The following is a 57,542-nucleotide window of genomic DNA, read 5'->3' on the forward strand; positions in this document are numbered from 1 at the left end:
CGGTGCTGACGATCACGTCACCCGCGCTGGCCTGGGAGTGTCACTACCGGCAACGACAACTACTTACCGTCACCACCGAATGTGAGGCAGAGCCGTTAAATTGACACACCCACCGCTGACTGGGGTGATGTGAGCTTCGGTGCGGGTCTGCTGCGTAGGTTTTCGTTGCTCTGACACAGGAGTACAACGGCAACGTCACCAAGTCGACGGCACCCAATGGTGCCGTCTCCGCCGCGGTGTACGACGACGCGGATCAGACGCCGGCTGAACCAGCGGCCGGGATGCACTTCCGGGTGGGGCTGAGCTGACAGAGCGTCACTGTCCAGATTTATGCCGGGATGCCCGAGTGGGTGGGTGAAAGTGGGTGTTCGGGGTGGGATGCTGCAGGCAGAACCCCGGCCCGATTCCAGCGGGCCGGGGTCTTCATGCTGTGCCGGGGTGGCGGTCGGGTCAGCGTCCGCCGTGTTTGCCGAAGTGGTGAATGACGCGGAAGCTGCCCACCACTCCGTGCTTGACGAAGACGCTTCCCCTGACCTGGCGGGGGTGCACGCCGTCGCTGGAGCTGTGCGGTCCGACGGTGGCGATGGGGGCGCCGTTGTCGCAGGTGGCTCCGCGGAAGACCTCGACGGTCCGCTTGCTGTCGTTGCGGATGTTCAGGCTGCGGGAGCCCAGGCCGCTCACGATGGTGACACAGTCGCCCGGGTGGGCCGAGTAGGAACGCTCGTTGATGTGGATCCGGCCTTCGAAGCCCTTTCCTTCGTGGTCCTTGCCCTCGTAGTCCTTGTCCTCGTAGTCCTTGTCCTCGTAGTCCTGGCCGGATTCGCCGCCCAGGGGGGCCGAGGCGGGGGCGGCCGCCTGCTGGACCGCGGGGGCGGCCTGGGCCGGCTCGTAGGCGGACGCCGAGGCGTAGGTGATACCGGTGGCGGCCAGGGCCGCGGCGGCCGCGACGGCCGCGGTGACGACGTTGGGACGGGTCTTCATCACGTGCTTCTCCTGCCTTGAGGGATCGGCTGGCTAACCGACTCGTGATGAACGTACTGACCACTTCCCACATCTGTCATATCGAGAGATAAGGGGAAGTCAGCAGATTGACTCCAATCGGGTTATAGGAGGATGCCTGTGTGCCGTGTCATGGCGTACTGACAGACAGCCAGATGATTTTTCCTGTAGTGGACTTGATGCCCCGGTACGCTGTCCGGGGGACTTTCCCGGTGCCTGCTCACCCGCAGCCGCGGCGTGTCGTTCGTTGACACATCAGGTGAAACCGTTCTTCCCGTGGTGCTGCCGGGCGGCGGGCGGGGTGCCCGAGCGCGCGGGCAGGCCCATGGCGCGGTGCCGTCTGCAGGGTGACGTTCCCGCAGAACGTCCCGGTGGAGGCGAAAACCTGAGCCCGGCTCCAGGTCCTCGTCACCGGGCACCCGCGGCCGGCCGGCGGGCCCACGCGAGTGCCCCGAAGGCGTGCTCGCCACCCGCAACGGGCTGTGCCCACGGTGACGGGGGCGGCTCGCCCGGCGAACCGGAACCCGGCTCACCGGGTCCCCGCGCGCCACCGCGCGAACAGGCCAGGGACATGATGCCCTCCGCCGCGAACCGAACGCGGACACCCGGGGCCGGCGTGTCCGATGCCCGGCCCCTTCGCGCTCTCCCGCTCACCCGTCCGCCCCCTTCGCCGGCCGGTGCAGAGGCCGTCGAAGGGGGCGATGAGGCAGGCCGGCTGCTGCCTGGTGTGCTGGAGTTCCTCGGGCGGTTGGCCGGTGCTGTGGGGTCGGCAGCCGCGGTGAAGGCCGGCAAGTGCAGCATCATCCGCGGGTGGGGCAAGGCGGAGCGCCGGCGGTGGGGAACGGGCCCGTCGAGGCGCAAAGGCCCAGGCCGGTGGTGGCGACGTCGTTGGGGATGTGCTGCGTGGTGTCGTGGATCGCCATGCCCGCGGTGACCAGTCGTGCGTTTTGCGGCCCCCGCCCCGGACGGCCCGGCGGGAACGTTCCGGGACGAGAACAGGGGAGCTGCCCTGGTAGCCACCTGACGACGGCCCGGGGCCCGCACCCGGCGGTGTGGGCCCCGTCCGGTGCCGGCCCGGCCGTAAGGACCTGTCTCATCGTGACCGCCGGCGTCTTCGGTCACGGTCGGGCTCCATTGTGTTCCCGTGCGGTGCCGAAGCCGCGGTTCCGTGGTGCAGTCGAGTCATGGTCCCGCCGCCCGCGCATGATCAAGTTTTTCCGGCACCTGCCCGGACCCGCGATCGCCCCTCCCGCCTGGCCGACATCGCGCTCGCCCTGCTGCTTGTGGCCGCGGACGCGATCATCGTCGTCACCGGCACGGTCCTGCTCCTGGTGGTGGGCCTGGGCACCGCGCAGGCGCCGCACTCCTCCCCCACCGCACACTCCCGGGACGTCCCCTTCCTGGTGTGGCTCGTCGTCTGGGGCGTTCCGGCCGTGGCGGCGGTCGAGTCCGTCGTGCACGCCCGGCTCAGGATGCCGGTCACCGCCGTCGTGCAGGGCCTGTTCACGCTCGCCTGCACCTTCCTGGCCGTGGTGTGGACCCGCATGCTGCTGTCCTGACGCCCCCGCTCCACTCCCTCGGCATGACGGGCCCTACGGGCTCGTGCACGGTAAGCGGTGAGACGTCGAGTCCGGTTGGCTGATCATGGCCGGGTGGTGGGAACCCGACACGTGCGGTGATCATCAGCAATCAGCGGGGCACGGGTCTGGCTGTCGGAGTACTTGCTGAACTCGTCGAGGAGGTCGGCTCGTTGCGGCAGGAGTGCCACCAGGCGAGGCTTGCCGCTCGCCCGCGCAACCGTGCCGTGGGCACCGGAGTGGCGCCGGCCGGGGCTGTCCTGTCCCTGCCCGATCCCGCCGACACCCGACGCTGCTCCTCCTGTTCCACACCCCAAGCACAGCAACAACCCACCGGCCAGTGGATCGGAACTCACGAAGCTTAGAGGTCTCGCGGATAGGCGCGGTTGGGAACACCGGCAACAGAACGGGCACAGGCCCCGGTGATCATGGAGTTGCGACGCTCGGTGATCACTGGGGAGACCTGTGCCCGCGCTTCCAACATGGCTGACCGAACCGCTCTGGGACCAATTCGCGGTCCTGCTGCCCGAGCGGCCGGAATACCACCCGGACCATCCGCTCGGCTGCCACCGCCGGCGCATCAGCGACCGGATCACCTTCGACAAACTGCTGCGCTTCGGCTGTCCTTACGAGGCGATCGCCGACACGACCTGCCCGGCCACCACGATCCGCAGCCGCCGCGACGAGTGGATACGACAGGGCGTCTTCGCCCGGCTCAACCAGATCGCGCTGGAGTCCTACGACCGGATCGTCGGCCTCGTCCTCGACCGGATCGCCGTAGACGGCTCCATCACCAAGGCGCCCGGAGGCGGCGAGGTGGCCGGGCGTTCCCCGGTCGACCGCGGCAAGCAGGGCCTGAAACGCTCGGGCATGACCGACGGATACGGCATTCCACTGGGCCGCGTCCTGGCCGGCGCCAACCGCCACGACTCCCCGCTGCCCGCCCCGACCCTGGACCGCCTGGATGACCTGGGCCCGCTGCCCGACGACGTCAGCGTGCACCTGGACGCCGGCTACAACTCGGACACCACCCGCACCCTGCTCACCGAACGCGGTCTGCGCGGCCGCATCGCGCACAAGGGCGAGAAGGCGCCCATCCAGGCCAGTCAGCGCTGGCACGTGGAGCGCACCCACGCCTGGCAGAACCCCTTCCACCGGCTCGTCCGCTGCTACGAGCGGCGTGCCACCGTAGTCGACGCCTTCTTCGACCTCGCCGACACGATCATCGCCGTGCGCAGCCTGATCCGGCGGGCATGGACAACCCACCGCTGGGACGAACGCCCGAACCGCCGGCCATGACCTCACCATCATCCGCGCCACACCTAAACGTCGCGCACCGCGAGCAGTTCGACCGCTGCCCCAGACGAATCCAGCAGTGGTGCAGCGGCAGAACGCCGGGGATCCGCCCGGTAGGCAGCGAGATCCTCGCTGGTGGGAAAGGTTATGAGGTGGGCCTCGACCTGATCGTCCAGAGTGCGCAGTCGGCGCTCAAGCCGCCCTCCATACTCGGCAAGGAGGGGCAGGACAGCGCCTTCATAAGCGTCGAAGGCGCCCAAGCCCCCTTCCGGTAGCCGCGCGAGCATCAAGTAGGTGACGGCCATGGCCCCCCTCATAGCGGTCCGTAACCGGCGCTCTTCTGAGCCTGGCTGGAGTACACGCCCTCAACGCCGCCTATCTGCGCGACCTCTTACATGGAGCGGCTTCGTGTCGCACACTGAGCGCTTCAGTCGGCGGGCTTCGCCAACTGAAGCGCCCAGCGCGGAGCGTGTCCGTTACCGTCTCGGTCCTGCTGCGGCGTACAGCACGGTGCCGGTCGCCAGCAGGGCCCACGCGGTCGCGGCGGAGGCCGTCGTAGCGGGGAAAATGATCATCCAGTTGCTCACCTCTCCCGCGACGCCGGGCGGAGCCGGGACGAGGAGGGTGAACGCGAGCCAGCCGATCGGCAGGGTCCATGCGAACTGGGCCCCGCAGAGCACCGCCCCGAGCGCGGCCAGGCCGACCAAGCCCGCGCTGTCGCGGACGACGAGCGCGGCCGGGGCGAGCTTGGCTCCCGCCGCCTGGACCGCCAGCAGCGCCGCCCCGGCGACCGCGCCGGCCAGCAGCACGTGCGCCGCCCGCCGGGGCATCCACCGGATCGCGGCCGTACGATCCAGCGCGGCGTCCTGCCCACCGAGCCCGACGGAAGCGGCCGCCACGTTCGCGGTCAGGATCAGGACCGCGGTCCCCAGGCTCATCGGGCCCGCGCCGTCATGGTTGAAGGTCCACGCCGCCAGCGCGACGAGCGCGACCGCTGCGGCCGAGGTGGGCACCTGTCGTGAACGGGCGTACAGGATCAGCCACCTCATGGCGACGCCTTCCCCGCCAACACCGAAAGCCCGTCGTGGACCGTGCAGGAGAGGGCGGCGGCGTGCACCTCGGCGATCCGCGAGCGTTGCTCGGCCGGTGACAACGCCATCAGCCGTTGCCAGGCGACGTCGGCGTCCGCCCATTCACGCTGCGAGTACGCGTAGGGGTCCGGCGTCTGCAGCGGTTTGAACTGGTGATCGCCCAGGGCCCAGCTCGCGGCGATGCTCTGTACGGGAATGTCGACCTGCCCCCCGCCCCCCCAAGGGGTGCGCGGTGCGCAGTTCGGTACCAGGCCCTGGGCGACCAGGAGACGGGTCAGTTCCGCCCCCGTCGCATGGGCGATCAGCGGGTCGTCGAAGTCGACCAGCACCGCGTCACCGGAGAGTTGGCGTTCGTCGCCGAGCGCGCGCAGCTGGGTGTCCTCCCGCACCGAGTTCGGTGCCTTGTTGCCCAGGGCGTCGTGCAGCACGCGCAGCGCGTCCTTGCCGCGCGGCGCGAGTTCGGGCAGGTGTGAGCGGTTCGCCTGCGTCACGCATACCGGTCCGTCGCAGACCAGGGTGGCGGCGGCCTTGTCGATGACGTAGGTGCCGCGCGGAGTGGCCGGGAGGATCAGCAGGGCCAGGGCCGCGCCGGCCAGGACGGGGGCCACCGCGAGCAGTCGGGCCCGGAGGGTCGCGGCCGACAGCAGTGCGAAACCGGTGGCGAGCAGGCCGAGCAGCCAGAGCGTCTGGCCGAGGTGGACGGAGCCGGACAGGGTCAGCAGCATCTCCCGCGGCTCCGCAGTCGCCGGGAACAGCAGGGCGAGCCGGTTCGGCGCGATGCTCGACGGCAGTGCCTCGTCATTGTTCGGCCGCAGGGAGAGGGCCGTCAGCAAGAGGAACACCGTCAGGGCCGGCGGGGTGAGTGCAGAGGGCACGGCCCGCGCGAGGCCCATGCCGAACACGGCCCCCGCGACGAGGGACAGCCCCGCCACCAGCGAGATCGGCAGCCAGCCGAGACTCGTGTAGGCGGTGGTGCCGAGAGCCACCCGGACTCCGCCCACGAGGACCAGGAGGCCGAAGCCGGACGCCAGCACGAGTGCCGTTGCGCCGGCCGGCAGCGCCGTACGGCGCCAGGCCGGCAGCGGCGTGGTCGTCAGCAGTTCGGCCATCCGCGAGCGGGAGTCGCGCAGCCCGTACACCGCCCCCAGGCCCACCACGAGCGGCCACCAGAAGCTCAGCAGGTACCGGGTCCACAGGGCCATGGAGGTCCACTGGGCCGTCCATCCCGCGTCACCCTGCCACCAGATCCCGTCGATCAGCAGGAGGACCGCCAGGCTGCCCGCCAGGACGACGATGCCGGGCCACGGGGCGATGGAGCGCTTCAGCTCGATGCGCAGGACACGTGCGTTCACCAGGTGCCTCCCAGCTGCTCGGAGTCCTGGAGCAGCGCCGAGTAGCCGCGCTCCAGGGGGCTGCCGCCCGGGTATTCGGGGCCGCCCGCCGCAGCCAGGTCGTCCGGCGTGCCCTGGAAGACGAGGCGGCCGTCGGCGAAGAGCACCACGTCGGAGCAGGCGGCCGCGACGTCCTCGACCAGATGGGTGGAGACGAGCACACACGTGTCGCGGCCCAGTTCCTGCAACAGCTCGCGGAAGCGCAACCGCTGCGCCGGGTCCAGGCCGACTGTCGGCTCGTCCAGCAGCAGCACCGCGGGATCGTTGACGATGGCCTGAGCGATGCCGGCCCGCCGCACCATGCCGCCGGACAGGGTCTTCATCCGCTGGTCGGCGCGGTCCGCCAGGCCCACCCGTTCCACGGCCCGCTGGACGGCTGCGGGGACGGCCGCCTTCGGAACCTCCTTCAACCAGGCCATGTACTCGACGAACTCACGCACCGTGAAGCGCTTGTAGTAGCCGAACTCCTGCGGCAGGTAGCCGATCCTGCGGCGCAGGGCCCGGTGGTCAGCCATCGGGCCCACGCAGGTGCCGAGCATCTCCAGTTCGCCCTCGGTGGGGCGCAGCACGGTGGCCAGCGTCCGGATCAGGGTGGTCTTTCCTGCTCCGTTGGGTCCCAGGAGGCCGTGGGTGCCGATGCCCAGGCAGAGGTCGAGTCCGTCAACGGCCATCTTCTTGCGTCCGACGCATACCCTCAGGCCGTTGGCCCGGATCTCCCAGGCATAGGTTTTCGGCGCGGTGTCGGCCGCGTTTGTGGTGGGCATCGTGCGGGGGTCCCTTTCGAAGGTCGACGATGGTTTCACAGCGTTGAGTACGCGTTTCTGCGGGTGATCACGGCGCCAATGCCGAGCGCGAGGAGCAACCCCCACACGGGCAGTTGGTCGGGCTGGAAAACAACTCGCAGGGCATGGGGGACGTGGCCGGTGATCCACGTGGGCGCCACAACGACGCCCCACGCGACCGCCAGCCCGGTGGCGGCGCGAGTCACGCCGACCACGCTGCCCAGCGCCAGGGCGGTGGAGGCGAAGGCCAGGGAGGGCAGCAGCCACTGCGCGGCCGTCATGGTTCCGGTCAGCCAGCCCCCCACCAGGAGCCCGGGCAGGACCACCACGAGAACCGCCGTGGTGCGCCTGAGGAGCAGGGGCAGGCCGGCTCGGGCGGTCGAGGCCGTCATTTCGTGCGCCGGGTCCAGGCCGCGCGACCACGATGCGGCGACACCACACAGCGGCAGCACGGGTGCGATCACCGACACGGGAGAGATGTCGCCGAAGAACGCAGGCGGGGCGAGCGAGTCCAGCAGCAGCGCCATCAGGGCAACGACGCCGGTCATGGCCAGCCACGGGGCCATGACCGGCGTCAGCCAGGCCGACAGCCACCTCGGGCGGCGTCGCCGCGAGGGTGCCCTGACGGCCGCGTCCAGCTGCGGTTCCAGACCGGCCCGGACGGTGTCGAGGAGCGTGGCGATGCCGGGCACCTCGGTGGCCACGGAGGCCGCCAGACGGCTCCGGCACATCGCGCACGTCTCCAGATGGGCCTCCAACGCCCACACCGCGTCCACGGCCATCTCCGTATCACCACGTGCGTAGTCGTCGAGCAGCCGCATCGACACGTGTTCTCCGCTCATGCCAGCGCCTCCCGCATCGCGATCCGGGCCCGGCGGGCGCGGGTCTTGACCGTGCCTTCGGGCAGTCTGAGCAGGACGGCGGTCTCCCGGACGGACAGCCCGTCGAGCACCATGGCCTGCAGGACCTCTCGAAGTTCCGGCGCCAGTCGCCGAAGAGCGTCACCGACGTCCCCGTCGACGGTCCCGGCCAGTGCCTCCTCCTCCGCCGCGGGCACCACCGCCCGCTCGGCGGCGGCGACCGGCGGCTCGGCATGGTGGGCACGGCGCCGGAACGCGTCGACGAGGCGGCGCGCCGCGATCGTCCACAGCCAGCCGACGGCCGTCCCGCCGACCGCGCTCCCGGCGAACGCGCCGGCCGCGCGCCACACCGCCAGATAGGTCTCCTGCATGACCTCGGCGACGATCTGCTCGTCCGCGCAGCGGCGGCGCAACCGCACAGCCAGCCACGGCGACGTGCGCCGGTACAACTCGTCGAACGCCCCGCGGTCACCTCTGGCCACCAGCCGGACGAGGCGCTCCTCGTCCAGCTCGTCCAGTGCTCTCACACGTGATCTCACACCAGCCAGACGCCCGATGATGCGCACAGGTTCTACGCCTTGCGTGATCCGCATCACAGTGTCACGCGTGGAGGATTCCGATCCCCGTGAACCCCGGTCGCCGGTTGCGATCCGGCTCGTGGCGAACCCTGGCGCCTCGTGGTGCTGCACCCTTCTCGGTGCAGCCCTGACCAAGTACGCCGACTGACTCGCAGTCGCAATCGATGCCGAAGGTCCAGCCCGCCAGCTGAAGTACTCACTCGCCAACCGAAGGGCTCAGTCACACCTGAGCTGACGAAGCCACTGCAACGGGACCGCCTACAGATCGAATTCCAGGTGCACGACGTCGGTGAACCCCACCTCCAGGCCGGTGGCGCGGCGGCCGCCGTCGCGGAAGTAGACCTCGCCCAGGGCCTCTGCGGCGAGGTCGAGTAGCTGCTGTTCGCCGGCGCCGGCGTCCTGGGCGTCGAAGAGGCGGGCCGCGCGCTGCGGGGGCAGGGCCAGGGTGAGGTGACGGATGCGGGCGTCGTCGGTGGTGCCGGGCGCGGCGGTGAAGCCGAACCGGGCCCGGGTATCGACGAGCAGACCCGTACTGGTGGCGGCCTGGCGGCGGGCGCGCTCGCGGACGCGGGGCTGCCACCGGGTCCGTACCGCGTCCTCCAGGCGTCGGGCGAGGTCGGCGCGGGGCCGGCGGATCTGGTCCTTGACGTAGCGCTCCACGGTGCGCTGGGAGACGCCGAGCAGGTCGGCCACCGCGCGGGTGGGCGCTGTCACGTTGTTGAGTGTGTGAGTGCCTGACGGTGTGTCGGGTGTGGTGGGGCCGGGGTCCGGCTCCGGACTCAGGCCGCGGCCGGCTGGCCGGCGACGCCGGTGACCTGGTCCCAGACGGCGAAGCGGATGGTCATCTCGGCTCGGCATTCGGAGGCGGTCATCAGGTGGCGGCGGGGCCGGAAGTGGGGTGAGATGCCGCTGAACGCGGACAGGAACCGCTGGGCTGCGCCGACGCTGCGGAAGCCCTTCATCACGCGTTCACGCTGCCGGGTGGGCTGGTGGCTGTAGGAGAGGTAGACGCTGTATCGGTGGGGCGTCCAGTCCCATTCGGCCCAGACCCAGGCCGCCACCGTGCCGTCGGGATCCAGACCGCTCTCGCGGCCGACGGCGGCCGCTAGCGGGCGCAGGCGCAGGGAGAGCACCCGGTCGAGGATGAGCGGCTGCGGGCCCGGCGCGGTCGGCAGCGCCTGGCCGGCGAAGTACAGGAACTTGGTGAAGAAGGACGGGCCGAATTGGGGAACCGCCTTGTGGAGCACCGTGTAGGCGTCCACCGCGCCCTGCTCGCACAGGGCCGTGACCGAGGCGGCGAGGACCGCATCCAGAAGGGTCCCGGCCGCCGGAATCTTCTGCAAGGTCCAGGGCCCGCTGCCGCCGGGTGTGCCGCTCTTGCCCTTGCCCCCTGCGTAGGTGGCGACCAGGGCCTCCTTGAACGCCTCACGCCGCAGCGCGTCGGTGACCATTGCGACCACCTCCGCCCGGCTGACTTGGGCATCACCGGCCTGGGTTGTGGGCGCAAGGCCTGCGGGCCACAGGGTGATCGACGCCCACCGCGCCGGGGCGTATGCGACCGCGTGGGCTCTGGGCGTCCCGTCTGGGTAGGTCTGCTTGTTCTTCGCCCACCAGTGGCCCAGTGCCGTCAGCGCCTCCTCGGGCGGCAGCCGCACCGCCATTTCCTGGTCCACCGCATCCGCCCGGCCCTGTCTGTTCATACCACCCCTCCACCTGGATACCCGCCCATCTCACCAGTTCCGAGGCGACGCAGATGAACAGCGGCAAGGTGCTCGGTGGCGGGGCGCCTCTGCGTGGGGCGGTCAGTCGACCGCGCGCAGTACCAGCCGTACAACACTCATGATTCCTCGCCCGACCCACCCAAGCAGTCCTGTCTCCACGGCCAGCTCGGCAGCGTCCGCGGCCGTATCCCCCCGGTCCGACTGGGAAGGGCACCGGGAACAGGAACGAGGCCAACGGCGCTTTTGCGCACCGCACTTCCTACACATCACCATGGCCTCATTCTCTCCCTGTCCCCGGACCGCCCGTACACGCCAAGCCCTGCCCGCCCGTCCGCCTTCTGCGGTCCGGGTTTAGAAGTCATCTCATTTGGCGAGTCTGCGGTAGCAGATGAGGGTGCAGGCGATGCTCGTGAAGGCCAGGAAGTGTTCGGCCTTGCGCTCGTAGCGACGGTGAAGGCGGCGGCAGCCGGCGAGCCAGGCCATCGTGCGTTCGATGGTCCAGCGGTGACGCCCCAGCCGCTGCGAGGTCTCGATGCCCTTGCGGGCGATGCGGTGCTGGATGCCCCGCTTGGACAGCCATCGCCGCAGGTGGCGGTAGTCGTAGCCCTTGTCGGCGTGCAGCTTTCCCGGCTTGCGCCGACGGGGTCCCCGCCGGGAGCGGATCGGCGGTATGCCCTGCACCAGCGGGATCAGGGCCTGGCTGTCGTGGACATTGGCCCCCGAGATCCCCACGGACAGGGGCAGACCGGTCCGCTCGGTGATCAGATGGATCTTCGACCCGTACGTGCCCCGATCGACAGGATTCGGACCTGTCAGCTCCCCCTTTTCAGGGCCCGCGTGTTCACCGAGTCGATCGCGCACCGCGACCAGTCCAGCTCGCCGCGGGCTCCGAGTTCGTCCAGGACCAGGCGGTGCAGCCTGGCCCACACCCGGGCCTTGGTCCACTCGGCAAACCGGCGGTGCGCCGTGGCCCCGGACGGCCCGAACGACGCGGCGGGCAGCTGCTGCCACGTGCAGCCCGACGTCGCGACGAACACGATCGCGGCCGGCACCTCGCGGTCGCCGTGCCGGCGCCGGCCGCCGCCCTGGGGCCGCGTCGGTGCCTCCGGCACCACGCGCTGGAACAGCTCCCACAACTCATCCGGCACCAGCCGCTCAACGATCCCTGCCACGGCCGACAGCCTACCCAGCCAAATGAGATGGTCTCTTACTCACTACCTGGACTGCTTCCTCCGGGACCCATACGTCCCAGTATCAAGCTGTCCTGACCACAGGGGAGAACTTCAACCCCGTCGCCTTCTGTCCGACATACATGTCAGGTCACGGGTCCTCGCGGGTCATCGGGGGCTCGGTGGGAGTCGGGATGGGCGGGCCGAACAGAACGGCCCGGGCCACCGAGGGGGTGAACACGGCGGTCAGCGGTGCGGACAGGCTGAGTACGGATCGGAAGGCGGCGCCAACCACGGGGTCGCCGGGGTAGCGGTCCTGGACCCGGCTCAGGTACCAGTGGGCCGCGCGGTCCGCGGCGCGGACGGCGACCGCGTTGCCGGTCGCGCCGGGCATGCGCTTGTCGGCTCCGGCCGAAATGTCCCACGCCTGCCGGGATGAAGACAGCAGCGCCCGTTGGACGCGGCGCGTCGTGGGCGTACGCCGCGGGCCGGCCAGGACGTCGCGGAGCGCGACCGCGTTCATGGCGGCGACGGTCATGCCCTGCCCGTAGATTGGGTTGAACGTGCACAGGGCGTCGCCGACTGCCAGGAATCCGGCCGGACGCCGACCGGGCAGGTCGTAGCGGCGCCGTACGTTCGCGGTGCGGCGGAAGCCGGAGACCGGTGACAAGGGTTCAGCCGTGCTCAGCCACCGGAACACGAGCGGGTGCGGCAGCTTCTTGGCATAGGCCGCGAACTGTTCCTCGTCCGTGGGCGGTTCGTCGCCGCGGAGGCCGGACAAGGTGACGAGGTGGGTGCCGTCTCCCAGAGGCAGGACGACGGCGCCGTAGGTTTGGGATGGATTGGGGACGATGTAGTAGCCGAGCGCGTCGGTGCCGAGGATGCCGTCCTTGTCACGGTAGACACGAGTGGCGTACGCGAGACCCGTGTCGATGGTCTCCTCGTGCGGGGCTTGCGCTCCGAGTGCTGTGAGCCACTGCGGGGCCTTCGTGCTCCGGCCGGAGGCGTCCACGACCAGGTCGGCCTCGACCGGCCGGGGCTCCGCACGCGCCGCGTCGCCGCGTTCGCGCAGCAGCACGCCACGCACACGTGAGGCGTCCCCCAGGAGACCGACGGCATCCGTGCCCTCCAACACGTTGATCAGCGGGTTGGCGAGAACCCGTCGCCGTACGAGGTGTTCGAGCTGCGGGCGGGAACCCGTATGGTAGTACGCCGATGCGGACAGTCGGCGGAACCAGCGCCCGTTCTGCCACTGCACCATGTCCGCGGGGATGCCCACCCGGGGCGCTCCCGCCTCCTGCAATTCCTGCAGGAATCCTGGTAGCAACGTTTCCAGAGCCGTCTGCCCTCCTTCCAGCAGGACGTGGATGTGCCGGCTCTGCGGCACACCGGGACGTGGCTCCGGTGCCTCGGAGAACCGGTCGCGTTCGACGACGGTCACCCGGTCCACGTGGGCGGCGAGGACGTGTGCCGCGAGCAGGCCCGCCAGGCTGCCGCCGACGACCACCGCATGGCGTCCGCCCCAGGTGCTGCCCGACTTCACGTTCTCCTGCGCAGCGTGCATCGGTTCCGCTCCCCTGTCTGGTACATCGTGAGAAAAGCACCAGTATCGCGTTTCGTGGGAGGTGGATGATTGTGTTTCGGCTCTTCTGGGACCGCGTTCCGATGACCGGTTCGGTCGGTGCGATCATCCGCTCCCCGATACAAGGCGGCTCCGTGACTGGCTGTTCTCGATCCGTCCGTCTGGTCGGTCCGCGTATGTCTTCGGCGTGACCGACGGCGACCCCGAGGACGGAAGCTGCCTCAACGGACGGCGCCCCAGTCCCGTTCAGGAGGTGTTGTCACGTTGTTGAATTTGCGGATTTCTGATGGTGTGCCAGAACATGGTGGGCGTGCGGTTGGGGTCTGCGTTCAGGCCGTGGCGGGCTGGTCGGCGGCGCCGGTGATCTGGCCCCAGATGGCGAACCGGGTGATCATCTCGGCTAGTCTCCCGAGTCAGGAATTCTGTTCAAATATGCAGCGAGGCGTTCGAGGATCTCACCGGCGGTCTTCGTCCAGACGTACGGCTTGGGATCGCTGTTCCAGGCGGCGATCCAGTCGCGGATGTCCTGCTCCAGAGCGTGAACCGTCTGGTGGACGCCTCGGCGTATCCCGTACCGCTCGGAAAGTCATCGCTGCAGGTGCGTACCCATGTCCTGGAGCGTCGGTAGCAGCTGGGATGCTGTCGTGGTGATCGTCTCGCTGCTGTACAGGGTGACCCGGAAGCTGCCGGCCGTCCCCGGCATACTGCTGCGCCGCGACACCACGAAGGAAGCCGAACTGTTCGTGCTGCGGCACGAGAACACGGTCCTGCGTCGCCGACTCGCAGGACCGGTGCGCTACGAGCCGACCGACCGGTTCTGGTCTGCTGCCCTGTCCTCGCTGATACCGCGTCGTCGCTGGGCGCAGGTCTTCCCGGTCCGGCCCGGCACCGTACTGGCCTGGCACCGCAGGCTGACCGCGAAGAAGTGGGACCATTCCAAGCGCCGCGGCCGCACCGGCCGACCCCCGACCCCGGCCGCGCTGAAGAAGCTCGTCCTGCGCCTGGCCGAGGAGAATCCGTGGTGGGGCCATCGCCGGATTCAGGGCGAGCCGGCCCGGCTGGGGCACCCGATCTCACCGTCCACCGTCTGGCAGATCCTCAACGCTGCGGGCACCGGCCCGGCCCCACGCCGCTCCGGCCCCGGCCGGCGCGCGTTCCTCACCGCCCAGGCCGAGGGGATCATTGCCGCGGACTTCTTCACCTCGACACCGTCCTGGGCAAGCGCCTGTATGTGCCGGCGCTCCTCGAGCACGGCACCCGGCGCCTGCACCTGACCGGCGTTACCGCCCACCCGAGCGGCCAGTGGGCGGTGCGGCAGGCGCGCAACCTCGCCGCTGACTTCGGCACACGGATGGAGTCCCTGCGTTTCATGCTGTGCGACCGCGCCACCAAGTACACCGAGGCCTTCGACGCCGTCTTCCCGTCAGAGGACGTGGACGTGCTGCTCGGCGCGCCCCGGGCGCCGCGAATGAACGCCCACTGCGAGCGCGTGATCGGCACGATCCGCCGGGAAGCCCTGGACCGCGTGCTGATCGTGAACGAGGCCCATGCGCGTCGCGTCCTCGGCCGGTACCAAGATCACTACAACGGGTACCGGCCTCACCAGGCCCGGGACCAACTCCCGCCCGACGTGAGCGAGGAACCCGCCGCCGAACGCCGGCACGGCCATCCCGGCAAACTCCTACGCACCCGCATCCTCGGCGGAGCGATCAACGAGTACCGCTATGCGGCTTGACCAGCAGCGATGACTTTCCAAGCGGCACAGGCACGATGAGAACCCGCCCGGGCGACAGGACCGGGCGGAGGCGGTCACGCGCGGCCGGACTCCGGCCCTTCGGCCGTGTCCGGCCGCGCGGTGTCTCCTCGTATCACCGCGTACCGCACCGCGTCCCGCCACTGTCCGTCGCGGAACCCCACCGCGCGCATCACGCCTTCGCGGGTGAACCCGGCCTTCTCCAGGGATCGTTGCTCGGGGACGTTGCCAGTCTCGGTGTCCGCTTCGAGCCGTACGACGGGAGAGTGCGCGAATAGGTAGTCGACCAGGAGGCACTGCGCGGCGGTGCCGATGCCCCGGCCGCGCGACGGCCGCAGTTGCGCGCCGACGTTCCAGTACGGGGTGCGCCCCGCGCTGGTCCGGCGCCAGGCGACGATGCCGAGCGCGCCGCCGCTGAACAGGCCGGCACCTCAGAAGATCTGAATAGATGTGATGTTCGGTGGCCGGTTGGGGTAAGTCACGATGTTCCAGCGACTGATCTTGATGGGAGTGCCGTTGGCGTCGTTCATCTGGATGTCGTTGTTCCCAGTGGAGATCTTGTCCACCCAGGCGCCAGCTCCGAGTCCCATGGTTCCCGCGTTGGCGGCGCAGAATTCGAAGGGCCCGGAAGGGCCGACAATGAGCGGACGACTGTAATGGCCCCATATGTGCAACAAGTCGCCAGTAGTGCAAGGTGTCTGATTCATGGCGAGCGCGGTGTTCGCCGGAGTTGCAAGGTTGAGGCCTGCGGTCAGTAACGCTACAGCGAACAGGCGCTGGGCAGTTTTCCTGATGGTGGGCACGATGTGATATCTCCTTGAGGGTTGGGGCCACGCTGCGTGAGCCAGGGTTGCTTCCGGACGATGAGGCAACTGCCCGGTCAGGCCTGACAATCGGCCCTTCTGTGTTTCAATCCTGGCGCAGCGCTGTGTCGGCCAGGAACGACGCGCGGGGTTTGTTGTCTTCCCGTTACACGGACCCCTGTGCCCGCGCGTTCTGCACCGCTGCGGACGTGGGAGCCGGGGCCAACCCCCACCTGCTGATCACCCAGAAAACCGCTGTTGAACTCGGACCGGCCGGCAAACTCTGGACCATCGCGTCGACCGCCAACTCGAAGAGGCCCTCACCCACGGCGCCAGCCCCCGCCACCTCGCGCTCGTCTTCGGCATCGACGAGAAGACCGCCATCCTGTGCCGCTCGAAAAGTCATCGTCGCCGGTCAAGCGATATAGCGGTACTCGCTGATCACGCTGCCGAGGATCCTGGTCCGCAGCACTCGGCGGGCGTTGAGGTCGTGCACTGTGGCATCGGGCCGTTCCTTGGCATCAGGCGGTAGTTGCTGCCGGCACTGGTGAGGTCGGTGCGCGTTGTAGTGCCGTTGATAAGCCGCCAGGACGTGGCGGGCGTGGGCCTCGTTCACGATCAGGACGTGGTCGAGCATCTCGCGCCGGATGCTGCCAATGATCCTCTCGCAGTGGGAGTTCATCCGAGGAACCCGCGGGGCACTCAAGATCACCTCCAGCTCCTCGGTCTCGAAGACCGTGTCGAACGCCGCACCGTACGTGCCATCGCGCTCCCGCAGCAGGAACCGCAGAGACTCCATGCGCATGCCCAGGTCGGCGGCGAGATTCCGAGCCTGTTGCACGGCCCACTCCCGGGGTGGGCTGGGCGGTGACCTGCGGTGATGTGCAGGCGCCTCGTGCCGTGCCCGAGGAACACCGGTGCGTACAGCCTCGTGCCGAGCGCGGTGCCGGGGTGGAGGAAGTCCGCCGCAATGATGCCCTCGGCCTGGGCGGCCAGGAACGCGCGCCAGGTCGGACCGGCACGACGCGGCGCCGGGCCGGTGCCCGCGGCGTTGAGGATCTCCCAGACCGTCGAGGCAGCGATCCGATGCCCGAGTCGGGCCGACTCCCCCTGGATCCGCCGGTGCCCCCACCGCCGGTTGTCCCGGGCCGGCCGCAGAACGAGCGTCTTGATCGCCGCTCGGGTGGGCGGGCGTCCGGCGCATCGGCGTGCGGTGTAATCCCGCTTGGCAGCGACGAACCTGCGGTGCCGGGCGGGCAAGGTGCCTGGGTCGACCGGGAAGACCTCGCGCCGGCGTCGCCGGGGTATCAGCCCGGAGAGGGCAGCGAACCGGAACCGGTCGGCCGGCTCGTAGCGGACCGGGCCGGCGATCCGACGGCGCAGGACTGCGTTCTCATGCCGCAGCACGAGCAGTTCGGCGTCCTTCGCGGTGTCACGGCGCAGCAGCACCGACGGGACGGACAGCAGCCTCCGGGCCGCCCTGTACAGCAGGGACACGATCACGCGGACATGCTCCCGGGACCGAACCGCACCACTCCCACCTGCGCCGATGACTTTTCGAGCGGCACAGGCTCCGACCACAACCTGGGTCTGCCGATGGGCTGGTCCACCGCCGACGACGCCGCCTCCCGCTGCGGCCTGGAGACCGCCTACGAACTCGGCGCGAACCTCATCGACACCGCCGACGTGTACGGACACGGACACTCCGAGCGAATCATCGGCGACTTCACCGCTACCGTCCTCCGCGACACCGTGGTGCTGTCCTCCAAGGTCGGCTACCACCGCGGCACCGCCCGGCACGCCTACCTGCCCGCGGCCATGCGCCGCCAGCTCGAGACGAGCTTGGAGAACCTGCGCACCGACCGTCTCGACATCTACTTCTTCCACAACGCCGACTTCGGGCCCGACGACTGCTACCTGGAGGAGGCCGTCGAGCGGATGCGCGACTTCCAGCGTCAGGGGCTGGTCGCCGCGGTCGGGATGCGCGGCCCGCACCGCTACGCCACCGAGCGGGTCACCGTCGCCAAGGACCATCGCGGCAACGAGTACGCCCGGTTCGCCTACCTCGCCGAGCGGATCCGCCCGACTACCTCGCGGCCCGCTTCAACGCCCTGACCCCGCCGCCCGCCGCCGGCTGGCCGGACATTTTCGCCCTCGCCGCCTCCCTCGGCGCCAGCGTGCTGATCAACAAGCCCCTGGCCCAGGGCCTGCTCACCGGCAAGTACGACCCCGACCACCCGCCCGCCTTCGCCCCCGGCGACCACCGGCTGCGCAAGGCGTGGTTCACCCCCGAGGCGCTGCGAATCATCTCCGACGGCCTGAAGCCGCTTCGGGAGTGCTTCGGCAACAGCTCGGCCGCTCTGACCCGCGTCGCCCTCCAGGTGTGCCTGCAGCGAGCCGAGAACGCCGCCGTCCTCGTCGGCCTCACCCGCCCCGAGCAGGTCAAAGCGAACCTGACCGCCGTCGGTACCCCGCTGACCGACGACGAGCTTGCCTTCGTCCGCGACGCCCTCGGCCGCCTCCAGCAGAACCTGGATGCGAACAGCGAGGTCTTCCTGGACGAGAAGGAAGCCGGCCGATGAACCCCGCCTCTGAGCAGCTGTCCCTGCTCGCCACCGACGGGCCCGCCCACCAGTCGGCCACCGACGCCGTGCGGCTGCTGCTGTTCAACGCCCAGCACGCCTCTGTTGAAAGCTCGCGCTGCCAGGCCGAATGGATCGCCGGCCAGGAGGGCGCCGATATCGCGATCCTCACCGAGGTGTCCTCCACCCAGGGCGGCGACGCCCTCGTCACCGCGCTCGCCGAGCGCGGGTACGCCACCGTGATCGCCCCCAGCCGTCCGCGCCCGACTGTCGCACGGTCATCGCCTGCCGCACCAGTGCCGTCCGGACCGTCCCCAGCCCGGTCACCGTCACACCCCATCGCGCCCCGACGGCCCGCGTCAGCGTCGGCGGCCACGACATCGGAGTGCTGGGCCTGTGCGTGCCCTCCCGCGGCCCGAAGGGTCAGCGCAATGTCGCCAAGCGCGCCTTCCAGGAGTCGGTCACCGAAAGCCTGCCGCGGCTGCTCGCCGCCTTCCCGGACATGCCCGTCATCGTGGCCGGGGACCTCAACGTCATCGAGCGCGGCCACCAGCCCCCGCACAAGGTGTTCGGCAACTGGGAGTACGACTTCCACGACTCGTACCAGGCCGCCGGCCTCACCGACGCCTTCCGCCACCTCCACCCCGACGAGGTCGCCCACTCCTGGTTCGGGCGCAGCGGCAACGGCTTCCGCTTCGACCACCTCTTCGCCTCCACACCCCACGCCGAGCACGTCCTGGCCTGCAACTACCACCAGGAAGCCCGCGAAGCGGGGCTGACCGACCACGCGGTCATGACGCTGCGCCTGGGCCTGCCGTCCACCCCGGGCGAACAGGGCGAAGCCCTGGCGACGGGGGCTGACTGACAGGCGACCGCCGCAGCGACCGAACGTCGGCGTTTCGGCCACCCTCCCGCGAGCTGCAGGCCCTTGCGCGGCAAGGGTCGATGCACTGCGCACCCTCGGAGAACCGCTGAATCACAGGGCATACAACGCGTCCGAAAGGAACAGGTGCTCGAAAACGTGCGGCGTCGTTGAGCACGGCGAAGCCACCGTCACATCCACGAGAGGGGAACACATTGACGTCAGTCGAACCAGACGGTGACAAGACCCACGAGGACCTGATCCCCCGTAAGCGCAGCCTGTCCCGGGGCGTGTTCACTGCCGACGCCTCCCACTACGGAATCGCGCCGCCGGTCGGCGGCGTACCCGGCCCCCGAAGCGCCAAGCCGTCCGGCCACGGAACGGCGAGCTGAACCACTGGAGCTTCCTTCCCCCGCCTGCCCGCCCCTTGACATCGAAGGCGAGACGACGCCCATGCCACCCAGCTCCACCGCGATCCGCAGGACCGTCGAGGCGTACCTCGGCCGGCACCCCGGCGAGCGTGACGCCCTGGCCGACCTCCTCGCCGCGCTGGACCGGCCCGTCGACGCAACCGCCCGGACGACGCTGCCCGGGCACGTCACGTGCAGCGCCGTCGTCATCGACCGGCAGGGCCGGGTCCTGCACATCCGGCACCGGGCCACCGGCGGCCTCATGCTCGCCCCCGGCGGCCACATCGAGCCCGGGGACCGCACACTGCTCGCCGCGGCGCTGCGCGAGGTGGACGAGGAAGCCGGGATCCCGCCGGGCACCCTGTGCCTGACCCGGCAACTGCTCGGTTCTCCGATCGACATCGACGTTCACGACATCGACGCCAGCCCTTCCAAAGGGGAACCGGCCCACCGCCACTACGACGTCCGCTACGTCTTCTACCTCGCCGGCGAGGAGCCGCCTGGGGTCGCGCTACAGGATGAGGAGGTCTCCGGCGCCCAGTGGCTCCCGCAGCCGGAGGTCACCTCACCGACACTGCGCGCGAAACTCCTCGCGGCGGGCCTGGACGGCAGGCCGGAGCTGGTGAACGCTTCCGCGCTGATCCACGACGGGGCCGGCCGGTACCTGCTTCATCTGCGCGACCACAAGCCCGGCGTCATCTGGGAGTCGGGGGCGTTCGCCCTTCTCGGCGGCGGTCGCACGCACGACGACCAGAGCCTTGAGGGCACCCTGCTGCGGGAGCTGTCCGAGGAGGTGCCCGACCTACGCCTCGAGGATGTAAAGCCCTACGCCGTGGAGGCCGCGACCAGCATCGACGGCCTCAGCGTCCCGGTCCAGGTCTTCGCCGGCCGGTGGCGCGGCAACCCCGACCGTCTCGCGCTGCACGAGGGTGTGCTGCTGCGCTGGTTCGCGCCCGACGAACTGGACCGGCTGCGCCTGAGCCCCGCCACCCGGGACCTGATTCGCCGACATGCGGCCGAGAACCCCCCGGACAACCAGACGGCCGCAGCTCCCCCCGTGTGGGACGGGGGCAGCCGGACCGTACTGAACGGCGTCGGAGTCCACCTCCACCTCGAAGACGCCGAAGGCCGGGTACTTCTCGGCCTGCGTCACCCCGACTCGAAATACGGGGGCGACACCTGGCACTACCTCGCCGGGCGGTGTGAGCAGGAGTCCGCGCTCTCCTGCCTGGTCCGCGAGGCGTGGGAGGAAGCGGGACTGGTCATCGAACCCGCCGACGTGGAGCTCGTCCACGTCGTCCACGTCGTCGACACCCCGGGCGGCCTGCCCCTGTTGCAGCTCGTGTTCCGAGCTCGCCGGTGGAAGGGCACCCCCGAGGTGCGCGAGTCTGACAAGTGCCTGACCTGGCAGTGGTGGCCGCGGGACGAGCTGCCGGACCCGATCGTCTCCTACACCCGCACGGCCATCACCGCGATCGCCGAAGGCCGCCCCTACTCTCAGCTGGGCTGGTGAGCAGGGTGAGCACACCCGCCGGTAGCGGCCCCGGCCGGCGGGCCCAGGCCGAGTCCAGGTACGTGCTGCGGGGGCTCCTGGCGGAGCCGAGGGAGGTGCCCCGTGCCGCGCTGCACTGAGCCCCTCTCCGCCGCCGGCACTTCGCTGTGGCGGCACCGGGACTTCCGCCGGTACCTGACCGGGCAGGCCGTGAGCGTGGCCGGCAGCTCGATCACGCAGATGGCGCTGCCGGTGCTGGCCGTGCTCCACCTGGACGCGACCACCGCCCAGGTCGCCTGGCTGGCGTTCCTCGGACAGCTCCCTCCCGCACTGCTCGCCCTGCACGCCGGCGCGCTCGCCGACCGGCACTCCAAGCGCCGGCAGATGATCGCCGGGGACCTGGTGAGCGCGACGGTGCTCGCCACCGTGCCGGTCTCGGCCGCGCTGGGCACCCTCACCCTCACGCAGCTCATGATCGTCTCCGTGATGCAGGGGGCGGCGAGCGTGCTCCACGACGCGGCGGCCATCAGCCTGCTGCCCGGCCTCGTCGACCGGTCCTTGATCCAGAGGAGCAATAGCCGGGTCGGCGCGCTGTTCGCGGTCGCCGTGACCGCCGGAAGCCACTTCGGCGCCGCGCTGACCGCGCTACTCGGGCCCGCACGGGCCCTGCTCGGCGACGTCGCCTCCTACCTGATCAGCGCTGTGTGCACCGCCCGCATCCAGACCGCCGAACCCGCCCGCGCACGCCCGGAGACCCGCCGGCTGCGCGGTGAGATTGGCGAGGGCCTGCGGTACGTGCGCGACGATGACCGGCTGTGGACCCTGACCCTGGTCAACGCCACGACCTCGTTCGCCCTTGGGCTACTCAACACCCTCTGGGCGCTGTACCTGTTGAGGTCCCTGGCGATGAGCGCGACTGCGTTCGGCGTGGTGCTGGGCCTCGGCGCGCTGGGCGCGGCCGCCGGAGCGCTCACCGCACCGGCGTTGGCCCGCCGGTGCGGGCCGGGGCCGATGATGCTGGCCGCGCTCGCGATCACCCCGCTCACCCAGCTCCCGCTGCTGCTCGCCTCCCCTGGCCTTGCCTGGCAGATCACGATCGGTGCGGCGCTCTTCCTGCAGCTCGCCTGCGCCGGTGCCGCGGGCACCACCCAGCGGTCCATCCGCCAGATCGTCACCACGGCCGGGATGCAGGCGCGGATGCAGGCGGTAAGCACCTGGCTGACGTCCGGCGCCCGGCCCGTGGCCGCGCTCCTCGCCGGCGCCTTGGGCACGTGGATCGGTGTCCGGCCCGCTCTGACTGCCGGAACCCTCCTGCTCCTGATCCCGCTCGTCGTCCTCGCCCGCTCCCCGATCCGCGCCCTACGGAAGATGCCGGACCCGCCCGCAGCCCGGACGTTTCCTCCCGCCGTGCCCACTCCAGCGCGCACGGACGACACGCGGCACGAGCGCGCACTCGGAGGCGATGCCTCGTGAACGAAGTGCCGAACTCGGCGGCGATGCCCGCTGCTCCACCCGATCCCCTGGAGTGCACCGTGCTGAGCGATCCCACTGCGCCCGTCGCGCCCTTCCTTCCGGCGCAGCCCGCCGGCGACACCTCCGGGGCTGTGGCGGCCCGGGCGGCGATGGTCGCCCGGCTCGAGGAAAGCGGAGCGCTCGGCCCCGGACCGGTGCGAGAGGCGCTGCTCGCGCTGCCGCGCCAGATCCTGATGCCCCAGGCATACGTGCGGCGCAGCGCCCCGGACGAGACCCAGCCGCGCTGGGAACTGCTCGACTGGATCCGCCCGGCCGACCGGGACGAGCTGCTGGAGCGGCTGCACAGCGGGGACAGCGTCGCGATCCAGCACGACGGGGAGCCAATCCTCGGCCGTACCGCCGGGTCGCGCCGCGGCGGCGCCATGACCGCGATGTCGAGCACGATGAGCCTGACCTCAGACCTGCTCCAGCTCCTGGACCTGCGGCCCGGGCAGCGCGTGCTGGACGTCGGGACCGGCGCCGGGGTGACCGCGGCGGTGGCGTGCTTCGTGTGCGGCCACGACCGGGTCGTCACCCTCGACATCGACCCGCACGTCACCGCGGCCGCCCGCGAGCGCCTGCTGGCACTGGGCTACCAGCCGACCGCGGTGACCGGGGATGGCACCGCAGGCCGGCCCGATGCGGGCCCGTACGAGAGGGTATTTGTCTCCTTCGCCGTCCGCCGCGTGCCGACAGCCTTGGTGGAGCAGCTGGCGCCGGGCGGGCGTGCGCTGATGACGCTGGGGACGTCGTCGCCGTCGTGGCCTGGCCTGGCCGTGGTCGACAAGCGACCGGACGGCACGGTGGAGGCGGAGCTGCGCGCGGTGGAGTTCGGGCACCGTGCCGGTGCCGGCTTCGACCGGCTGTTCCTGTCCGCCTCCTTCCGGAAGACGATCACCACGGCCGACGGGTCAACGCAGCGCACCCGGGTCGCGCCGCCGGCGGACACGGCGCGCGGCATGTGGCTGGCCCTGGACGCCCTGTATCCGGGGTTGGTGCGCCACTTCGGAGCCGAGGACCTTGCGATCGGCGCGCCCGAGTGTGGGTCGTGGATGCGCGTGCGTCCCGTCGGCCACCGTCGGTGGGACGTGACGACCTGCGGCCCCCGGGACATCTGGGCGGAGGTCCAGGACGCCGCCGCCCGCTGGCGGGCGGCCGGTGAACCCACCGAGTACCGGCTCCACCTCGACACCGGCGACGTCCAGCGGGTCACCGGCCCGAACGGCACCCTGATCTGGCAACTTCCTCACGCTCCTGGAGATGCACGATGACCAGCCCCGACCATCCGGCCGCTGCGGCGGTCTCGGACGATGCCCTGTTCGGGTCCGAGGCCGCCGACTACGCCCGCTACCGTCCCGGCCTGCCAGACACGGCCGTCCGCCTCCTGGCCGCCACGCAGCACGGCGTACCCGACCCCGTCCTGCTGGACCTGGGCACCGGCGCCGGCCAGGTGCCCCGCGCGCTGCTGCCCGTTCTGCGCCGGCTGGTTCACATCGATCTGGTCGACGTGAACCAGCACATGCTCGAGACGGCCCTCACCGCCCTCGAACCGGTCCGCGGGTCCTGCACAGTGAACGCCTTCACCGGCGAAGCGCACACCTTCACCCCCACCGCGCCCGGCCGAGCACCCACCTTGATCACCTGCTGCCGGTCCTTCCACTGGATGTCCCGCGCGGAGGTCCTGAACATGGCGGACCGGGTTGCCGCGCCGAACGCCGTCGTGGCGATCATGGGAGACGGCAGCCTGTGGACCTACAAAGCGGACTGGACCGCCGCCCTTCGGGTGCTGATCCAGACCTACCTCGGCAACGACCGGCGCGCGGGCACCCGCGGAACCTACGCCGGGCGGGGCCGCTCCTACGAAGAGGGCCTCGCCGACTCGGCGTTCAGCGACGTGGCCGAGCACCGCTTCCCCGTCGCCCGCGCCTGGACACCCGAGGACGTCCTCGGATACCTGCGCACCACCAGCTTCGCCCGCCCCGCCCTCTTCGCCGGCCAGCACCACGAGTTCGAGGCCGAGGCGCTCCGCGTCCTCCGGGGCCATGCGCGCGGCGGCGTCCTGAAGGAGGACGCAGAGTTCACGGTGCTGTTCGCGCGCCGCCCCGGTGGTGACGTGTGACCGGCACCCAGCGGCACACCGAGCCGCTCGACGTCCACCTCATCGCCCTGCGCGACGGCTCGGCCGGGCCCGAAGTGCTGCTGTCCCGACGGGCCGGCGACGTGTACGCGGCAGGCTGCTGGCATCTGGTCAGCGGGCACCTGGACGGTCCATGGGAGGACATGGTCACGGCCCTGGTGCGCGAAACCCGGGAAGAGGCCAGCATCGTCGTCGACCGGGCCGACGTCCACGCAGCCGTCACCGTGCACCACCGCTCCCCCGCCGGCAGCGCGCGCATCGGGGTGTTCTTCGAGGTGAGGCGCTGGCACGGCACCCCAAAGGTCATGGAGCCCCAGGTGTGCGACGCCATGGACTGGTTCGCGTTCGACAGGCTTCCGGAGCCGATGGTCGCGTACTGCCGGGCCGGGCTGGACGCCTACCGGGCCGGGACGCGGTCGGCCGTTCACTTCCAAGAGCCCGGCGACCCGATCGCCTACACCCCGGACGCCGACCGGCTGGTCCTGGTCCCCGGACCCGGCAGCCCCGGCACAATCCCGGAGGAGGAGGCGCGCGCCTTCGCCGAGAACGCGGTGGGCCGGATCACTGGGTGGGCGGACGTGTCCTGGGCACGTGAGGAGAGCCGCGTTTGGCGGGCGAGCGGCGCCGAGGGCGGCACCTGGTACGTCAAGATCCACCAGAACGACCGCTTCCACCAGCGCGAAGTGTCGGCGTTCCGCGGCTGGGTGCCCGGTCTCGGCCCGGCTGCGCCCCGGCTGGTGGCCGCCGACGCACAGCTGCGGGCCGTGGTGCTCACCGCGGTGGGCGGCCGGTCCCTGTACGGCGCCGTCCACCCTCCCGGGCAGCAACGCCACGTCTTCCACCGCATCGGACAACTCGCAGCCGCCATCCACACCAGCGCCCCACCACGCCCAGCCACCGGCACCCTGCCCCTGGGCAAACTGGAACGGCACCTGAACGGTGCCCGGCCCCACCTTGCGCCCGGGGATGAAGAGTTCATCCGCACCACCGCCGAGAAGGCCGCCGACCTGCCCGCCTTGGAGGCGGTCCCCACGCATGGTGATCTGCAGTCCCGCAATCTGCGATGGGACGAAGACGCCGATGTCCTGTACGTGATCGATTTCGAGCGGTCGGAAGAGGGCCCGGCGATCAGGGACTTCGTGCGGCTGTCCGATGCATGGCACGGCCGCCCCGACCTTCTGCAGGCCGTGACGGACGGCTACGGCCGCCTCTTCACCCCGGAGGAAGAGGCCCAGCTCGCGGCCCTGTCTGTCCTGGATTCCGTCTCCGGCATCTCCTACGGCGCCGCGCACGGCGACCCCGAGCTCGTCGAGCGGGGCCTGCGCACGCTGGCCCGGCTCCGCGCCGCACAACGCCCCTGAGTACCACCACGCCTACCTACGAGGAGCAGCACGTTGACGTACACCGCCCGCGACGAGTGGGAGAAGCACTTCAGCGACGGCAAGAACTTCCGGCAGGTCGGTGAGCGCGAGCGGGAGCTCCTCGCCGAACACACCCCCGTCCCAAACGTCGGCGGCCGGGCGCTCGACGTGGGATGTGGCACCGGCGAGCTGGCCGCCTACCTCGCGTCGCTCGGCTACACCGTGGACGCCGTCGACTTCGCCGACAGCGCGCTCGCCCGGGCCCGCGAGGAGCACGCCGACGTCGAAGGCGTGCGCTGGCTGCACCTGGACATCGAGCACGATGGCCCCGCCCCGCTGCATGAAGAGGGGTACGACCTGATCACGCTCCGCCTGATGTACCCGTTCGTGCAGGACAGGGGGCGCGTCCTTCACAGGCTGGGGGAGCGGCTCCGGGACGGCGGCGCGCTCGTCATCATCACCCCGGTGGCGGAGCACACGCCGCAGGAACGGCGCGGCATCGCCCTGGACGAGGACGAGATCGCCGTGCTCACCGCCGGATGGGAGACGGTGGAGCGGCTGGACGCGGACGGCCTGGCCGTCCTGGTCCTGCGCGGCCCCTGCCACGCCGGCACGAGGGCCGTCGAGAAGCGGCCGACCACCGCCCACGCCCTGACCGGCGCCCTCGCGGTCGTCACCGACGACGCCGGCCGGATCCTGCTCGGCCGGTCCCGCCGCGGCATGCTCGAACTGCCCGGCGGCAAGACCCGCGGCCCGGAGGACTTCGCCGCCGCGGCGGTCCGCGAGCTCGCCGAGGAGGCGGGCCTGGTCGCCGACCCGGCGGATGCGTACGTGGTGACGATGCTGGTCGACGACAGCCACGGCATCCCGCGGCTCACCGCGGTCGTCCGCATCACCGCCTGGTCCGGGACTCTGACCAACCCCGAGCCCGAGAAGTTCGCCCGATGGGAGTTCTTCGACCTGCACGCTCTGGCCTGCGTTGGCGACGTGTTCGCCCCGGCCGCAGCTGCGGTGGATGCCGTATGGCCCGGAGTCATCCCCGGCCTGCCGCCGACGGCCTCCTACCCCGTCGTTGTCGACCAGCCGCCTGTGCCTGGGGAACCGGCCGAGGCCGTCCGGCTGCGCCGGGCGATGGCCGGGACGGTCATCGCCGGCGGCTGGGCCGTCTCCGCACCGGTCCGCGACGCACTGCGCACGGTGCCCCGACATCGCTTCGCTCCCGAGAAGGACCTGAAGACGGCGTACGACGCCGGAGACGTCGCCATCGTCACTTGTCGCGACGAAGCCGGAAGGGCGACAAGCTCGGTGTCCGCGGCGTGGCTGCAGGCCGACATGATCGAGGGTCTTGGCCTCGAGCCGGGCTCGGTCGTGTGGGAGGCGGGCTCCGGCGGGTACAACGCCGAGTTGCTCGCTCACGTCGTCGGCCCGGGTGGGTGGGTGGTCACGAGCAACATCGACGAGTTCGTCGTGCGCCGTGCCCGTCGGTTCACCGCGGAGGCCGGCAGCGGGCGTGTGACCGTCGTCCACGGCGACGCCGCTCACGGCGCGCCGGCGCTTCTGGTCCCGCGTGGCGGGTTCGACGCCATCGTGATCACCTACAACTGCAGGGACGTCGCCCCGGCTTGGAAGGACCAGCTCGCCGAGGGCGGCCGACTCGTCCTCCCCCTCGAACTCGGTGGCTATACGAGGGCGATCACCTTCCAGCGGACCGGTGATGTGCTGGTCGCGGAGAAGTTCACGCACTGCGGGTTCGTCCGCGCCCAAGGCGCGCACGCCCGCGCCGCCGCAGTCGCCGACCTGCTGGACGGTCAGTTGCAGCTCCGCTTCGAGGACGGCCCCGCCGGAAGCGCCGAGGGCCTGGAGGAGGCGCTGCGCGGACGGCGGCACGAGATTTCCACCGGCGTCACCATGGGACCGGGCTTCTACTTCGGGTCGCTGCAGCTGTACGCGGCCACGACGCTGCCCGGGTTCTGCCGCCTGGCGGTCGCCGCCGACCAGGAGAGCTCGGTCGTCGAGATCGCCACCGGCTCGGATGCGCCGGCTGTCCTCTCCGGCGCCTCGCTCGCCTACCTCACGTACATGCAGAGCCGGCACAGCGAGGAGCGTGAGTGGGAGTGGTACGTCCACGCTTTCGGTGACCAGGGTCCCGCTCTCGGCGAGAAGCTGGCGGAGGCGGTCCGGGCCTGGGACCGGAACGTACGCGGCGACGGCGGCGCGAGCAGCGATCCGGCCGTGACCGTGCACCCCGCCGGAACGCCGGACCACCGGCTTCCTCCCGGCGACGTGGTGGACAAGAACCACTGCCGCGTCGTGGTGCAGTGGCCCGGCCGTGACGCCCTCCTGCCCTCACCCGTTGACCGGGGCGAAGCACGGGCCGCTTCCGGGGAGGGCATGTGACGGGTGGGCCGGCACAGGCGGCGGTCTTCGCCGCGCCGTCGGCACGTGACGAGCAGACGCGGATGCGGGAGGCTCACGCCGCCGCGGCACGCAGCCTCCAGGTGACCGCGTCCGGGCCGGAGGTATGGGGCTGGCAGGGCCGCACCCTCAGCCGGCGGGCGGGGAACTGCTGGCTGCGCGTCGTGGCCGCACCGGTCGCGAAGCAGGGCGGGCGGCTGTGGGAGGGCACCGCCTCGGCGGACGCCCTCGTGCCCCGATCCGTGCCTCGGCCGCGGCTGCGGGGCCTGCTCGACTGGACCGCGGACGCAACCGCCTACCGCGCCGAGCTCACCGAATACGTCCCCGTGCCCCCGGTGACGAGCGGTACGCCGGTGCTCGCCCGGGATGTCGCCCTTCCTGACACGTGGTGGGCGGCTCTGCGCATCGCACTGGAGACGCTCGCCACGGTGCCCACCGATCGGGAGGCGGTACGGCAGCGGTGGATCGACAACAACTTCCGCCGCTTCCTCGGCATCGACCCCATCCAGATCCACGCCTACACCACCGGCCACGGAGACCTTCACTGGGCGAACCTCACCCACGCGCCCCTGGTCCTGCTCGACTGGGAGAACTGGGGACGCCTGCCCATCGGCTACGACCTAGGGCTCCTGCACGCCTACTCCCTGACCGCGCCCGCGACCGCGGCACGGATCCGCCACCAGTTCGCCCACGTCCTCGGCACGGCTGCCGGCCGCGCCGGGGAACTCGTCGCACTCGGCCAGCTCCTACAGGCCTGCAGCAGGGGCGTCCACTCCCGCCTCGCCCCGCTCACCGCCCGCCGGGCCGAGCACCTCACCGGCACTCCCGTACCCGCTCCCTGACCGACCCGGCTGCCGCCGGGGTGGAGGAACACGTGCCCAAGCCGCGTATCGACGTCGTCGTCCTGACGATGAGCGACCGGCCGTCCGAGGAAACGGCCGCCCAGGAGACCCTCCTGGCGCAGACCGGTGTCGACGTGCGGGTGGTCGTGGTCGGCAACGGCTGCCGGCCCGAGGTCGTACCTCCCGGCGCGCTCACCATCAGCCTGCCGGAGAACGTCGGCATCTCCGCCGGCCGCAACGCCGGCGTCGAGGCACTCCGTCAGGCAGGAAACCCCGCGGACTGGCTGTTCTTCCTCGACAACGACGCCACCTTCCCCCGCCCCGACGTCCTCTCCCGGCTCATCGCCGAGGCCGAGCAGCCTCCCGAGGCGGCCTGGGTACAGCCCCGGCTGACGGGCCCGGACGATGTGACCACCCCGCGCCGCTGGGTCCCCCGGCTGCGCGCCTCCGCCCCGGAACGGCCGGGGAGGGTCACCTCGATGACCGAGGGCGTCGTCCTGATCCGGCGGGAGGCCTTCGACAAGGTCGGCGGCTGGGAGGGCAGCCTGTTCCTGTACCACGAGGGCTCCGACCTGGCCTGGCGGCTGTACGCGGCGGGCTGGAGCAGCTGGTACGCCGCCGACATCCGCATGCATCACCCGCTCACCACACCGGCCCGCCACGCGCTGTACCACCGGCTCGCCGCCCGCAACCGGATCTGGATCGCATACCGCAAGCTCCCCGCCCCACCACACGGCTGGTTGACCGCCGTCCACTGATCGGCAAAGTCACCCGCGCCCCAGGGCGGCCCGACCTCACCAGCGTCGTCGCCTACCATCTCGCGCCCCCTGGCAGGACACCGAGATCGTGCTCTCCGCGAGTTCCACTCCCCCGCTCGCACCCCGGACGCTCACATCCGCGAAGTGCCCGGAGGATCCAGTGCCAAGTCCGGCGAGCCCCTGCTCATGGCCGCGGCCGAGTGCACCGAGGGGACCGGCCTTCCCGGGTGTGTCAATTTGACGGCTCCGTCCCGTAATCGGCTCTGCCTCACATTCGGTGGTGACGGTGAGTAGTTATCGTTGCTGGTAGTGACACTCCCAGGCCGGCGCGGGTGACGTGATCGTCAGCACCGTGCTTGCCCTGGTCGATGGCGCGTCTGCGACTGCTCTCCTTGAAGCTCGGACCAGGTACGTCAATGATGACGCTCTGTCACCACCGAATGTGAGACGGAGCCGTTAAATGGACACACCCCTTCAAAGCCGTTGATCGGTCGGAATCAGTAGCTGCTCTGCGGCGATCCTGACGAGCGGGATCTCTCGGCCGAGGTACAGGTCGTCGGTGTACGGGCTGTAGCGGTTGCTCGAGGCCTTGCTGTGCGTGATCGCACACCGGATGGTGTAGAGGCGCCTTGCTATCTCGTCCTTCAGTTGCGCCTGGCCCGCAGAGTCCTGCGTGCTGGTGAACTCCAGGTGTGGAACTTCGACGAAGGGAAGACGGTCGGGTCCGGCCGGTCAAGGGGGCCGCTCGCTGCCCCGGCTTGTTGCGGCCGCGTGCCGTGACCGGTCATCCGGCTTGAGTCGAGGGCCATGTCGGCGCCGCGTCTTCGGGGTGCGGCAACAGCGCCAACGACCCCGGCGCCGGCAGGTGGATCCAGCCCTCGATCCGGGCGTCGTCGAGTTCCATCGCCTCGGGGCGGGCGGTCAGGCCACATGTCACCGCACGCGCTGTCAGTGCGCACACCAGCGCGTCGAAAGCGTGCTCACTGGCGTCGTAGGCGTGCGCCGTCGGCTCATCACACCGCAGCCAGGGTGCGGCGGCGAGCAGGGCATCCATCCGTCGAGGGCCGTCGAGAAGCTCCCAGCGGTGCCGGGATGCCTTCGGGTACACCTCGGCGATCGGCCCGCGTCCCGTCCGGTCGACGCGAACGCCGCGGCGGTTGAGTTCGTCCTCCAGATGAGCCCACCGCGCCACCATGGCTCCGATCCGGTCGAAAGGAGCCGGAAGCGGGGGCGCGACCGGGTAGATCTGGTCGCGCACGATCCGGTCCGTGAGCCGGTACCGCAGGTAGTCCTTGCGGTAGCGCTCGCTGTCCTGGCCGCGGCCCGGCCATGGGTTCCCGGCCAGGTGCGCCCCGACCGCGCGCACGAACTCAGCCGGCCACCCGAACGGTGTGTCGACGCCGGCCTGGTCGCCGGGACGCAGCTCCAGAAGCTCGTTGACCAGCAGGTCGTCGGTGCACTTGAGCGCGGGGGGCCCGACCGCGGCCCTCCCGTCCGCCCACTCCACCACCGACATCGCCGTTTTCGAGCGGTCGGCTGACAGATCGATCCCCACCGTGCGCATGCCGCCCATGGTGGCAGGCCCGCATGCGCGCAGTCTGGTGGATGCGGCCGTACGCGCTCCTCCCCCGCCGATGACACTGCCACCGTCAGGGCCAGGAGAGAGTCGTTCACCGACGCCGCCCCGGACCGCATCACCGCGGCCGCGCGTGGCAGCCAGGATCCGGCCGCGTGGCTGCGCCAAGTCGTACGAGACCGGCCGGGCGTCATCGCCCAGGATCGGCGAGGTAGCCGAGGCACGCGTCGCCCGCTACCTCCGGGAGAGGGGCTACACATTCGAGGTGGAGCCCGAGTTCGGCATGGGCCGCTACCCGGACTACCTGGTCACCGCGGGTGATCACACTCTCGTGGCCGAAGTAAAGGAGTTCGAGACGTACGGGATGTTCGAGAACACTGTCCCGGGTCAGGTGATGTCGCGCTCGCCGGCGGAGACCCTCGCGCCGGTCCGAAAGCAGATCAAGAAGGCCGCCGGCCAGCTCAAGGGCCTACGGGACCGAGGCTGGCCACTGGTCATTGTTCTCGACAGTCCCGGTGGCCGACCGATCCTCTTCGATACCCCGCACATGGTGCTCTCGGCGATGTACGGCGACCTGACGATGGAGGCGCCCGTGCTGGCGGACGGGTCTCTGGGCGACTTCTGTGGCGTGGCTGGCCGTAACGGAAGCTGCGGACCGGACCACCCGTACATCAGCGCCGTCGCGGTCATGCGGCGGGAAGACCACGCTGCCTCCTGGGCGGGAGCCTGGTTCGGCGAGAACCGAGCTCGGTACGACGACGCCCAGGCCATGGCCGCCGCCTTCACCGAGGCGAGCAGAGACGCCCCGGCTGGAGCCGCAGGGCGACACCGGCGTCGTGGTCACGGCAGCCACCATCCACAACCAGCGCGACGACCTTGTGCTGTCAGGACAGCACAAGTAGCTGCTCCGGCGCCAGTAGCCCGGCCGGGCGGCCACCCGTACCGCGCCTCTGTCGCTGAACGAACTCCGTCCGAAGCAGCCCGCTGCCAAGGGAGATGGTCAGCGGGCGGTCGCCCACGTGCGGTGTGCCCAGTCTGCGAAGCGGGTCCAGCGGACCTCCGGGTGAGCAGCATGGAGGGCGGGAATGTCGACGCGATAGCCGGGGCCGTTCAGAAACGTCCACATCGCATGCATGTCCGGATTGCCGATCGCCGTCAGCGGTACTTGCTCATGGCGGACTTCCCGTCCCAGAGCCGCGCCGAGCGCGGCCGCCATCTGGCTGGGAGTGGGTGCATCACTGGCCAGTTCAATGCGCTGCCCGACGTAGGAAGCAGGGTTGAGCAGCACTTCCGCCGCGAACGCGCCGAGGTCGGGGCGGGCAAGCTGCTGCAACGACCGACCGGGCGGCAGCGGCAGATCAAGTACGCCGCCGAGGATGCGCTCCGCTCCGCCCAGCGCGTTGTCGAAGAAATACGTCGGCCCCAGAATCGTGTACGGAACATCGCCGGAGGCCAGCTCCGCTTCAATACGCGCCTTGCTGTCGAAATGCGGTACCCCGCTCTCCTGGTCGGCTCCGGCCACAGAGCTGAACACGAGATGCGGAACGCGCTCCTGCGTTGCGGCAGACAGGATTGCCCGCCCCTGGCCCACCTCCGCCTCCACGCCGGCCTCAAAGGGAGTGGTGAATGCGAAGACACCCGCCACCCCGCTCATCGCCGCGGCGAGCGACTCACGATCGCTCAGGGATCCCGCCACCACTTCGACGCCCCGGTCGGCCAGTTCCCGCGCGGCGCTTCGGCCGGGGTCACGTACCAGCCCTCGAACCCGGGCCCGACGGCCCAGCAGCGCATCGGTCACGGCCCTGCCCTGCCCGCCGGTTGCGGCAAGCACCAAAATCGGCTCATCGACCATCGAAGAACTCCCTTCCTCGCAGACAGGTGGCAAGGCATCACCGGCCGGCCCCAACGGTAACCAAACATCACAGACGACACACCCGGCGTCGCGGCGCGCTGTTCGTCCGGCGAAGCGGCCCAGGGTGTCAAGGGGCTTTGTCACGTTGGCTGACCGGCGTGGGATGATCTTGTGGTTGATCGTGCCGGGGAGGGTTCGCTCGTGTCGTCCGCGCCGCCGTCGGACCAGGGGCACCGGTACCCGGTGGCGGTGATCGCGCACGCGGTATGGCTGTACTTCCGCTTCCCGCTCAGCTTCCGGGAGGTCGAGGAGCTGATGCCCGGGCGCGGTGTGCTCGTCTCGTACGAGACGATCCGGCGCTGGTGCGCGAAGTTCGGGCAGGTCTACACCAACGCACTGAGCCGACGCCGGCCCCGGCCCCGGCCCGGGGACAAGTGGCACCTGGACGAGGTCTTCGTGAAGATCAACGGTGAGCTGACGTACCTGTGGCGGGCCGTCGACCAGAGCGGCAACGCCCTCGACATCCTCGTCCAGAACCGGCGTGACAAGGCCGCGGCAAGACGCTTCTTCCGTCGGCTCCTCAACGGAATCGGGTCCGTGCCGCGGGTGATCGTCACCGACAGGCTCCGTTCCTACAGCGCGGCGCACCGCGAGGTCATGCCCTCGGTGGAACACCGCTCGCACAAGGGCCTGAACAACCGGGCGGAGAACTCCCACCGGCCCACCCGGCAGCGGGAACGCGCCATGAAGGGCTTCCGCTCCGTCGGCGCCGCACAAAGACTCCTGTCCGCGTTCAAAGGAATTCGTCTTCCCCGAAAGCGCCGCCTGGTCTCGGAGTCCCGCGCGGGCGTGGAGCGCGCGCTGAAGGCCCAGGCCGCGGACGCGGCGGCCCAAGAGTAGCCGGTACGACGACGAGGGGCGCCCGGTGTCACACCGGGCGCCCCTCGCGGGTGCTCAAGGGCGGGCGCCGGGCTTGTTGACGACGCCCCAGGCGGCGCGGGCGCTGACCATCTCCCCGTCGCCCCCGGTCTCCCCGAGGTAGGCGTAGCTCTCGGGATCGAAGAAGATCTCCTGCTTGCCCTGCCAGCCCGAGGGCGTCCTCTCGGCGTAGGTCACGCTTACGCCGATCGCCGCGCGACCAAGCGGGTCCTTCACGCCGGTCGTCACCCGGGTGCCGGGGATCTTCGCGAGAGCCCGGAACAGGCCCGCCTGGACGTTCGGCGGGATCAGCACCGACCGGTACAGGACGTCGATCTCCCGCCAGTCGCGCTGTGCGCGCGTCTCCCCCTTGGTGGAGCCGATGGTGTGCTCCTCGCGGATGCGCTTCATCATGCGGTCGGAGTCGCTCGGCAGGGTGGCGAGGAAGCGGTAGAACTGCCGCTGGGAGCGGTCGTCGTAGCCCTCCTTCTTCCACTTCTCCTCCTGGTTGGGGCCGTACCAGACCTGGAGTTCGTCCGGGTCGAAGTCTGAGACGTCACCGGCCGGGGGGATGCCGGGCAGATTGGCGTGCCCGGTGCCGTCCCAGCGGGTCCACTCCTCGCTGCTTTGCGGCTTGCCCTGGACGAAGACGGTGCTCTTCTCGTACACCCACTGCTTCGGGCCGGGTTCGGTGCCGTCGTGCTTCTCGACGGTCGCGGCGGCCAGTTCGAGGGCGTCGGCGGAGGCGCCTGCCGACAGCACCTGGGGGCCCTTCCTCGCGGAAGCGTGGGTACTGTCCTCGGGCAGGGTCGCGACGATCCCGGCGGTCACGACGAGGGCCCCTGCGGCGGCGCCGACCAGGATCATCCGGCGCCTGGTAAGGGCGGCGCGCTCAGGGCGGGTCTCCTGCCGGAACGCCGCGGTGAGCCGGGCCCGCGGCGCGGCGAGCCGGTCGGCGTCGGGAAGGGGTGCGTCGGCGCGCAGGCCGCGGAGTTCGGAGAGCTCGTTCATGCGGGGTCACTTTCGTGTGTGCGAGCTTCGATGAGGGGGCCACTGGCCGCGCCGGTTGCGGTGCGCAGCTTCCGGCGGGCGCGGTTGAGGCGGGAGCGGACGGTGCCGACGGGAATGTCGAGGGCTTCGGCGATCTCCTGGTAGCTGAGGTCGGCCCAGGCAAAGAGCAGCAGGACGTGCCGGTCGCCCGCGGAGAGATGGGCCAGCGCCCCGGCCAGCGGGCGGGCGGCGGCCTCGGCAGCGAGGCGGTCGTCGGCGGAGTCGGTCCAGCTGTCGGCGACCGGGTCGTGGCCGGTGCGGGCGAGCAGTTTCAGCGCCCTGACCTCCTCCCGGCGGTGTCGGCCGATCTGCTTGGCGGCGATGCCGTACAACCAGGGCCGGACGCCGGCGCGGGCCGGGTCGAACCGGGCCCGTATCCGGAAGGCCGTCAAAAACGTCTCGGCGGTGACGTCGTCGGCCGCGTCCCGCCCGAGCCGCCGGGCGACGTACTGATGGATCGCCAGGGCGTGACGGTCGAAGAGCGCCGCGAAACGCTCTGGTTCCTCGAGTGAGGCCGCGATGAGCTCGGCGTCGCCGCCGGCCGGGTCGGTCATGGACAGTCCGTCCGTTGGTGAGGTCGGTGGGTGTCAGGATGGCGGGTGGTCACACCCTGTACTTGCCGAGTCGCCGTGAACGGGTTCACGCCGCCTCAGGCGCCGTACGCCTCATGACACCCACCCAATGAAAGAACAACGACGCCCATCACAGACTGGGTGGTCAGGTACGGCGTAGGGGAACGGCCGTCTACCTCCGTAGGACAGGGGCGATGGAACGGCGATGAAGGAACTCCGTCCTCATCAGCGAGAAAGCCGTGGACGCGGTACGCCATGCGCTCGCATTGTCTGCACGATCCACTGCGCCTGAGCGAGGTCTCCTCCCTGCGGGGCGGGGACGTGGCCTTCCCCAACACCACGGACGTGGACGAGCTGGTCGACTGGGTCCGGCCCTTCGACAAGATCACCGTGTTCGCGACGTACGCCTTGCTCGGGCTCGGCACCCTGGAGCGCGCCCACTCCCCCGTCCTCGGGGAGGCCGGGGAGGCGCGGCGGGGTCGGCGCCTGGCCTTGCTGCAGACCGCACTTTTGGAATACGCGGCGGCATACAACCTGCGTACGGTCATGACGTCCCACCAGAAGGTGGAGAGGGCCGCCGCGTTTGCGGAGAAGATGCCGCAGACGGCAGCCGAACTGTACGCAGGCGACGCCTCCGACGAGGCCCTGGCGGCCGCGGGTCGGCTCCCGAAGTCGTCGATTGACACGGAGTTCTACGAGCTGGAGGCCGGCCGGCATGTCCCGCCGGAGCGGGTGTGGTCGGCGTGGCTGTGCGGCAACCACCTCGTCAGCGAGCGGCGCGAGGGGCTGCGGCAGTTCGCCAACGGGATCGACGCGGCCGGGCGCCGGGTGCACCGGGCGTTCCTCGCCAGCGTTCGCGTGCTCGGGGAGGGCGTCGACATCACCGGCGAGCGCGGAGTCGAGGCCGTCTGCTTCGCCGACACCCGCGGTTCCCAGGTGGAGATCGTGCAGAACATCGGCCGCGCCCTCCGGCCCAACCGGAACGGCGGCACGAAGGTAGCCCGCATCATCGTGCCGGTCTTCCTAGAGCCTGGGAGGCTCCAGCCGACGTAGGCGCCTCCGCCGGCTACCGCCCCCTCGTAGCCGTCCTCCAATGCCTGCGCTGTCACGATGAACGACTCGTGGAGCAGCTCGCCTCCCGGGCTCTCACCAGCGGACAGCGCACCGTGCACGTACGGCGTGATGAAGACGGGCGGATCGTCGCGTCCAGCGGCGAAGACCAAGAGCATGACGACGGCGCCGACGCCGCGGCCGAGTCGGCCCTGCTACTTCTCCACCCCACGCGACGCCGCCACGATCGCGGCCTTCCTGCGCATCCGGGTCTACCGACCCGAGTCCCTGGTGTGGCTCGAGGGCTACCAAGCCCTCATCCGCTGGCGAGCCGAGAACGAGATCACCGGTCTGCACGCCGTCCCCTATGACACCGAGACCGAGGTCGGAGCGACCAAGGCGTTCCCGCTGGGCAGATGGGTGCACCAACAGCGCAAAGCACTGCGAGCGGGTGGGCTGGAACCGTGCCGCAAGGAACTGCTCGACCTGCCGGAGGCCGGGATGGCGTGGGAGCCGGGCGAGGAGGCCGGGGAGAACAAGCTCGCCGCGCTCCGGTCCTACCGGCGGATCGCCGTACACCTCGCGCCCCGCCAGGACGCCGTCTGGGGCGAGGGGGCGAGCCTGGGTACAGGGGCTGACTTGATCCCCGTCGGGCAGCACATGGCCAACCTCCGCCGCAAGGGCGGCCTCGGCAAGGATCCCGAGCGTGCCGCAGCCCGCGCTGCTCAGCTCGCTCAGATCGACCCGGACTGGAACTGCCCCTGGCTACTCGACTGGCAGCGGCATGACCGCGTGCTCGCCCACCTGGTCGACGCCGACGGCGTCCTGCCGGCCATCGAACCGGGCGTACTGTTCGAGGGCGACGACCTTGGGAAGTGGCTGCAGCGGCAGAAACAGCCGACCACCTGGAAGCAGTTGTCCACCGAGCAGCAGGAACGGCTGACCGCGCTGGGCGTACAGACCGCCCAAGCACCGTCTCCCGCCCCGGTGGCCGGGCGTGCGACGAAGGGCACCAAGGCGCAGCAGGCGTTCCAACGCGGACTCGCGGCCCTCGCGCAGTGGGTGGAACGGGAAGGTGCCGACCGGCCGGTACCACGCGGGCACAGCGAACAGATCACCATCGACGACGAGGCAGAACCGGTAACGGTCCGGCTCGGGGTATGGGTCTCCAACACCCGCGCGAGGCGCGACAAGCTCACCCCCGAACAGCGCACCGCGCTACGACAGTTGGGCATGGAGTGGGCGTAGCCGACATCAGCGGGCTGCGTTGCCGGCCGATGCGGTCATCGGGGCGGCATTCCACTCGTCCGGCAGGGAGGCGGGCAGGGGTGTCAGGGCGGTGTCAGGGCGGTGTCAGGGCCGCGGAGTCGGCGGTGTGATCGGCGAGTGCGGCGGTCAGGGCGCGATCGCTTCCGGCGGTCGCGACGAGACTGAGCCCGACGGGGCCGGCCGGGCTCTGCACCCCGGGCAGGGTCAGCACCGGCAGGCCCGCCACGCTTGCAGCGCAGATCAGCTGCACGGTCGCGGTACGCAGTGCCATGCCGGTGACGGCCGGGCCGGGCGGGGGAGCCGCCGTCGGGGCCGCCGGCTGTACGAGCGCGGTGCCGGGCGGGATCAGTTCGGCGAGCGCGCTCCGCGCCTGGCTCACGGTGTCCCGGGCCCATGCGAGGTATTCGGTCGGCATGCCCTCGCCCGCAGCGATGGCGTCTGCGACGGGGGGCGAGACGGCCTCGCGGTGCGCCTGCAGCCAGCTGCCGTGCAGCTGCCACATCTCCACGGCCTGGAGGACACCCAGCGCCTCCGCCCACTCCTCGAGATGTGCGGCGCAGGTGCTGCTCCTCGGCTGCAGTGGGACGGCCAGCCGGTCCGCCCACGCGTGGGCTGCGTCGTGCAGCGGCAGACGCAGTGCCGGGTCCACCAGGTCGAACAGGTCCGTGGCCAGGAGCAGCCGTTTGATCGGCTGAGCGGGTCGCCATGGAAGGAGCACGTCGGACACCCGGCTGAGCAGTTGCGGTGTTCGGGTGATCCAGCTCGCGGTGTCGAACGAGGGGGCGAGACCGATCTGGCCGGTGTCCGGGACCAGACCGTGTGACGGCCGCAGGCTGTACAGCCCGCAGTAGGAGGTCGGCACCCGTACCGAGCCCGCCGTGTCGGTGCCCAGACCGATGTCGGCCAGCCCCAGGGCGACGGCGCTGGCCGAGCCGCTCGAGGACCCTCCGGGGACCCGCCCGGGCGCCGCGGGATTCGGTGGCATCCCGTAGTGCGTGTTGAGCCCGGACAGGCCGTAGGCCAGCTCGTCGGTCCGTGCGATACCGGTGACGTCCGCCCCTGCCCGCAGCAGGGCCTGGACGGCCGCGGCGTGGGCGGACTCGATCGGTGCCTCGCGCAGCCATGCCGGATTGCCCGCCCCGATCGCATGGCCGGCGACAGCGAAGAGGTCCTTCACCGCGACCCGGGAGCCGGACAACACACCCCCCTTGGACGCCGCGACCAGCGGATCACCGACAACACGCCAGACCGATGGGTCGATCTCCCCCGGAGCCGGGACGTCATCGCGGGGAGCGCTTGTCGTTCCACCGCTGTCGTGGCGAGGCGGGATCAGGAGCGGCACGTTGGCAACGGCAGAACTCGGCTGCTGGGCAGGCATGAACGACCTCGACGTGATCGGGAGGCAAGCGCGTACAACCGTACGTGCAGGGGGTGAACCGGCTGAAGCCGGGTCGGATGACGACCAAATTGATACAGATCATCAGGGAGGCCCGGCTCGGCACGGGGACTCGTACTCATGGAACCGTGTGAACAGCTCGCTCGCCCTGGTGGCCTGGCTGGAGCGGCTCATCGCTGGCTCTTGATGTCCCACAGGGTCCGCACATGCGGGCCCGCGACGAGATCGATGAGGCCGTAGCGGCTCACCATCTCGCGTTGTTCCGCCGGCGGGAGGTGGCGGTTCTCCTCTCCCTTGCGCGCGACGGTCGTCGTCACGTTCGCGCCCTGCGAGCCGAACTGCCAGTAGACGGTGACGAAACGCGCATCCCTCGTGTACTCGTCGAGCGCGTTGTTCTCGTGCACCCTGGCACGGTAGATGAGGGAGTCGACGCCCTTTTGCTGGTCCTGCTTCACCTGTCCGGAGATCTTTTCCCCACCCCAAGAGTTCCCCACAAACTGGAGCGGCGGCTGCAGCACGAGCCGGTCCTTGCGCGCGAGGCTCGCAGTGGCGTAGAACGCCACCTGGTCGTACGGCGTGTTCATGGGCAGTTGCACCACCAGCCGGGTGGCGAAGGTGCCGCTCGACTCGATCCATTGGCCAATGGGCATCCACGGTTTCGCCTCCACCAGCTCGCCGGGCTGGTACACCTCCCGGCGGGAGAGCGGGTTCACCACCGAGGATTTGGACCACTGCTCGGTGTCGTCCTGCCACTGCTTGCGGAGTCGGTCCTTGGGGCTGAGCGGCACCCGTAACCCCATGGCGTGGAACTCGGTGCCGAGCACGTAGAAACCCACGGGACCGTGGTTCTGGATGGTGATGTCGACCGGTACGGAGAAGGCCTTGCCGTCCTTGCTGGGCACCGCCGTTCCTACGGACAAAGTGACGAGAGGCTCGGTCTTCCGCTGGTACGGCACATAGAGGTTCTGATAGCTGAAATTGGCGACCGCAATGGCCGAGGAGACGATCACCGCGGCGGCCACCCGCTTCGGAGCGGGGATCAGGACTGTCGTCCGCCACACCGTGAGAACGGCCCATGCCGAACCCGCCGAGAGCGCGGCGAACAGCGTCGGATACCACTTTGAATCGCCGTCCTTCACCGTCTCGACCAGAACCAGGAGGTTGGTCAGCAGGGCCGCGAACGCGCCGATCAGAGCCACCAGGCCGGAGTACGAGAAGGAGTGCCGGATCCAGTGGTCCAGCACCCCGACGGCACCCAGCAGGGTGGTGAACGCGACCGCGAGAAAGACGGCACCGGTGATCCGGCCCGGGAAGGTCAGCGCAGAGGCGAAGTCCTCAGCGCCGAACCGGGCCAGCAGCACCGTCGTCAGCATCAGGGTCAGCAGCATGACCGCGAGGGACACGCGTGACTGCCAGGTTCGCAGCGAGGGCCGTACCGCTTTCGGGCGCAAGCCGGGGCGGGGCCGCCTGGGAGGAGTCCGCACCCGATCACCTCCTGAGACCGGCTGTCGTGCACCGCAGGTGTGCGGCGCGGCCTCAGGAGACCTGCTGCCGCGCCGTGGGTCCGAGCACCATCGTCCGTGGTGATCCACCGGGTCGCCATCGGGACGCCTCCGGACGTGGGGCCTCCCCGGCACCGGCGTGGTCGATCGTGTGCCGTTCGGAAACTCATCGCTGCTGCTCGGAGTGGGTCTGGCGCGCCACGGAGTGGCACGAGCCCTGGCTCTGCAAGGGTCTGCCGCCCCGCATAGGCGGGTATGCGTCGGTCGCCTGCTCTCACAGGTCGAACTCCACGTGCTCCACGTCGGTGAACTCCACCTCCAGGCCGTGGGCCCGGCGGCCGCCGTCGCGGAAGTAGACCTCGCCCAGGCCTTCGGCGGCGATGCCGCGCAGCTGCTGCTCACCGGCGCCGGCGTCCTGGGCGTCGAAGAGGCGGACCGCGTGCTGCGGGGGCAGGGCGAGGATGAGGCGGCGGACGCGGTCGAAGATGCCGGGGTGGTTCGCTTTGACGGGGCGATGTAGTGGGCGCCGCGTTCGCGCAGGTAGGCGCCGTGGGCGTGCTGGGTGTGCAGGGCGTCGGCGGTGATTACGGTTCCGGTCAGGTCGAGCGTGTCCAGCAACGGAGCGAAGGCGGGGATCTCGTTGCTCTTGTCGGCGACCTGACGCTGGGCGAGGACGTCTCCGGCGTGGGTCATGGCGGCCAGCAGGGCAATGACCGGCGAGGTGGCGGTGCGGGAGCCGCGTACGGTTTCGCCGTCCACGGCGATCGGCCGCAGCCCGCCCTCGACAGCGGGACTGTTGCGGGCGATGAGGAAGGCGCCGATCGCGACGTCCAGCGCGTCGCCGTCCAGACGGGCCAGCAGCCGGCGCACGGTTCCCGGATGCGGCACCGGTATCCGGCCGGTGAGCGGCTCCGGCGCGAAGCCCAGGACCCGCAGCGTCCAGGACGGAACATCGGCGAGCCATTCGCCGACGGCGGTCAGCGACCGTGCACCGGCCAGCACGCTGGCTGCGGCGGCGGACAGCAGCGGGACCAGCGGGTACAGGCAGCCTCGACGATCCCTCGGATCAGGCACAAGAGCCAGGTAGTAGTGCAGACGCACGGCGTCGGCGACGGGCGCGGTGGCTTCGGCGCGGGCCACCGCCAGGTCATGCCGGGAGTGGGGCACCGCACCTCGAAGTACCTGAACAATCGGGCAGAGAACAGTCATCAGCCGATGCGGCAGCGCGAACGCGCCCTGAAGGGCTTCCGCTCCGTCGGCGGAGCTCAGCGGTTCCTGTCCGCGTTCAGCGGCATCTCACCGCACTTCCGGCCCCGTCGTCACCACCTCACTGCCCCTGACCACCGCGCCGAGATGACTCGCCGCTTCACCACCTGGCACGACGTCACTGACCTGCCCACACCAGCCTGACCACAGCACCATCCCCGCTCCCACCCGGCCTCGACCTGCCCGGCCCCGGATCACCCCCTCAAGTTGACAACGCCAGGTGCATCTGTCTTGCCCCGGTCGTGGGCTGCGCTGGGTCAGCGGCCGGGCGGACACGCCCTCCGGGGGCGGCGGAGGCGGGACGACCAGAGCAGGGAGCGCTGTGGCGGCGGGGGCATCGCGGACGGTGCCGTCGGCCGCTGGGCTGCCACTTCGGTGGGGGCGGTGGCGGGTTGGTGGCGGGCGTCTCAGGGGCGGGGCTCGATCACCTCCAGGGCGCCGGTCTGGGTGTCATAGCTGCGCAGGGTGATGAGCCGGGCCGACAGGGGCGGCGCCGGCAGCAGTTCGGGGATGCGCCGGCCGGCGAAGGCGCCTGCCCGCCGGGTACGGCCGAGGGTGATGTGCGGGCTCCAGCGCCCGGGGACGTGGAATGGGCTGAGGGTCTCGGGCGGGCTGTCCGAGGCCACCGCCTGCCATACCCGGCGGTGCAAGCCGGCCAGCGCGGAGTCGAGGTCCAGCGACCAGGCCAGCACCGAGGTGGGCTTCTCGAAGCGGACCACGCCGGTGAACCGCACCGGCAGCGGCAGGGCGGCGGCCACCTCGGCGAGTTCCCAGCGGATCGGGGCGGTCAGTTCCGGGCAGGCGGCCAGGGTGAGGTGCGGGCTGTTGGTCGGTGAGTGGTGGCGCGCCTGACTGGGCAGCCCCGCGTTCGCGAGCCGCCGCCAGGCTTCTCGAACCGCTAGTTCTGCCGCTTCGTCCAGCAGAAGCTCGACCGTGCGCACCGCTGCAGCCTACCGGTGGGCTGTGAGTGGGCAGGTCCTCGCGGGCAGGCCGCACTGTTCAGGAAGTGTGGCGGAAGGCGGTGGCAGGGCCGATGATGCCCGAGGAGGGGGTGCCGCCGGTGGTGCCGGGGCATCCACCGGGCCGCATTCTTCCGGTCCCTTTGTGCGCCGTGCGCCGTGTCTGGGCTGCACCTTGTGTCGTGCGGATGGCGGGCGCCCGTTCCGCGGGCCGGGTGCCGTGGTGGGAGGCCCGTGGGGTTTCTGTGTGGGGCCGGGGCTCTGGGGGCGGTGCTGCTGGTGTGCGGTGGCCTGCTCCTGGCTGTGGTCGTGGGAGGCCGTGCGGCCGGGGTCGAGGGCGGGGTGGTGGGCGGTCCGCTGCCGTCAGTGGTTGCGGATCTGCTCGATACGGCGGCTCGGCTCGTGGGGATCCGTGTCCTGCATCAGATCGGTGAGGTTCTCGTAGCTCACCGTGTCCTGCCCGGACGCCGTTTTTGGGCTGGTCTGCGGCCGGGCTGAGCGGGTGAGCTGAAGTGGGACGGATTTCGGACGGTGGACCGCCCCGGGTTCGGCAGAGATCTCAGATTGTGGTTGTGACCTGGGGTTTCTTGGATGCCATGGAGTGATTGGCCTCGTCCTCGGCGGGAGGACGGGGCCTGTCTCGCCGTGGAGCCTGCGGTGGTTGTGCCAGTCGGTCCACACCGGCGGTGGCCGGCTCGGCCGGGGAGAGGGCCTTCCGGGGCTGCTGCGGCTTGATCCATTCGGTTTTGAACGGGCCGATCGTGCTCTCTCGGGGCGTTGTCGTATGCGGCGCCGGCAGATCCGGTCGAGGCCGCGATGCCGGCCGTGTCGGGGTGTTCGGACGGCCGGAAACCTGTGTATTGGCTGTCCGCATCGGTGTGGTGTGTCAACTCGCCGCGAGCATATGGATATTCATCGCGGTCGTGCTGCCACAGCGCCGTCTTCAGAGTGTCCAGGGCGAGCCGGGTCTCCTTCGGTGTCGCGGCGGGCCGGCCGACGCTCCGGCGGGAGCGGGTGTCGACGGCAAAGGCGAGGTGGACCACTGCGGCCCAGGTGGCCGCGGGCGTGAAATCCGCGCCCCGGCAGCGGTTCGGAGCACCGGCGACGAAGTCGCGGTCCACCCGGTCCGGTGCCCGCTCGGGCTGCTGGTCCGGCAGCGTGGTGAGCACCCTCTTGCCGCGGACGGCACCGGCGATGCCCGGCTCGCGCATCAGCCGCCCGGCGGTGCGCCGGGCCGCCTGATGACCCCGGCAGGTCGGCTCCCGCAGATCTTCCGGGCCCCGTGGACGCGGTAGTTGGCGGTGTGGACCTGGCGGATCAGCCCCTTGCGCTCCGTGTCCCGTACAAAACGGGCGGGCGGGGCGGCCGGGCGTTTCTTGTGGGCGCAGGAGGCGGACGGGGCGATCTTGCAGTCGTGTTCGGTGAGTGTCCTGCAGAGCGGCTCGATGCCGTCGAAGCGGTCCCGGTGCTCGTCGAGGAACGCTGCGAGCGTGTAGGGGGCCGGCCGAGCTCGGCCGCGGAGGAAATCGCCGCGGCCTTGAGGATCTCGTTGGCCCGTTTCAGTTCGGCGTCCTCCTTCTTCAACGCCTTGGGCTGGGCGGACTCCTCCGTCGTCCCCGGACGCGGTCCTGCGTCGATCTCGTGCTGCTTCACCCGGTTCCGCGGTGTCCCGCGGGAGCCGAGGCCGAGCTTGTCCGTGACCGCCTGCAGAGCGGCCGTCTCGTGCGCGTGGTCGTCGCGCACCTCGGCGGCCACGCGCACCGCACGACGGCGGAGTTCAGGGGGGGGAGCGGGAAGGTCGTGCCATGACTCGATCCTTATGGCGAGCCGGGGCGGTTCACTGGCACGACGCCACCCCACCCCAGGGGGGCGCAGGCGCCTCGGTGGGCACTCCAGGCGCCGCTGATCGGCAAAAAAAGGGGGCTGGAGGCTGATCGGCGCGCCGGTGGCCGGGCAGCGCCGCCGTCCTCTTTCCCCTTCTCACGTTCTGGAACAGCGCCGAACTCGCCGTCTGCGCCGGAGTCATTCGTCGCCGCCCGGCCCGCTGACCAGCACCCGTACTGAGCCGTGATGCCGATCGGCACCGCCTTGGACGTGCGCCCGGTCATCGGGCTCTGTCCACCGTGCGAGTCCCAAGTCCGCCTGGTGCGGTGCACCGTGGGGCTCACGGCGCGGCGGGGCGCGGCGGGGCTGAGCGGTGTCGCGGCTCTGGCCGATCCTCAACCATTTTCGACTTATTGCCCCGGAGCGCCATCCAAGTCCCGCCCTGAGACGTATCCCGTGTGGAGCAATCTTCAGGAGGAGCGCAATGGCCATCTTCAGCAATCTGATGCCTGCCCATCGCCGGGACCGCAACGACGACACGTCGCGCCGGGACGACTTCTCGGGGCATGGTCACGGGCACGACCACGACCACGGGCACGACCACGGCGACCGCCACGGGCACGGCTACGGCGACCGCCGCGGGCACGGCTACCAGTGACCGCACCACGGAGGCCGGGCGGACCGTAGACCGGGAGGTCCTGGTCCGCTCGGTCCGTCCCTCCACGAGGAACGCATGCCATGGTGCATGTCCTGCGGCGTCTGCTGTCGGTGGGTGAGGCTTCCGATGTGGTGGCGGCCGCGCCCCCGGTGCCTTTGCGCGAGGTGTTCCGGCGGTTCTGGCCCTATACCCGCGGCGGTCGGCGCTGGTTCGCTGCCATCGTCCTGTTCAGCCTGATCGGCCCCGCCCTCGATGCGACGGAGATCTGGCTCTTCAAGGTCGTGGTGGACGGTGTGCTCGTTCCCCGCGACATCACGCCGCTCCTGTGGATCGCACCGACCTATCTGGGGCTCATCATCGGCTCCGGCGTTCTGGGGTTCGCCGACGACGTGACGTCCACGTGGGTCGGCGAACGCTTCCTTCTGACGCTTCGCTCCGATGTGTTCCGGCACGTCCAGGGCCTGTCGCTCGGATTCTTCGAACGCCAAAGGCTCGGGGACGTGTTGTCGCGTGTGACGGGCGATGTCGACACGGTCGAGACGTTCCTGCTCTCGGGAGTGGCGGACGCCCTCTACCACGTGATCCGCCTGGGTGTCTTCCTCGGTCTGCTGTTCTATCTGCAGTGGGATCTGACCCTCCTCGCCCTCGTCATCGTGCCGCTGTTCTGGCGCGCCGCCCGGCACTTCTCGCGGCTGATCAAGGAGGCGTCCCGGGAGCGCAGGCGCCGCAGCGGTTCGATCAGCGCGATCGCCGAGGAGTCGCTGGGCAACGTCGCCCTGGTGCAGGCGTACAACCGGCAGGGGTGGGAGGAGCGCCGGTTCGAGCGTGAGAACGTGGGCCGGTTCCGGGCCACCATGGCCTCGACGCGGATCCGCGCCGTCTACGGATCCGTCGTCGAGGTCATCGAGGTGTCCGGTGTCCTGGCGGTCATGGGCCTGGGCACCTGGAAGCTGGCCCAGGGACAGCTCACGCTGGGCGGACTGCTGGTCTTTTTGGCGCTGATCGGCAACCTCTACAGTCCGGTCCGCGGTCTGTCCCGCCTCGGCACCACCTTCTACGCGGCGTCCGCCTCGGCCGAACGGATCATCGAGTTGCTGGATCAGCGGCCGCAGGTCGCCGAGGCCGCCGGTGCGCGCCGGACCGGCCGTGCGCGAGGTGATGTGGAGTTCGACGGCGTCTTTTTCCGCTATCCCGGTACGCCGTCCTGGGCGCTGTCGGACGTGTCGTTCCACGTGGCGGCCGGGGAGACGTTGGCGCTGGTCGGGGCCAGCGGGGCCGGCAAGTCGACGGTGGCGAAGCTGCAGCTGCGCTTCTACGACCCCGACCGGGGCGCGGTCCGCCTGGACGGGACGGATCTGCGGGATCTGCGCCTGTCCGACCTGCGGGAGAGCGTCGCGGTGGTCCTGCAGGAGACGCTCGTCTTCCACGGCACCGTGCGGGACAACATCGCCTACGGCCGGCCGGAGGCGACGGAGGCGGACATCGTCGCGGCGGCGCGCGCCGCGGACGCGCACGAGTTCATCGAGCTGCTCCCGGAGGGCTACGACACGATGGTCGGCCAGCGCGGCCAAACGCTCTCCGGCGGGCAGCGCCAGCGCCTGGCGATCGCCCGCGCGATGATCAGGGACGCGCCCGTGCTCCTCCTGGACGAACCGACCACCGGCCTCGATGTGCGGTCCGGCCGGCGGATCATGGACCCGCTGCGTCGGCTCATGGCCGGGCGGACGACCGTCGTGATCTCCCACAACCTGCTGACCGTCCGAGACGCCACGCGCATCGTGGTTCTCGACCGGGGCAGGATCGCCGAGTGCGGCGCCCACGACGACCTGCTCGAGCGCGGCGGGACGTACGCCCGGCTGCACCGGCTGAACGCCCTGGCCGGTGCCGCCCCAGCCGGGTCCTCGGCCCTGGGGACGGTGCTGCCGTGAGTGTCCCGGCGGTGCGGGCCGCCCCGGTTCTGGTGCCCGGCACGAGGCCGGTTTCGGGCTACGAGGTGCTGGCGCATCTGGCGCGCACCGGCTGGCTCGACGTCTATGACGTCTGGAGCGAGGAACGGGACTGCCGCTGTGTGCTCAAGGCCGTGCGCCCCGACCGCCGGGGGCAGGAGCAGCTGGGCGAGCGGCTGCTGCGTGAGGGGCGGTGGCTGGGGGCCTTCACCCATCCGCACCTGGTCCGTGCGTACGAGACGTTCGAGTCGCCGGTGCCGCTCGTCGTGCTGGAGACGCTGACCGGCGAGACGCTGTCCCACCTCGTGCACCGGTTGCGGCGCCGGCCGTCCGCCGCCGATGTGGCGCTGCTCGGGGTGCAGCTGTGTTCCGCGGTCCACTACCTCCATGGTCAGGGTCTGCTGCACCTGGACCTCAAGCCGTCGAACGTGGTGGTGGACTGCGGTCATGCGAAGGTGCTGGATCTGAGCATCGCGCGGCCGCCCGGGCCTGTGCCCGCGGGGGTGGGCACGTTCTGCTACCTCGCTCCCGAGCAGGCCCGCGGCGGGTCGCTGTCGGTAGCCGCGGACGTGTGGGGCATCGGCATCACGTTGTACGAGGTCGCCGCCGGGGACGTGCCGTTCGGCCGCGGGGATTTTCGCGGGGTTTCCTCCCGCGGGACGGAAGGGGACGGGCCCTGCGACGGCAGCGGCACGGGCGGCGGGGACGGCCGGTATCCGCAGTTGGAGGGGGCCGCCCCGCCGATCGGCTCGCGGCGGCGGCTGCCCGGGGGGCTCGCGGCGGCCATCGACGGCTGCCTTCAGTGCGATCCGTCGTCCCGGCCCTCGGTTGCCGAACTGGCCGCCGCGCTCGAGGGGGCGCTGCCCGGCCCGGGGCGCCGCACCGCCCGCCCCTGAGGCCGGGGCGGGGCGCCGGTTTCACGCGCTCCGGCCGGTGGCGAAGTGGCCGGTGGCCAGGACGGTGCCGTCGGAGGCGGTCAGGCGGGCGCCGGAGAGCGCCGCGGGGTCGACCGGGGCCGCCGCGCCCCAGTCACCACGTCCGTTGCTCAGGGTGAAGGTGCCCACGCGGATCGTGGTGCCGTCCGTGCGTTCCAGGAGGCAGACGACCTTGCCGCTGTAGGGCGTGCCGACGGCGGCCAGGTTGACGGTCATGTAGATCCAGCCGGGTTTCCCAGGGTCTCCGGGGTGGGCGTAGACGTCTCCGGCCGACGGCCCGAGGCCCGAGGCCGAGGTCAGTTCTCCCTCCCGCAAAGGCGTCTGGACCTCCACGGCAGGAGGGCTCGAGGCCGTGAGACTCTCGATGGCGGTGCCGATGGCCCAGCCGGTGAACCCGAACGCGAAGGCGAACGCGGCCACGGCGGATGCGGCTCGCAGCCGGGCACGGCGTGCGCGAGGGCGGGCCGTCCTGTGCATGGGGCCGGACGCCCGCGTGCGGGGGGCCCCGTCGTGCGCCGTCACGTCCTGGGGCAGTCTGCGCGCCACCCGGGTCTCGAATCCGAGCGGCGGCTCTCTGCCCGGCACCAGCCCGATCAGTCCGTCGCCCACCAGGGTCAGGTGCTCGATGTACTCCCGACAGGCCGCGCACCGGTCCAGATGCGCGACCGCCATCGCCCGCTCACGGCCGGGCAGCACGCCCAGGGCCAGCTCGGCGCCGACCTCCCGCAGCGTCTCGCAGGTCACGTCACTGGCCATGGTCCCCTCGATTCGGAGAGGCGAGTGTGTTCCGCAGCTTTCTCATCGCCGTCCTGATCCGCGTCTTGGCGGTGCCCAGCGGGATCTTCTCCCGGTCGGCGATCTGCTGGGCCGTCATTCCGTAGATGCCCGCCATCACCAGGGCACGCCCCTGTTCCCGGGGCAGCTGCGCCACGGCGGCCCGCAGCTGGGAGGAGGCCTCGTCGGCCAGGGCCCACTGCTCGGGAGTCTCGGTCACGACATCGAGGAGCGCGTCGAGGTCCTCGGGGGCCACCGGCTCCGTCCGCCGCGCGCGGACGGCGTCGATGGCGAGATTGTGCGCGATGGTCGTCAGCCAGGTCGTCACCGATCCGCGGCGCGAGTCGTAGATCTGCGCATGGCGCCACGCCCGCTCGAACGTCTGCTGGGCGATGTCCTCGGCAAGTTGCGGATCTTCGGTGACGGCGATGGCGACGCCGAAGACCGCGCGCTGAAACCTCCGCACGAAGGTGACCGCGAGTTCCGGATCACCGGTGGCCAGCCCGGACAGCAGAGCCTCGTCCGGGAGGCGGCCCACGGGAACCGGAAGCTCGGCACACTTATATGTACGGTCCGCCCCCCGCCGAGGGATTGCCCGGCCGCGACGGAAGATCACATGACCATTCTGCGCCGGTTTCCGCCGGCTGCACGAACTACTCGCAGCGCGGTCGGTGACCGTTTCGCGCCGGCCACGGCAAGTAATCCGCCAGGGTGGGGGCGCCTGCCCGAGACCCGGCACCCGCCACACCCCGGCGGGCCGGCGAAGAGCCGTGCACCCCCTCACGTGACGGCGCCGGTCGGGACGTTCACCGGTGCGCTTGAGGCAACCCGTGGAGCTGAGGGGTGCGGGCCGCACGCCGGGGACCGGGCGGGCGGCAGCACCGGCCGGCCGGTCGGCACCTTCCTCGGGTGCCGGCGGGTGCGCTGGCCGTCGGCCACGGTCGCGCGTACCACCAGCGCACAGCCGCCGCCCTCGACGGCGGGCGCGCTCTCGGTGGTGATGCGGGCGCGCCGGCTCTCGCGGGCGGGCGCGCCGTCGGGGCCGGTGTGCGCGCCCGTGGCGCACCGGGTGCGGGGAGGATCTCGGCGGTGCGGCGAAAGCGCCGGCCGGTCACTCACCCGACGCGGGCCAGCCGGCTCACCCACTGGGCCAGCGTGAGCGAGGCGGCCGAAGCCCCCCGGGCCGCGCCGTGCCGGCGGCGCCGGGGCCGCCGGTCGTGGCGGCACCCGGCCTGCCCGGGCCGGGACGCCGGCCACCGCCGGCCGGGCTCGTCTGCCAGCGCCCGGCGCAGACCGGACAGGTGCGCGGCCACGGCCGCGAGGCAGTCATGCTCCTCCCGGCAGCCGGGGCAGCCCGCCAGGTGGGCACGGACCGCGCTCGCCTCGCCGGGGTCCAAGACGTGAAGGGCGTGTCCTTCGAGCAGGTCGCCGATGGTGCGGCAATCCCGGGCGGCAGTGAACATGACGGATCCCTTCGTGCGGGGGCGAACCTCACCCCGTCGACGGAGCCGGTGCACGGCCCCGTTTCCTGCCCCCACCATCGCCCGAACACGACCCCCCGCGCGTCGTCCCCGCGCAGCAATTCCCGGCTACCACGAACGCGGTATCCGGCACGCCGGCCTACCACGGGCCCGCGGCGCACGCCGCGGCCGCACCGGCCTGCACCCCATCACCGGGAAACAGGGCGCGGCCTTCACCCGGCCACCGGGGGGCGGGGCGCCGGCGTCGGGCTGACCACGCCGCACTGGTAGGCGATGACCACCAGCTGGGCCCGGTCACGGGCGGCCAGCTTGGTCATGGCCCGGTTGACATGGGTCTTGGCCGTCAGCGGGCTGAGGAACAGCCGCTCGGCGATCTCCTCGTTCGACAATCCCAGCGCGACCAGCCCCAGGACATCGCGTTCCCGCCGCGTCAGGCCCTCCAGCCGCTCGTGCACGGCCGCCGTGCACGGTTTCGGCTGCGCCAGGAACCGCCTGATCAGCCCCCGGGTCGCCGCGGGGGACAGCAGCGCCTCCCCCGCGGCGACCGTGCGGACGGCATCGAGCAGCTCCTCGGGCCGGGCGCCCTTGCCCAGAAAGCCGCTCGCCCCCGCCCGCAGGGCCTCCGCGACGTACTCGTCGTCCTCGAAGGTGGTCAGGATCAAGACCTTCACCGCCGAGAGGTCCTCGGCCTCGCCGATCAGCCGCGTGGCGACGAGGCCGTCCATCTCCGGCATGCGGATGTCCATCAGGATCACATCCGGCCGCCGCGTCCGCGCCAGCTCCACCGCCTCGCGGCCGTTGGACGCCTCGCCCACAATCTCCATGCCCTCGGCGGAATCGAACAGCATCCGGAAGGTGCCCCGCAGCAGGGCCTGGTCATCGGCGAGCAACACGCGGATCGTCATGCCCATCTCTCCTCGGCGTCCCGCCCGGCCGGCGTCGCGATCGCCGCGCCCGGCCGCAGCGGCAGTTCGGCGGTCACGGTGAAACCCCCCTCGGGGCGCGCCACGGCCTCCAGCCTTCCCCCGACGCTGGCCGCACGCTCGCGCATCCCGATCAGCCCGTGGCCGGTCCCGGGGTGGGACTCGTGCGGCCGGGCGCACCCGTCGTCCTCGACCGTGATCGTCAGCCAGCGGGGCCGGTAGTGCAGGTGGAGGCGGGCGTGCTCGGCCCCGGCGTGCTTGCGCACATTCGTCAAAGCCTCCTGCACGATGCGGTACGCGGCCAGGTCCACCGCCGGCGCCAGCGGCTCGGCCGCACCGTGCCGCGTGTGCCTGACCACCAGGCCGACCCGTTCGAAGGACGCCAGCAGCTCCGGTACCTGCGCCAGGCCCGGCATCGGATCCCGCGGCGCCCCGGGATCATCGGACTGCCGCAAAAGCCCCACGGTCACCCGCAGCTCCTCCAGCGCGGAGTGGCTGGCCTCCCGGATGCCCTCCAACGCGGTGACCAACTGCTCCGGCCGCCGCGTCCCCAGGTGCACGGCGACCCCGGCCTGCGCGTTGATCAAGGCGATGTGGTGCGCGACCACATCGTGCAATTCACGCGCGATCCGGATCCGCTCGGCCGCCACCCGCTGTCGCGCCTCCTGCTCACGGGTTTGCTCCGCGTACTCCGCCCGCTCCTCCACGGCCGCCACATACGCGCGCCGTGAGCGCACCCCGTCCCCCACGGCGGCGGGCAGGGCCGTCCAGGCCACCATCGCCACGTTGTCCCCGAGCCATGAGCGGGAGCCGAACACCACGGCCGCCCCGATCAGCAGGGCGGCCGAGGCCGACGCCGCCATCCACGTGCTACGCCGGTCGGTTCGGACGGCCACGGTGTAGACGGAGACGATGACCGGACTGGTCACCAGCGGACTCTCCCGGATACCGAGCACCTGGAAGCCCACCCCGCAGACGAGCGCGGTGGCCAGGACGCCGAACGGGTGACGCCGGCGCCACAGCAACGCGAAACAGCCCGCCGCCGCCAGCACCACGGCAGCCGGGCGGACCGCGACCCGGTGCTCCTGCGGAATGACGGAGGCCGCCGCGACCGACAGCACCAACAACACCACCGGCCCCAGCACATCCAGCGTGCCGACCGGAGCGCCCGCCGCCCGCCGCCACCCGTTGATCACTGCCATGCCCCCACCGTAGGGCCGGCACCCGCACCCCGCCGCCCCGCCGGCCCACCGCACCCCGCCCCGCCGACCCACCGCCGGCACGCACCACACACACCACCCGCACCACACGGACCACAGCCCGAGCCGGGCCGTCGGCCCACCGCCGGGCGGCACAAAAGGGCCGAGCACCGGCATCCGGGCCCAGGACCCGCCCCCGCCAAGGCCCGGGCGGGCCCCCTGCCGACACCACGCCACAAACCCGGGCCACAGCCGATAAACCACACCCCACCCACCCCGGGGAAAGGCGCGGCACCCGTCCGCTGCCGCCCAGCCCACAGGACCACCACGCCTTTGACCAGCGGCTTCTTGTGAAAACCGGGAGGCGAACCCGAAGAGGCCAGACGGGCGACGCACAGAGCCCCGACACCCCGACCCGCAAGACGCACAGAGCCCCAAGACCCCAACCCAGAAGGGCGCTGTCAGCAGCCGCGGCGCCCCCGCCCCCGCTGTTGCCGGCGGTTGGGCAGCAGTCGAGTCCCTCCTCGTCCACCCCGACGACCCCAGGAGCGACAAAGAACGATCCGGGAAGGCCGTCGCCGCCGAGTCGCCGCTCGGCCCCAGGATCGACGCCCGAGGCCCCGGCCGCCGAAGCGGCGGGTACCTGGTCGGGCCCGGCTCCGTCGTGGGGGCCTGCCGTACCTGGTCGTACACGATGTGCCGGTGGTTCCGCTGCCCGGCTGGATCACCGGGCGTCTCCAGGCACAGTGGCAGGAGGCGCCGCCCATAACCTGCGGAAACTGAGAGGGGTTGCCAATGTGAGTCCGGTGCGGCATGGCACCGGGTGCGAGGGCGACGATGCGGAGGGGACGTTGGCCTGGGGCTGGGCATGGCTGTCGGCATCCGACCCCGGGAGATCGGTTGGGCCGTTGTCCGCCACGGGGCGTCAGTTGTCAGAGTGCGGGATGTGAGTTGATGTCCGTTTCGGGGTTGGGGCTGGGCGAACAGGCCGGGTTCGGTGAGGATGCCCTGTGTGACCAGGCGTTTCAGCTTGGACCGGATGCCTTTGGTGTTCTTCGGGACGATGGGCAGGCCGAGGGCCTGGCAGAGGTCGCGGGGCGCAGTGGCTTTCCGGTGTCGGCGAAGGCGGTGAGGATCTGCTGGTAGGCCGGGGGTCCGGGACGTCGGGCCGGGTCGGTTCGTCGGCGGGGCCAGTACGGGGATACCGAGGAGGGACTTGCGGGTGATGCCCAAGTTCTCGCTCTTCGCGTCGAGTTCGCCCAGCCGGGCGGTGAGGTCCTCAATGCGGCAGCAAATCTCTCCAGCCTGCTCGCCGAGTTCGGCCTTACGGGCCTCGACGTACTCCAGGACGGCCCTGATCTGCGGGTTGTCGCTCACGCTGTCCTCCAGGAGGCGATGGTGGATCCGGTGAGGCGGCGGGCCATGACGAAGGTCATCGCCCTCACCACACTCACTTACAGCGGAATCCGCCTCACTGCCGTCGTCGGCGCCGAGGTCGGGTTCAGTGTCGACCACCTCAACGACTTCGCTTGGGCCTGCGGCGACATCGGTGCCACCCTCACCCAAGTCAGCTGCTTCATGCCTGTCGTTGCCACCCGTATCGCGGCCGCCGTCGCGCGGCACCTGGAGCACCACCGGTACCGGCGCCTCGAGAAGCTGTGGCAGGCCATGGCAGACGCCGAACCGAGCATCGTCCTTGAGCAGCCTTTCGACGCGACCGAAGCACGACGCGCACGCCGCTCCGGCGCCTTCGACTTGTACCGGGGTGCCGTCGAGATCCGTGACGGGCAGATCGAGCTCCTCCCCTACCTCGCCCCGGCAGTCCGGGGAAAAGCCGAGTATCGCCGCCGTGCCTGGTGGCGCTCGAGCGCCAGGGTTGCTGCGGCAGTCACCGCGGACCAGATCCACACTGCACTCGCCCAGAAGCAGTACGGGACGGTAGGAGAACCTGCCTCCTGCGCTGACGCGACCTTGAACACCTCCACCACCAGGAAAGACCTTCGCCACCTCGTCCACGTAGCGGCCTACTCCACCCCGCCGTCCGCATGCGGGTCGAAGCCGCAGAGCGCCACAGGAGTGCGTACTTGAATCGCCGTACCCTGCTTGCCGTCGCTGCGACCAGCGCAGCCGCGGCCTCCCTGCCGAACCAGGCACACGCTGCCGCCGTGACCAGCGCAAAGGACGTCATGAGTACCACCGCCCCATACCGTTCCTCAGCGCGCGCCCAGCTCCATGCGCTGCGCTGCCGGCAGATCACCGCCTGCTCACTGCTTGACCGGACGCTCGCGCACCTGGCGAAGGTCAACCCCAGCCTCAACGCCGTGGTGACGCTCGACATCGCTGGCGCCCGCACCGCGGCCGACGCCGCCGACCGCCACCTCGCGGAGACCGGCACGACCCTCGGTCCCCTTCACGGTCTGCCCATCACCGTCAAGGACGCCTTTGAGACGAAGGGCATACGCACCACCTGCGGCTCCCCCGACCTGACCGACCACATCCCCGCCCAGGACGCCGACGTCGTCGCCCTGCTGCGCGCGGCCGGCGCCATCATCATCGGCAAGACCAACACGGCCACCATGTGTCAGGACATCCAGACGTCAAACCCAGTATTCGGCAAGACGAAGAACCCGTTCGACGAGACCAAGACCCCGGGCGGATCCTCGGGCGGCCCGGCCGTGGCCGTCGCCACGGGCCTCACCGCGCTGGAAATCGGCTCCGACCTCGCCGGGTCCCTGCGCCTCCCGGCCGCCTACTGCGGCGTCTACGCCTTGCGTACCTCCCGGGGCGCTGCGCCGATCGTGCCGACCCGCGGCCACATCCCGCGCCCGCCGGGATGGCTCACCAGCTCCGACATGATCGCGCTGGGTCCGATCGCCCGCACGGCCGCAGACCTGGACGTCCTCCTGGACGTGATCGCCGCACCGGCCCCCGCCGACAGCGCCGCCTGGAGGATCGACCTCCCCGCCGCGAAGTTCACCAGCCTGAGCCAGTACCGCGTCGGCATATGGGCGGATGACGACTACTGCCGGGTCGACTCCGCTACCCGTGGTCTCCTCGACCAGGTCGTCCGGCTCGTCCGCAGCGCCGGAGCCGCCATCGACGACAGCTCCCGGCCCGTAGAGTTCGTCACCAGCGACCGGCTGTTCCAGTCCTTGATGTACGCCACCGGGTCCGCGTCCGCGAGCGACGAGGCATTCGTCGCCGACTGCAAGGCCGCCGAGGCGCTCACCGACGACGACCCCGGCGCTTTCTACCTCAAGTCACGCACCATGCGGCATCGCGACTGGGCGCGCGCCGACGAGGCCCGCCAGAAGCTGCGCCGCCGGTGGGCCGATTACTTCGCCGAGCACGACATCCTCATCACGCCGGCGGCGCCGACCGCGGCCGTCGACGACCAGACGTCCGTCCCGTCGCCCCAGCGGTACATCACCGTCGACGGCGAGCGGCGTTCGTTCTTCGATCAGACGAGCTGGATCAACCTTGCCGGGCCCGTCGGCCTGCCGTCGATCGTGCTCCCGGCGGGCACTACGAGCACCGGCCTGCCGCTCGCCATACAGATCATCGGCCCATATCTGTCCGACCGGACCCTGATCGCTGCGGCCCGACAGATCGCCCGCATCCTCCCGACCCCTGTAACCCCGCCCGCCTTCACCGCCTGATCGAAATCATTCTTGCCCCATGGGGTGTGCGACATCCCGCGAGTTCGCCGTGCCCCTCGGTTCCTCGGCATAGTGCCTGACCCGGCACCTCGTCACTCTCGGCCTGCGCGCCCATGCAGGGATCATGATGGCTCTTCAGGAATCCCGAAGGTCCATCATGATCAGTTCCTTCCGTGGAGTGCCACGACGCTCTGGAAGCCGGGAGGGCCGGTGATGCCGGCGAACAGGACGACTACCAGTACGGGCACGATGCTGAACCAGCCGATGTACCCGCCGAAGTCGTTGAGCATGAAGTGGACGAGCAGTCCGTCTTCACCGAAGGACTGCTCGTTCATACCGCCCGGTAGGTAGATCGCGCGGGCACCCTTCCATCCGTAGCCGTAGGTCAGTCCTGCGGCCGAGGCCGTCAAGGCGGCGCTGACCACGTAGGCAGCGGTGCTGCCGGGTACCGCGGCGCACCTGTCTTCGTGGTGCGGTCTGCCGGCCCAGGTCGCGGGCCGGCCGCCGGTCGCGCCAGGCGACGCCTCGGTGGTCACCCTTCCACAGCGGCGGGGTCCGCCCGGGTAACGGTGCACCCCCGCGGAGCCGGTCGTGCTGCATGCGGCGGGTTCCGCCGAGACCTTCTAACATTGTTAGGATGGCTGTGCCGTGACGGTGCCGCCGACGCCGGCGGCTCGTGCCGAGGACATGCTGGAAGCGAGGTGCCAACGATGCCGACCAGCGCCAGACGGGCCCGCGAACGCGCGAGCACCCGCGAACG

48 protein-coding genes and 9 pseudogenes (1 of these 57 running past the window's edge) are annotated in these 57,542 nt (G+C 70.9%); 25 read left to right on the top strand and 32 right to left on the bottom strand.

All coding sequences use genetic code 11. From position 1 onward, the window contains the following. Positions 1–450: 450 nt before the first annotated feature. Positions 451–981 carry a hypothetical protein gene (locus ACWEQO_RS20210; protein WP_452984698.1) on the bottom strand — a complete coding sequence of 177 codons (531 nt, stop codon included), beginning with the start codon at positions 979–981 and terminating at the stop codon, positions 451–453. 818 nt (positions 982–1,799) lie between these two features. Next, positions 1,800–2,096: an ATP-dependent Clp protease proteolytic subunit gene (locus tag ACWEQO_RS20215; RefSeq protein WP_452984699.1), complete on the bottom strand. Its 297-nt coding sequence runs from the start codon at positions 2,094–2,096 to the stop codon at positions 1,800–1,802. Between the two features lie 87 nt (positions 2,097–2,183). On the opposite strand from ACWEQO_RS20215, the gene ACWEQO_RS20220 reads away from it, so the two are divergent. Next, positions 2,184–2,558 (top strand): DUF6234 family protein, encoded by a 375-nt coding sequence (locus tag ACWEQO_RS20220; protein WP_361454520.1) that lies wholly within the window; start codon positions 2,184–2,186, stop codon positions 2,556–2,558. Positions 2,559–3,041: 483 nt separating this feature from the next. Further along, on the top strand, positions 3,042–3,875 hold the full coding sequence (locus ACWEQO_RS20225; RefSeq protein ID WP_452984700.1) for an IS5 family transposase: 834 nt from the start codon (positions 3,042–3,044) through the stop codon (positions 3,873–3,875). A gap of 23 nt (positions 3,876–3,898) precedes the next feature. On the opposite strand, the gene ACWEQO_RS20230 is transcribed toward ACWEQO_RS20225, so the two are convergent. From ACWEQO_RS20230 to ACWEQO_RS20285, 12 genes and pseudogenes are all read right to left on the bottom strand, one after another. Continuing rightward, positions 3,899–4,177, bottom strand: a complete 279-nt coding sequence (locus tag ACWEQO_RS20230) for a hypothetical protein (RefSeq protein ID WP_452984701.1) — start codon at positions 4,175–4,177, stop codon at positions 3,899–3,901. Between the two features lie 171 nt (positions 4,178–4,348). Further along, positions 4,349–4,921: a hypothetical protein gene (locus tag ACWEQO_RS20235; protein ID WP_452984702.1), complete on the bottom strand. Its 573-nt coding sequence runs from the start codon at positions 4,919–4,921 to the stop codon at positions 4,349–4,351. Beyond that, positions 4,918–6,315 (bottom strand): hypothetical protein, encoded by a 1,398-nt coding sequence (locus ACWEQO_RS20240; RefSeq protein WP_452984703.1) that lies wholly within the window; start codon positions 6,313–6,315, stop codon positions 4,918–4,920. Before ACWEQO_RS20240 ends, ACWEQO_RS20235 begins: the two co-directional genes overlap by 4 nt. Next, positions 6,312–7,118, bottom strand: coding sequence for an ABC transporter ATP-binding protein (locus ACWEQO_RS20245; RefSeq protein WP_452984704.1), 807 nt, complete (start codon positions 7,116–7,118; stop codon positions 6,312–6,314). Before ACWEQO_RS20245 ends, ACWEQO_RS20240 begins: the two co-directional genes overlap by 4 nt. Positions 7,119–7,153: 35 nt before the next feature. Next, positions 7,154–7,978, bottom strand: coding sequence for a zf-HC2 domain-containing protein (locus ACWEQO_RS20250; protein ID WP_452984705.1), 825 nt, complete (start codon positions 7,976–7,978; stop codon positions 7,154–7,156). Then, positions 7,975–8,478, bottom strand: a complete 504-nt coding sequence (locus tag ACWEQO_RS20255) for an RNA polymerase sigma factor (RefSeq protein WP_452984757.1) — start codon at positions 8,476–8,478, stop codon at positions 7,975–7,977. The genes ACWEQO_RS20250 and ACWEQO_RS20255 overlap by 4 nt, the downstream gene beginning before the upstream one ends. 354 nt (positions 8,479–8,832) lie before the next feature. Then, entirely contained in the window at positions 8,833–9,288 is a 456-nt protein-coding gene (gene tpg / locus ACWEQO_RS20260; protein WP_452984706.1) for a telomere-protecting terminal protein Tpg, read from the bottom strand. 65 nt (positions 9,289–9,353) lie between these two features. After that, positions 9,354–9,569, bottom strand: a pseudogene (locus ACWEQO_RS20265) (IS6 family transposase); the annotation flags it as partial. Then, positions 9,561–10,274: pseudogene (locus ACWEQO_RS20270) on the bottom strand (8-oxoguanine DNA glycosylase OGG fold protein); the annotation flags it as partial. The pseudogenes ACWEQO_RS20265 and ACWEQO_RS20270, both read right to left, overlap by 9 nt. A gap of 384 nt (positions 10,275–10,658) precedes the next feature. Then, a protein-coding gene (locus tag ACWEQO_RS20275; RefSeq protein WP_452984758.1) for an IS5 family transposase occupies positions 10,659–11,458 on the bottom strand; the annotation gives its coding sequence in 2 pieces (ribosomal slippage) (positions 10,659–11,110 and positions 11,110–11,458; 801 coding nt in all). A gap of 157 nt (positions 11,459–11,615) precedes the next feature. After that, complete coding sequence (locus ACWEQO_RS20280) at positions 11,616–13,028, bottom strand: FAD-dependent oxidoreductase (protein WP_361454543.1); 1,413 nt, start codon at positions 13,026–13,028, stop codon at positions 11,616–11,618. Between the two features lie 418 nt (positions 13,029–13,446). Next, positions 13,447–13,614 (bottom strand): annotated as a pseudogene (locus ACWEQO_RS20285) (IS630 family transposase); the annotation flags it as partial. A gap of 79 nt (positions 13,615–13,693) precedes the next feature. Here ACWEQO_RS20285 and ACWEQO_RS20290 point away from each other — a divergent pair. Beyond that, positions 13,694–14,781: pseudogene (locus ACWEQO_RS20290) on the top strand (integrase core domain-containing protein). Positions 14,782–14,855: 74 nt separating this feature from the next. On the opposite strand, the gene ACWEQO_RS20295 reads toward ACWEQO_RS20290, so the two are convergent. The 3 genes from ACWEQO_RS20295 to ACWEQO_RS20305 all read right to left on the bottom strand — a co-directional run bounded on the left by ACWEQO_RS20295 (position 14,856) and on the right by ACWEQO_RS20305 (position 16,443). Next, positions 14,856–15,221: a GNAT family N-acetyltransferase gene (locus tag ACWEQO_RS20295; protein ID WP_452984759.1), complete on the bottom strand. Its 366-nt coding sequence runs from the start codon at positions 15,219–15,221 to the stop codon at positions 14,856–14,858. Positions 15,222–15,230: 9 nt separating this feature from the next. Next, on the bottom strand, positions 15,231–15,602 hold the full coding sequence (locus tag ACWEQO_RS20300; protein WP_361454546.1) for a beta/gamma crystallin domain-containing protein: 372 nt from the start codon (positions 15,600–15,602) through the stop codon (positions 15,231–15,233). A gap of 415 nt (positions 15,603–16,017) precedes the next feature. Continuing rightward, positions 16,018–16,443, bottom strand: a complete 426-nt coding sequence (locus ACWEQO_RS20305; RefSeq protein ID WP_361454549.1) for an integrase core domain-containing protein — start codon at positions 16,441–16,443, stop codon at positions 16,018–16,020. A 668-nt stretch (positions 16,444–17,111) separates the two neighbouring features. Between ACWEQO_RS20305 and ACWEQO_RS20310 the strand changes: the two genes are divergently transcribed. From ACWEQO_RS20310 to ACWEQO_RS20365, 12 genes are all read left to right on the top strand, one after another. Then, positions 17,112–17,717, top strand: coding sequence for an aldo/keto reductase (locus tag ACWEQO_RS20310; protein ID WP_452984707.1), 606 nt, complete (start codon positions 17,112–17,114; stop codon positions 17,715–17,717). 62 nt (positions 17,718–17,779) lie between these two features. Then, positions 17,780–18,184 (top strand): aldo/keto reductase, encoded by a 405-nt coding sequence (locus ACWEQO_RS20315; protein WP_452984708.1) that lies wholly within the window; start codon positions 17,780–17,782, stop codon positions 18,182–18,184. Between the two features lie 385 nt (positions 18,185–18,569). Beyond that, positions 18,570–19,049: a hypothetical protein gene (locus tag ACWEQO_RS20320; protein ID WP_452984709.1), complete on the top strand. Its 480-nt coding sequence runs from the start codon at positions 18,570–18,572 to the stop codon at positions 19,047–19,049. Positions 19,050–19,261: 212 nt separating this feature from the next. Beyond that, the gene (locus ACWEQO_RS20325; protein ID WP_452984710.1) at positions 19,262–19,438 is read left to right on the top strand and encodes a hypothetical protein; all 177 of its coding nucleotides are present in this window, start codon (positions 19,262–19,264) and stop codon (positions 19,436–19,438) included. A 61-nt stretch (positions 19,439–19,499) separates the two neighbouring features. After that, entirely contained in the window at positions 19,500–20,969 is a 1,470-nt protein-coding gene (locus tag ACWEQO_RS20330; protein WP_452984711.1) for an NUDIX hydrolase, read from the top strand. 102 nt (positions 20,970–21,071) lie between these two features. Beyond that, a complete protein-coding gene (locus tag ACWEQO_RS20335; RefSeq protein WP_452984712.1) occupies positions 21,072–22,421 on the top strand; it encodes an MFS transporter in 1,350 nt (449 codons plus the stop codon). Beyond that, positions 22,418–23,731, top strand: a complete 1,314-nt coding sequence (locus tag ACWEQO_RS20340) for a protein-L-isoaspartate O-methyltransferase family protein (RefSeq protein WP_452984713.1) — start codon at positions 22,418–22,420, stop codon at positions 23,729–23,731. The genes ACWEQO_RS20335 and ACWEQO_RS20340 overlap by 4 nt, the downstream gene beginning before the upstream one ends. Continuing rightward, the gene (locus tag ACWEQO_RS20345) at positions 23,728–24,579 is read left to right on the top strand and encodes a class I SAM-dependent methyltransferase (protein WP_452984714.1); all 852 of its coding nucleotides are present in this window, start codon (positions 23,728–23,730) and stop codon (positions 24,577–24,579) included. The genes ACWEQO_RS20340 and ACWEQO_RS20345 overlap by 4 nt, the downstream gene beginning before the upstream one ends. Continuing rightward, positions 24,576–25,958 carry a phosphotransferase gene (locus tag ACWEQO_RS20350; RefSeq protein WP_452984715.1) on the top strand — a complete coding sequence of 461 codons (1,383 nt, stop codon included), beginning with the start codon at positions 24,576–24,578 and terminating at the stop codon, positions 25,956–25,958. Before ACWEQO_RS20345 ends, ACWEQO_RS20350 begins: the two co-directional genes overlap by 4 nt. 33 nt (positions 25,959–25,991) lie before the next feature. Next, positions 25,992–28,355 (top strand): methyltransferase, FxLD system, encoded by a 2,364-nt coding sequence (gene fxlM / locus ACWEQO_RS20355; protein ID WP_452984716.1) that lies wholly within the window; start codon positions 25,992–25,994, stop codon positions 28,353–28,355. Further along, complete coding sequence (locus ACWEQO_RS20360; protein WP_361454577.1) at positions 28,352–29,215, top strand: hypothetical protein; 864 nt, start codon at positions 28,352–28,354, stop codon at positions 29,213–29,215. The genes fxlM and ACWEQO_RS20360 overlap by 4 nt, the downstream gene beginning before the upstream one ends. Positions 29,216–29,247: 32 nt before the next feature. Continuing rightward, positions 29,248–29,973: a glycosyltransferase family 2 protein gene (locus ACWEQO_RS20365; protein ID WP_452984717.1), complete on the top strand. Its 726-nt coding sequence runs from the start codon at positions 29,248–29,250 to the stop codon at positions 29,971–29,973. Between the two features lie 784 nt (positions 29,974–30,757). Here the strand turns inward: ACWEQO_RS20365 and ACWEQO_RS20370 are convergent. Both ACWEQO_RS20370 and ACWEQO_RS20375 read right to left on the bottom strand, forming a co-directional pair. Beyond that, a complete protein-coding gene (locus tag ACWEQO_RS20370; RefSeq protein ID WP_452984718.1) occupies positions 30,758–31,537 on the bottom strand; it encodes a DUF429 domain-containing protein in 780 nt (259 codons plus the stop codon). A gap of 1,012 nt (positions 31,538–32,549) precedes the next feature. Beyond that, positions 32,550–33,401: an NmrA/HSCARG family protein gene (locus ACWEQO_RS20375; RefSeq protein WP_361454589.1), complete on the bottom strand. Its 852-nt coding sequence runs from the start codon at positions 33,399–33,401 to the stop codon at positions 32,550–32,552. Positions 33,402–33,602: 201 nt separating this feature from the next. On the opposite strand from ACWEQO_RS20375, the gene ACWEQO_RS20380 reads away from it, so the two are divergent. Further along, a complete protein-coding gene (locus ACWEQO_RS20380; RefSeq protein ID WP_452984719.1) occupies positions 33,603–34,301 on the top strand; it encodes an IS6 family transposase in 699 nt (232 codons plus the stop codon). 54 nt (positions 34,302–34,355) lie between these two features. On the opposite strand, the gene ACWEQO_RS20385 is transcribed toward ACWEQO_RS20380, so the two are convergent. Continuing rightward, on the bottom strand, positions 34,356–35,330 hold the full coding sequence (locus ACWEQO_RS20385; RefSeq protein ID WP_452984720.1) for a CU044_5270 family protein: 975 nt from the start codon (positions 35,328–35,330) through the stop codon (positions 34,356–34,358). Further along, positions 35,327–35,923 (bottom strand): RNA polymerase sigma factor, encoded by a 597-nt coding sequence (locus tag ACWEQO_RS20390; RefSeq protein WP_361454598.1) that lies wholly within the window; start codon positions 35,921–35,923, stop codon positions 35,327–35,329. The genes ACWEQO_RS20385 and ACWEQO_RS20390 overlap by 4 nt, the downstream gene beginning before the upstream one ends. Positions 35,924–36,373: 450 nt before the next feature. On the opposite strand from ACWEQO_RS20390, the pseudogene ACWEQO_RS20395 reads away from it, so the two are divergent. Continuing rightward, a pseudogene (locus ACWEQO_RS20395) lies at positions 36,374–38,239 on the top strand (Helicase associated domain protein); the annotation flags it as partial. Positions 38,240–38,333: 94 nt separating this feature from the next. Here the strand turns inward: ACWEQO_RS20395 and ACWEQO_RS20400 are convergent. The 4 genes and pseudogenes from ACWEQO_RS20400 to ACWEQO_RS20415 form a co-directional block, all read right to left on the bottom strand. Further along, positions 38,334–39,638 carry an amidase family protein gene (locus ACWEQO_RS20400; protein WP_452984721.1) on the bottom strand — a complete coding sequence of 435 codons (1,305 nt, stop codon included), beginning with the start codon at positions 39,636–39,638 and terminating at the stop codon, positions 38,334–38,336. A 188-nt stretch (positions 39,639–39,826) separates the two neighbouring features. Further along, a complete protein-coding gene (locus tag ACWEQO_RS20405; RefSeq protein ID WP_361454852.1) occupies positions 39,827–41,044 on the bottom strand; it encodes a hypothetical protein in 1,218 nt (405 codons plus the stop codon). A gap of 388 nt (positions 41,045–41,432) precedes the next feature. Beyond that, positions 41,433–41,639, bottom strand: a pseudogene (gene tpg / locus ACWEQO_RS20410) (telomere-protecting terminal protein Tpg); the annotation flags it as partial. A gap of 74 nt (positions 41,640–41,713) precedes the next feature. After that, a pseudogene (locus ACWEQO_RS20415) lies at positions 41,714–42,367 on the bottom strand (transposase family protein); the annotation flags it as partial. Here ACWEQO_RS20415 and ACWEQO_RS20420 point away from each other — a divergent pair. After that, positions 42,287–42,568 (top strand): annotated as a pseudogene (locus tag ACWEQO_RS20420) (DDE-type integrase/transposase/recombinase); the annotation flags it as partial. The pseudogenes ACWEQO_RS20415 and ACWEQO_RS20420 sit on opposite strands and share 81 nt — an antisense overlap. Positions 42,569–42,831: 263 nt before the next feature. Here the strand turns inward: ACWEQO_RS20420 and ACWEQO_RS20425 are convergent. Continuing rightward, entirely contained in the window at positions 42,832–43,365 is a 534-nt protein-coding gene (locus ACWEQO_RS20425) for a 2'-5' RNA ligase family protein (RefSeq protein WP_452984722.1), read from the bottom strand. Positions 43,366–45,691: 2,326 nt separating this feature from the next. On the opposite strand from ACWEQO_RS20425, the gene ACWEQO_RS20430 reads away from it, so the two are divergent. The 3 genes from ACWEQO_RS20430 to ACWEQO_RS20440 all read left to right on the top strand — a co-directional run bounded on the left by ACWEQO_RS20430 (position 45,692) and on the right by ACWEQO_RS20440 (position 48,707). After that, positions 45,692–45,865, top strand: a complete 174-nt coding sequence (locus ACWEQO_RS20430; protein ID WP_361454607.1) for a hypothetical protein — start codon at positions 45,692–45,694, stop codon at positions 45,863–45,865. Positions 45,866–45,945: 80 nt separating this feature from the next. Then, positions 45,946–47,793 (top strand): ABC transporter ATP-binding protein, encoded by a 1,848-nt coding sequence (locus ACWEQO_RS20435; RefSeq protein WP_452984723.1) that lies wholly within the window; start codon positions 45,946–45,948, stop codon positions 47,791–47,793. After that, entirely contained in the window at positions 47,790–48,707 is a 918-nt protein-coding gene (locus tag ACWEQO_RS20440) for a serine/threonine-protein kinase (protein ID WP_452984724.1), read from the top strand. The genes ACWEQO_RS20435 and ACWEQO_RS20440 overlap by 4 nt, the downstream gene beginning before the upstream one ends. Before the next feature lie 21 nt (positions 48,708–48,728). Here ACWEQO_RS20440 and ACWEQO_RS20445 read toward each other — a convergent pair whose 3' ends face one another. From ACWEQO_RS20445 to ACWEQO_RS20465, 5 genes are all read right to left on the bottom strand, one after another. Then, on the bottom strand, positions 48,729–49,502 hold the full coding sequence (locus tag ACWEQO_RS20445; RefSeq protein ID WP_452984725.1) for an anti-sigma factor family protein: 774 nt from the start codon (positions 49,500–49,502) through the stop codon (positions 48,729–48,731). After that, on the bottom strand, positions 49,492–50,058 hold the full coding sequence (locus ACWEQO_RS20450; protein ID WP_361454618.1) for an RNA polymerase sigma factor: 567 nt from the start codon (positions 50,056–50,058) through the stop codon (positions 49,492–49,494). Before ACWEQO_RS20450 ends, ACWEQO_RS20445 begins: the two co-directional genes overlap by 11 nt. A gap of 577 nt (positions 50,059–50,635) precedes the next feature. Next, the gene (locus tag ACWEQO_RS20455; RefSeq protein WP_452984726.1) at positions 50,636–50,983 is read right to left on the bottom strand and encodes a zf-HC2 domain-containing protein; all 348 of its coding nucleotides are present in this window, start codon (positions 50,981–50,983) and stop codon (positions 50,636–50,638) included. 230 nt (positions 50,984–51,213) lie between these two features. Further along, positions 51,214–51,906 (bottom strand): response regulator transcription factor, encoded by a 693-nt coding sequence (locus ACWEQO_RS20460; protein ID WP_361459760.1) that lies wholly within the window; start codon positions 51,904–51,906, stop codon positions 51,214–51,216. After that, positions 51,903–53,126, bottom strand: coding sequence for a sensor histidine kinase (locus tag ACWEQO_RS20465; RefSeq protein ID WP_452984727.1), 1,224 nt, complete (start codon positions 53,124–53,126; stop codon positions 51,903–51,905). The genes ACWEQO_RS20460 and ACWEQO_RS20465 overlap by 4 nt, the downstream gene beginning before the upstream one ends. A gap of 1,419 nt (positions 53,127–54,545) precedes the next feature. Here ACWEQO_RS20465 and ACWEQO_RS20470 point away from each other — a divergent pair. Both ACWEQO_RS20470 and ACWEQO_RS20475 read left to right on the top strand, forming a co-directional pair. Further along, positions 54,546–55,211 carry a DUF6545 domain-containing protein gene (locus ACWEQO_RS20470; protein WP_452984728.1) on the top strand — a complete coding sequence of 222 codons (666 nt, stop codon included), beginning with the start codon at positions 54,546–54,548 and terminating at the stop codon, positions 55,209–55,211. A gap of 77 nt (positions 55,212–55,288) precedes the next feature. Continuing rightward, complete coding sequence (locus ACWEQO_RS20475) at positions 55,289–56,782, top strand: amidase family protein (RefSeq protein ID WP_452984729.1); 1,494 nt, start codon at positions 55,289–55,291, stop codon at positions 56,780–56,782. Between the two features lie 161 nt (positions 56,783–56,943). On the opposite strand, the gene ACWEQO_RS20480 is transcribed toward ACWEQO_RS20475, so the two are convergent. Further along, a complete protein-coding gene (locus tag ACWEQO_RS20480) occupies positions 56,944–57,207 on the bottom strand; it encodes a hypothetical protein (protein ID WP_452984730.1) in 264 nt (87 codons plus the stop codon). 13 nt (positions 57,208–57,220) lie between these two features. Between ACWEQO_RS20480 and ACWEQO_RS20485 the strand changes: the two are divergent. Both ACWEQO_RS20485 and ACWEQO_RS20490 read left to right on the top strand, forming a co-directional pair. After that, positions 57,221–57,349, top strand: a pseudogene (locus tag ACWEQO_RS20485) (DUF3000 domain-containing protein); the annotation flags it as partial. 143 nt (positions 57,350–57,492) lie between these two features. Then, positions 57,493–57,542 carry the beginning of a TetR/AcrR family transcriptional regulator gene (locus ACWEQO_RS20490; RefSeq protein WP_361459765.1) on the top strand. 553 nt of this gene lie beyond the right edge of the window, so the window shows 50 of its 603 coding nt (coding positions 1–50); its start codon is at positions 57,493–57,495; its stop codon lies beyond the right edge, outside the window.

The organism is Streptomyces sp. NPDC004051, assembly GCF_053604275.1.

Bases quoted from the DNA above. Each gene is read 5' to 3' on its own strand.
- ACWEQO_RS20210 (WP_452984698.1), bottom strand. From the start codon at position 981: ATGAAGACCCGTCCCAACGTCGTCACCGCGGCCGTCGCGGCCGCCGCG.
- ACWEQO_RS20215 (WP_452984699.1), bottom strand. From the start codon at position 2,096: ATGAGACAGGTCCTTACGGCCGGGCCGGCACCGGACGGGGCCCACACC.
- ACWEQO_RS20220 (WP_361454520.1), top strand. From the start codon at position 2,184: ATGGTCCCGCCGCCCGCGCATGATCAAGTTTTTCCGGCACCTGCCCGG.
- ACWEQO_RS20230 (WP_452984701.1), bottom strand. From the start codon at position 4,177: ATGGCCGTCACCTACTTGATGCTCGCGCGGCTACCGGAAGGGGGCTTG.
- ACWEQO_RS20235 (WP_452984702.1), bottom strand. From the start codon at position 4,921: ATGAGGTGGCTGATCCTGTACGCCCGTTCACGACAGGTGCCCACCTCG.
- ACWEQO_RS20245 (WP_452984704.1), bottom strand. From the start codon at position 7,118: ATGCCCACCACAAACGCGGCCGACACCGCGCCGAAAACCTATGCCTGG.
- ACWEQO_RS20250 (WP_452984705.1), bottom strand. From the start codon at position 7,978: ATGAGCGGAGAACACGTGTCGATGCGGCTGCTCGACGACTACGCACGT.
- ACWEQO_RS20280 (WP_361454543.1), bottom strand. From the start codon at position 13,028: ATGCACGCTGCGCAGGAGAACGTGAAGTCGGGCAGCACCTGGGGCGGA.
- ACWEQO_RS20310 (WP_452984707.1), top strand. From the start codon at position 17,112: ATGCTCCCGGGACCGAACCGCACCACTCCCACCTGCGCCGATGACTTT.
- ACWEQO_RS20330 (WP_452984711.1), top strand. From the start codon at position 19,500: ATGCCACCCAGCTCCACCGCGATCCGCAGGACCGTCGAGGCGTACCTC.
- ACWEQO_RS20345 (WP_452984714.1), top strand. From the start codon at position 23,728: ATGACCAGCCCCGACCATCCGGCCGCTGCGGCGGTCTCGGACGATGCC.
- ACWEQO_RS20370 (WP_452984718.1), bottom strand. From the start codon at position 31,537: ATGCGCACGGTGGGGATCGATCTGTCAGCCGACCGCTCGAAAACGGCG.
- ACWEQO_RS20375 (WP_361454589.1), bottom strand. From the start codon at position 33,401: ATGGTCGATGAGCCGATTTTGGTGCTTGCCGCAACCGGCGGGCAGGGC.
- ACWEQO_RS20385 (WP_452984720.1), bottom strand. From the start codon at position 35,330: ATGAACGAGCTCTCCGAACTCCGCGGCCTGCGCGCCGACGCACCCCTT.
- ACWEQO_RS20390 (WP_361454598.1), bottom strand. From the start codon at position 35,923: ATGACCGACCCGGCCGGCGGCGACGCCGAGCTCATCGCGGCCTCACTC.
- ACWEQO_RS20400 (WP_452984721.1), bottom strand. From the start codon at position 39,638: ATGCCTGCCCAGCAGCCGAGTTCTGCCGTTGCCAACGTGCCGCTCCTG.
- ACWEQO_RS20405 (WP_361454852.1), bottom strand. From the start codon at position 41,044: ATGCTGCTGACCCTGATGCTGACGACGGTGCTGCTGGCCCGGTTCGGC.
- ACWEQO_RS20430 (WP_361454607.1), top strand. From the start codon at position 45,692: ATGGCCATCTTCAGCAATCTGATGCCTGCCCATCGCCGGGACCGCAAC.
- ACWEQO_RS20435 (WP_452984723.1), top strand. From the start codon at position 45,946: ATGGTGCATGTCCTGCGGCGTCTGCTGTCGGTGGGTGAGGCTTCCGAT.
- ACWEQO_RS20445 (WP_452984725.1), bottom strand. From the start codon at position 49,502: ATGGCCAGTGACGTGACCTGCGAGACGCTGCGGGAGGTCGGCGCCGAG.
- ACWEQO_RS20455 (WP_452984726.1), bottom strand. From the start codon at position 50,983: ATGTTCACTGCCGCCCGGGATTGCCGCACCATCGGCGACCTGCTCGAA.
- ACWEQO_RS20460 (WP_361459760.1), bottom strand. From the start codon at position 51,906: ATGACGATCCGCGTGTTGCTCGCCGATGACCAGGCCCTGCTGCGGGGC.
- ACWEQO_RS20465 (WP_452984727.1), bottom strand. From the start codon at position 53,126: ATGGCAGTGATCAACGGGTGGCGGCGGGCGGCGGGCGCTCCGGTCGGC.
- ACWEQO_RS20470 (WP_452984728.1), top strand. From the start codon at position 54,546: ATGACGAAGGTCATCGCCCTCACCACACTCACTTACAGCGGAATCCGC.